Source organism: uncultured Eubacterium sp., assembly GCF_934295145.1.
Classification (GTDB): Bacteria; Bacillota; Clostridia; order Lachnospirales; family Lachnospiraceae; genus Eubacterium_I.
The window spans coordinates 1-45,233 of the sequence record NZ_CAKRAS010000022.1 but is presented as its reverse complement, the minus strand read 5'-3'; the positions used below and the strand labels follow the sequence as shown (position 1 = coordinate 45,233).

General features: G+C 43.3%; 39 protein-coding genes and 3 tRNA genes. 32 read left to right on the top strand and 10 right to left on the bottom strand.

The window, feature by feature from the left end; all coding sequences use genetic code 11:
• Positions 1 to 651 precede the first annotated feature (651 nt).
• Positions 652 to 1,329: a response regulator transcription factor gene (locus Q0I54_RS06165; protein ID WP_367270787.1), complete on the top strand. Its 678-nt coding sequence runs from the start codon at positions 652 to 654 to the stop codon at positions 1,327 to 1,329.
• Between the two features lie 82 nt (positions 1,330 to 1,411).
• Positions 1,412 to 2,737 carry an ATP-binding protein gene (locus Q0I54_RS06160; RefSeq protein ID WP_296117304.1) on the top strand — a complete coding sequence of 442 codons (1,326 nt, stop codon included), beginning with the start codon at positions 1,412 to 1,414 and terminating at the stop codon, positions 2,735 to 2,737.
• Positions 2,738 to 3,017: 280 nt separating this feature from the next.
• On the opposite strand, the gene Q0I54_RS06155 is transcribed toward Q0I54_RS06160, so the two are convergent.
• Together Q0I54_RS06155 and Q0I54_RS06150 are read right to left on the bottom strand one after the other, a co-directional pair.
• Positions 3,018 to 4,175 (bottom strand): toxic anion resistance protein, encoded by a 1,158-nt coding sequence (locus Q0I54_RS06155; RefSeq protein ID WP_296117303.1) that lies wholly within the window; start codon positions 4,173 to 4,175, stop codon positions 3,018 to 3,020.
• Positions 4,176 to 4,202: 27 nt separating this feature from the next.
• Positions 4,203 to 5,369, bottom strand: a complete 1,167-nt coding sequence (locus Q0I54_RS06150; protein WP_296117302.1) for a 5-bromo-4-chloroindolyl phosphate hydrolysis family protein — start codon at positions 5,367 to 5,369, stop codon at positions 4,203 to 4,205.
• Positions 5,370 to 5,571: 202 nt separating this feature from the next.
• On the opposite strand from Q0I54_RS06150, the gene Q0I54_RS06145 reads away from it, so the two are divergent.
• The 9 genes from Q0I54_RS06145 (at position 5,572) to lon (ending at position 19,950) form a co-directional block, all read left to right on the top strand.
• Positions 5,572 to 6,888 (top strand): ATP-binding protein, encoded by a 1,317-nt coding sequence (locus Q0I54_RS06145; RefSeq protein ID WP_296117301.1) that lies wholly within the window; start codon positions 5,572 to 5,574, stop codon positions 6,886 to 6,888.
• A 21-nt stretch (positions 6,889 to 6,909) separates the two neighbouring features.
• A complete protein-coding gene (locus Q0I54_RS06140) occupies positions 6,910 to 8,508 on the top strand; it encodes an MBL fold metallo-hydrolase RNA specificity domain-containing protein (RefSeq protein WP_296117300.1) in 1,599 nt (532 codons plus the stop codon).
• Positions 8,509 to 8,836: 328 nt separating this feature from the next.
• A complete protein-coding gene (locus Q0I54_RS06135; protein WP_296117297.1) occupies positions 8,837 to 9,511 on the top strand; it encodes a response regulator transcription factor in 675 nt (224 codons plus the stop codon).
• Between the two features lie 11 nt (positions 9,512 to 9,522).
• Positions 9,523 to 10,866, top strand: coding sequence for a cell wall metabolism sensor histidine kinase WalK (locus tag Q0I54_RS06130; RefSeq protein WP_296117296.1), 1,344 nt, complete (start codon positions 9,523 to 9,525; stop codon positions 10,864 to 10,866).
• Between the two features lie 83 nt (positions 10,867 to 10,949).
• Positions 10,950 to 11,498, top strand: coding sequence for a carbonic anhydrase (locus Q0I54_RS06125; RefSeq protein ID WP_296117295.1), 549 nt, complete (start codon positions 10,950 to 10,952; stop codon positions 11,496 to 11,498).
• Positions 11,499 to 11,578: 80 nt separating this feature from the next.
• Positions 11,579 to 13,063, top strand: a complete 1,485-nt coding sequence (locus Q0I54_RS06120; protein WP_296117293.1) for an AAA family ATPase — start codon at positions 11,579 to 11,581, stop codon at positions 13,061 to 13,063.
• A gap of 109 nt (positions 13,064 to 13,172) precedes the next feature.
• Positions 13,173 to 14,648: an LCP family protein gene (locus Q0I54_RS06115; protein WP_296117292.1), complete on the top strand. Its 1,476-nt coding sequence runs from the start codon at positions 13,173 to 13,175 to the stop codon at positions 14,646 to 14,648.
• A gap of 205 nt (positions 14,649 to 14,853) precedes the next feature.
• A complete protein-coding gene (locus Q0I54_RS06110; protein ID WP_296117291.1) occupies positions 14,854 to 17,562 on the top strand; it encodes a translation factor GTPase family protein in 2,709 nt (902 codons plus the stop codon).
• A gap of 114 nt (positions 17,563 to 17,676) precedes the next feature.
• The gene (lon, locus tag Q0I54_RS06105) at positions 17,677 to 19,950 is read left to right on the top strand and encodes an endopeptidase La (protein WP_296117289.1); all 2,274 of its coding nucleotides are present in this window, start codon (positions 17,677 to 17,679) and stop codon (positions 19,948 to 19,950) included.
• 60 nt (positions 19,951 to 20,010) lie between these two features.
• Here lon and Q0I54_RS06100 read toward each other — a convergent pair whose 3' ends face one another.
• Positions 20,011 to 20,388 carry a helix-turn-helix domain-containing protein gene (locus Q0I54_RS06100; protein WP_296117287.1) on the bottom strand — a complete coding sequence of 126 codons (378 nt, stop codon included), beginning with the start codon at positions 20,386 to 20,388 and terminating at the stop codon, positions 20,011 to 20,013.
• 298 nt (positions 20,389 to 20,686) lie between these two features.
• Here Q0I54_RS06100 and Q0I54_RS06095 point away from each other — a divergent pair, with 298 nt between their 5' ends.
• From Q0I54_RS06095 to Q0I54_RS06085, 3 genes are read left to right on the top strand one after another with little or no spacing between them, the layout of a single operon-like run.
• Complete coding sequence (locus Q0I54_RS06095) at positions 20,687 to 22,030, top strand: citrate/2-methylcitrate synthase (RefSeq protein WP_296117308.1); 1,344 nt, start codon at positions 20,687 to 20,689, stop codon at positions 22,028 to 22,030.
• 33 nt (positions 22,031 to 22,063) lie between these two features.
• Positions 22,064 to 22,723, top strand: coding sequence for a CatA-like O-acetyltransferase (locus Q0I54_RS06090; protein ID WP_296117286.1), 660 nt, complete (start codon positions 22,064 to 22,066; stop codon positions 22,721 to 22,723).
• Complete coding sequence (locus Q0I54_RS06085; RefSeq protein WP_296117284.1) at positions 22,716 to 23,576, top strand: hypothetical protein; 861 nt, start codon at positions 22,716 to 22,718, stop codon at positions 23,574 to 23,576. Before Q0I54_RS06090 ends, Q0I54_RS06085 begins: the two co-directional genes overlap by 8 nt.
• 415 nt (positions 23,577 to 23,991) lie before the next feature.
• Here the strand turns inward: Q0I54_RS06085 and Q0I54_RS06080 are convergent, their stop codons facing one another.
• Both Q0I54_RS06080 and Q0I54_RS06075 read right to left on the bottom strand, forming a co-directional pair.
• Positions 23,992 to 24,885: a LysR family transcriptional regulator gene (locus Q0I54_RS06080; protein ID WP_296117283.1), complete on the bottom strand. Its 894-nt coding sequence runs from the start codon at positions 24,883 to 24,885 to the stop codon at positions 23,992 to 23,994.
• On the bottom strand, positions 24,882 to 25,748 hold the full coding sequence (locus tag Q0I54_RS06075) for a deoxyribonuclease IV (protein ID WP_296117281.1): 867 nt from the start codon (positions 25,746 to 25,748) through the stop codon (positions 24,882 to 24,884). Before Q0I54_RS06075 ends, Q0I54_RS06080 begins: the two co-directional genes overlap by 4 nt.
• Before the next feature lie 368 nt (positions 25,749 to 26,116).
• Here Q0I54_RS06075 and aroB point away from each other — a divergent pair, with 368 nt between their 5' ends.
• The 6 genes from aroB (at position 26,117) to Q0I54_RS06045 (ending at position 33,287) form a co-directional block, all read left to right on the top strand.
• Positions 26,117 to 27,229: a 3-dehydroquinate synthase gene (gene aroB, locus Q0I54_RS06070; protein WP_296117279.1), complete on the top strand. Its 1,113-nt coding sequence runs from the start codon at positions 26,117 to 26,119 to the stop codon at positions 27,227 to 27,229.
• Positions 27,230 to 27,246: 17 nt separating this feature from the next.
• Positions 27,247 to 27,684, top strand: a complete 438-nt coding sequence (locus Q0I54_RS06065; RefSeq protein WP_296117278.1) for a hypothetical protein — start codon at positions 27,247 to 27,249, stop codon at positions 27,682 to 27,684.
• A complete protein-coding gene (locus Q0I54_RS06060; RefSeq protein WP_296117276.1) occupies positions 27,668 to 29,134 on the top strand; it encodes a sodium-dependent transporter in 1,467 nt (488 codons plus the stop codon). The genes Q0I54_RS06065 and Q0I54_RS06060 overlap by 17 nt, the downstream gene beginning before the upstream one ends.
• Before the next feature lie 111 nt (positions 29,135 to 29,245).
• A complete protein-coding gene (locus Q0I54_RS06055; protein WP_296117275.1) occupies positions 29,246 to 30,697 on the top strand; it encodes an aminoacyl-histidine dipeptidase in 1,452 nt (483 codons plus the stop codon).
• A 73-nt stretch (positions 30,698 to 30,770) separates the two neighbouring features.
• Positions 30,771 to 32,117: a M20/M25/M40 family metallo-hydrolase gene (locus Q0I54_RS06050; protein ID WP_296117273.1), complete on the top strand. Its 1,347-nt coding sequence runs from the start codon at positions 30,771 to 30,773 to the stop codon at positions 32,115 to 32,117.
• 315 nt (positions 32,118 to 32,432) lie between these two features.
• Positions 32,433 to 33,287 carry a response regulator gene (locus Q0I54_RS06045; protein ID WP_296117272.1) on the top strand — a complete coding sequence of 285 codons (855 nt, stop codon included), beginning with the start codon at positions 32,433 to 32,435 and terminating at the stop codon, positions 33,285 to 33,287.
• Between the two features lie 129 nt (positions 33,288 to 33,416).
• On the opposite strand, the gene Q0I54_RS06040 is transcribed toward Q0I54_RS06045, so the two are convergent.
• Positions 33,417 to 35,447: a sensor histidine kinase gene (locus tag Q0I54_RS06040; protein WP_296117271.1), complete on the bottom strand. Its 2,031-nt coding sequence runs from the start codon at positions 35,445 to 35,447 to the stop codon at positions 33,417 to 33,419.
• A 247-nt stretch (positions 35,448 to 35,694) separates the two neighbouring features.
• Here Q0I54_RS06040 and Q0I54_RS06035 point away from each other — a divergent pair, with 247 nt between their 5' ends.
• Together Q0I54_RS06035 and Q0I54_RS06030 are read left to right on the top strand one after the other, a co-directional pair.
• Entirely contained in the window at positions 35,695 to 37,044 is a 1,350-nt protein-coding gene (locus tag Q0I54_RS06035; RefSeq protein ID WP_296117270.1) for a nitrate/nitrite transporter, read from the top strand.
• Between the two features lie 158 nt (positions 37,045 to 37,202).
• Positions 37,203 to 38,660: an ABC transporter substrate-binding protein gene (locus Q0I54_RS06030; RefSeq protein ID WP_296117269.1), complete on the top strand. Its 1,458-nt coding sequence runs from the start codon at positions 37,203 to 37,205 to the stop codon at positions 38,658 to 38,660.
• 301 nt (positions 38,661 to 38,961) lie between these two features.
• On the opposite strand, the gene Q0I54_RS06025 is transcribed toward Q0I54_RS06030, so the two are convergent.
• Both Q0I54_RS06025 and Q0I54_RS06020 read right to left on the bottom strand, forming a co-directional pair.
• Positions 38,962 to 39,046: transfer RNA gene (locus tag Q0I54_RS06025), tRNA-Leu, on the bottom strand.
• A 202-nt stretch (positions 39,047 to 39,248) separates the two neighbouring features.
• On the bottom strand, positions 39,249 to 40,238 hold the full coding sequence (locus Q0I54_RS06020) for an alpha/beta hydrolase (RefSeq protein WP_296117268.1): 990 nt from the start codon (positions 40,236 to 40,238) through the stop codon (positions 39,249 to 39,251).
• Positions 40,239 to 40,617: 379 nt separating this feature from the next.
• On the opposite strand from Q0I54_RS06020, the gene Q0I54_RS06015 reads away from it, so the two are divergent.
• The 7 genes from Q0I54_RS06015 to Q0I54_RS05985 are packed head-to-tail and all read left to right on the top strand — an operon-like array spanning position 40,618 to position 43,802.
• A complete protein-coding gene (locus tag Q0I54_RS06015; RefSeq protein WP_296117267.1) occupies positions 40,618 to 41,160 on the top strand; it encodes an immunity protein YezG family protein in 543 nt (180 codons plus the stop codon).
• 24 nt (positions 41,161 to 41,184) lie between these two features.
• Positions 41,185 to 41,487 carry a hypothetical protein gene (locus Q0I54_RS06010; RefSeq protein WP_296117266.1) on the top strand — a complete coding sequence of 101 codons (303 nt, stop codon included), beginning with the start codon at positions 41,185 to 41,187 and terminating at the stop codon, positions 41,485 to 41,487.
• Positions 41,488 to 41,516: 29 nt separating this feature from the next.
• Positions 41,517 to 41,903, top strand: coding sequence for a hypothetical protein (locus tag Q0I54_RS06005; RefSeq protein WP_296117264.1), 387 nt, complete (start codon positions 41,517 to 41,519; stop codon positions 41,901 to 41,903).
• A gap of 49 nt (positions 41,904 to 41,952) precedes the next feature.
• Complete coding sequence (locus Q0I54_RS06000) at positions 41,953 to 42,312, top strand: hypothetical protein (protein WP_296117263.1); 360 nt, start codon at positions 41,953 to 41,955, stop codon at positions 42,310 to 42,312.
• Between the two features lies 1 nt (position 42,313).
• Positions 42,314 to 42,862: a DUF6707 family protein gene (locus tag Q0I54_RS05995; protein ID WP_296117261.1), complete on the top strand. Its 549-nt coding sequence runs from the start codon at positions 42,314 to 42,316 to the stop codon at positions 42,860 to 42,862.
• A gap of 15 nt (positions 42,863 to 42,877) precedes the next feature.
• A complete protein-coding gene (locus tag Q0I54_RS05990) occupies positions 42,878 to 43,363 on the top strand; it encodes an SMI1/KNR4 family protein (protein ID WP_296117260.1) in 486 nt (161 codons plus the stop codon).
• Positions 43,364 to 43,394: 31 nt separating this feature from the next.
• Positions 43,395 to 43,802 (top strand): hypothetical protein, encoded by a 408-nt coding sequence (locus Q0I54_RS05985; protein ID WP_296117258.1) that lies wholly within the window; start codon positions 43,395 to 43,397, stop codon positions 43,800 to 43,802.
• Between the two features lie 58 nt (positions 43,803 to 43,860).
• Here the strand turns inward: Q0I54_RS05985 and Q0I54_RS05980 are convergent, their stop codons facing one another.
• Positions 43,861 to 44,208, bottom strand: a complete 348-nt coding sequence (locus Q0I54_RS05980) for an AraC family transcriptional regulator (RefSeq protein ID WP_296117307.1) — start codon at positions 44,206 to 44,208, stop codon at positions 43,861 to 43,863.
• Between Q0I54_RS05980 and Q0I54_RS05975 the strand changes: the two genes are divergently transcribed.
• Positions 44,125 to 44,484 (top strand): hypothetical protein, encoded by a 360-nt coding sequence (locus Q0I54_RS05975; protein WP_296117311.1) that lies wholly within the window; start codon positions 44,125 to 44,127, stop codon positions 44,482 to 44,484. The genes Q0I54_RS05980 and Q0I54_RS05975 overlap by 84 nt on opposite strands.
• Positions 44,426 to 44,872, top strand: coding sequence for a glycoside hydrolase family 3 N-terminal domain-containing protein (locus Q0I54_RS05970; protein WP_296117256.1), 447 nt, complete (start codon positions 44,426 to 44,428; stop codon positions 44,870 to 44,872). Before Q0I54_RS05975 ends, Q0I54_RS05970 begins: the two co-directional genes overlap by 59 nt.
• Before the next feature lie 4 nt (positions 44,873 to 44,876).
• On the opposite strand, the gene Q0I54_RS05965 is transcribed toward Q0I54_RS05970, so the two are convergent.
• Positions 44,877 to 44,961: transfer RNA gene (locus Q0I54_RS05965), tRNA-Leu, on the bottom strand.
• 186 nt (positions 44,962 to 45,147) lie between these two features.
• On the opposite strand from Q0I54_RS05965, the gene Q0I54_RS05960 reads away from it, so the two are divergent.
• Positions 45,148 to 45,232, top strand: a tRNA-Leu gene (locus tag Q0I54_RS05960).
• The last annotated feature ends 1 nt before the right edge of the window (position 45,233 follow it).

The window sequence follows — 45,233 nt, the reverse complement described above, 5'->3', positions numbered from 1 at the left end:
TACGGTATCGTTGGAGATCTGAACAAGATCGTTCCGCTTCTTACTGAGGAGATCAAAAAAGCTCTGGCAGCTAAGTAAAATTTAAAGTTTGTGCAGTGGCTTAAACTTTAGTGTATGAATCAAAAACGTGGTATTTTACCTCCGTAGCTAACAATCGCTTACTGAGGAAAAATACCACGTTTTCTTTATCTACGATGTAAAATTATAAGTGCCACTTTTTTATGATATTAAATTTTATATCGCTTTAATCGCTATGCCGCTACGCCGAGGAAACCTTGTGCGGCACGCAGTGTGGGGTGGCGCAAAAATTTACAAAATTCATTGTGCAGATAAAGAACTCTTGGAATTTTTTCTCAAGGAGCGATTGTTAGCGACTGAGACAAAATTCCAGGAGTTCTTTTAAAAACCTAAATAGTGAATTTTAAGCCACCCGAAACAAGATACGTGGTATAATATATGTAAAATTTTTTACATAGAATTTACTTAAAATATGATTTTATTTTACGGGTGCTATTTATAATAATAAATAAGATAAACTAATTAGGATTAACAAACCAAGAAAGTATCCAGATAGTGAAAAAATGAGCAATAAGTAAAGCATAATGGACATAGGATGTCAGCTGTTTGAAGTAGATGAGGTGGAAAGATATGATGATTTATATCGTAGAAGATGATAAGAATATTCAGGAAATCGAGAGTTTTGCTTTGAAAAATTCCGGTTATGAAGTGCATGGATTTGAATGTGCCAGAGATTTTTATGCAGCTTTGGATGAACAGATTCCGGATTTGGTTTTATTGGATATTATGTTACCGGATGAAGATGGACTGCAGATTTTGAAAAAAATGCGTCTGAATCACAGCACAGTCCTGGTCCCGGTTATTATGGTAACGGCGAAAACGACAGAATTGGATAAAGTAAAAGGGCTGGATCTTGGTGCTGATGATTATCTGACCAAACCGTTTGGAGTGATGGAATTGATCTCAAGGGTAAAAGCACTGTTGAGAAGAAGTGCTTCTATTCAGAAAAAAGAAGTATATGAGTTTGAAGATATTACATTGAATGACAGTAAGCATGAGGTACATACTGCACAGGGGAAATGTGATCTGACTTATAAAGAATATGAATTATTGAAATATCTGATCATGAATGAGGGGATTGTACTGACCAGAGATCGTCTGATGGAAGAAATCTGGGGGATGGATTTTACCGGCGAGTCCCGTACGCTTGATATGCATATCAAGACATTACGTCAGAAACTGGGTCCGTCGGGTAAATTGATCCAGACTGTTCGAAATGTAGGATATAGCTTGAACCATATTAGAGATTAAATATATCAGATGTGAGATGACTCCCACCTCCTGCAGGTGGTGAGAAACAAGATACAAATAGTTTTTTGACGAGGCAGAAAGTATGAGAAAGAAAATTCATAAAAATTTAGTTGGAATTGCGGCACTGGCCATTTTACTGACCATTGGCTTGACATTCTGGGCATATTTTATGATGTTACAGAAGCAGATTTTTCAGGATCTGCAGACAGATGTTCATGTCCTTGCAAGTTCAGATTACATTGTTAATACATTGGAGCAGAATTATGATGCAAATGCGGACGGGCTGCGTATTACACTGATCAATACAGACGGAAATGTGCTTTATGAGAGCAAAGCCAATGCCAGCAAGATGGAAAACCACATGGAACGCCCGGAGGTTCAACAGGCGTTAAAAGAAGGTGAAGGAAAGGCAACAAGACGTTCCAATACCATTGGAACGCTGTCTTTTTATTACGCAGAAAAACTGGATAATGGCTGTATTATCCGTGTATCCAGAGATATTCCATACGTGGCAAAAATGTGTACATATCTGGTGCCAGAGTGTATAGGTATTTTTGCAGTGATTTTTGTATTATGTCTGGTTTTGGGACATATTATGACAAAACGGTTTATTGAACCAATTGAAATGCTGGCTGTGGATGTAGAAAAAGTAAGTGAAATGCAGACATATCCGGAGATTCAGCCATTTATTGAGACGATCAATCAGCAGCATCGGGAATTGAAACGAAATTCGAAGATGCGGCAGGAATTTACCGCAAATGTATCCCATGAGCTGAAAACACCACTGACGTCCATTTCCGGGTATGCAGAACTGATTGAATCGGGGATTGCACAGGGTGAAGATACTGTGCGTTTTGCGGGGGAAATCCATAAGAGTTCCCAGCGACTGCTGACATTGATAAATGATATTCTGCGTTTGTCACAGTTGGATTCTGTGGAAGAGTGTGTGGATAAAGAATCGGTGGATCTGTATGAGATGGCATTGAATTGTCAGGATATGTTGGAAATGCAGGCCAACAAACACCAGGTGGTTGTTCGGGTGAAAGGTGCAAGTGAAGTAATCCAGGCCAATCGCCGTATGATGGATGAGCTGATTTATAATCTGTGTGATAATGCCATTCGATACAATTGTGTTGGCGGTTCTGTGAATGTCACGATCGGTGAGGAAAATGGTCATCCGTTTGTGTCGGTAAAAGATACCGGAATTGGCGTATCCAAGGAAGATCAGGAGCGTATTTTTGAACGTTTCTATCGTGTGGATAAAAGCAGATCTAAGCAGACAGGTGGAACCGGGCTTGGTCTTGCAATTGTAAAACACATTGCAGTGATGCATAAGGCAGAACTGAAAATAGAAAGTGAGCTTGGAAAAGGAACGGAAATTAAAATTGTATTTCCGGTGCAGGTATGAGAAATGTTTCTGCTTTGTTCCATTTACGCCGTGTCACGCGGTGCCACGGCGTAAATAAAAAAAGCTGGAAGCAAAACTCCAAGGCAAGGCGGTAGACTGATTTTCGTTATCGAAGCGAGCATAGCCCGACCGCGGGAGTGTGTCTGAGCCAACAGCTGTCTTTGCTGTTGGTGAGTTCGCGAAAGCGGTCGGAGATAAGCGGCGCAGCGTAGATAGAAAATCATTCGTGCCGGCATTGGAGTTTTCTTCCAGCTTTTTTTAAACTACCATAAACAAGAAATTAATTACGAATCTCAAGAAGTTTCTTTTTGAGTTCATTTTCCATACGCTGCATTTCTGCTTCCGCAGTCTGACGTTTTTCACGGCCTTCTGTCTGAATCTTCAATACTTCATCAAAAGTACTGATCAGAGATTCATTTGTATGTTTCAGTGTCTCAAGATCTACAATGCCACGCTCAGATTCTCTGGCAGTATCAATAGTAGCAGTTTTCAGAATGTCAGCATTTTTGCGTAGCAGTTCATTTGTCATATCTGTTACTTCACGCTGTGCTTTGGCTGCCTGTGCGGAGTGCTCAATGCCAAGGGCAAGTACCATCTGGCTCTTCCACAGCGGAATGGTATTGACGATAGTAGACTGAATTTTTTCAGCCATCAGCGTATCGTTATTCTGTACCATGCGGATCTGCGGTGCAGTCTGAATGGAAATCATTCTGGTCAGTTCCAGATCATGGATTTTCTTCTCAAAACGATCACACATGGACTGCAGGTCTTTGGCTGCCTGTGCATCTTCCGGAAGGTTGGAAGCATTTGCTTTTGCAACTGCTTCGGCAAGTTCGCCGGCGCGGACTTCTTCCAGTTTTTTCTTTCCTGCAAGGATGTACATGGAAAGCTCTTTGAAATAATTCAGGTTAACATCATACATTTTGTCCAGCAAGGCAATGTCTTTCATCAGAGTTACCTGATGATTTTCCAGAGCGGTACATACATTATTTACATTTACCTCAGCTTTGTCATATTTTGCTTTCATAGCAGTGATCTTGTTGGAGGATTTTTTGAATAATCCTTTGAACCCTTTATCCTGCTCTGTGATATCAAAACTTTTCAGGTCGACAACCAGAGAGGAGAGCATGTCACCTACTTCGCCCAGATCTTTGGTGCGGACGTTATTTAGGGCAGCTTCGGAAAAGTCAGCCATTTTTTTCTGTGTGCCAACACCGTACTGTAAAATTGCCTGAGAGTTGTGCAGGTCGATTTTTTCAGAAAAGTCGTTGACCATCTGTAATTCTTCCGGAGTCAGATTGTTTTCACTGAATGCCGGGTCGGCAGCCTGTTCTGCAAGATCAGAAGCAGCAGTTGCAGCCGGTGTTTCTTTTGTCTCCGGCGCCACATCAAAAGTCAGTGTTGGTGTGGTTGCAAAGTCTTTAAATTCGTTGTCCATAGTAAATGTTCTCCTTAAAAAATGATTTTATTTGTTATTAAGGCTGAAATCGTCTTCTTTCAGACCTTCCTGTGCAAGCATCGTATTCAATACTGAGATATCAGAAGAGATATCCCAGGCGCGGTCTGCAAATAAGTTGTCCAGCAGTTTTTCGAATGCAATGTTCAGGGTATCAACTGTCTGCTCAATTTCAGCTTTTGTGCTGCTGATATTTTCCCCTTCGATTGGCTGTTGATCCAGCTCGCGGTAAGCATCCAGCAGTTTGGATGTGGTCGGCAGATAATAGTTCATCATTTTCTGCAGCTCTGGGGCCACTTCCGGGTGAATCCGGACTTCGTCAAAAATACGCTGTACCAGCTGCTCCATTTTATCCAGTTTGCGGGAAATTTCCTCTCCCGGGATTGCATCATTGCATTCACGGATATGGCGGACATAAGCCTGCCCTTCATCTATCAGTTTCTGGCATTCGGCAGATACTTTATGTTCTTCCTGCTCTTTTTCCATCACTTTTTTCTTTTCATAATATTCCAGTCTTGCGTTGCGGTAATCCTCGAAAGCCTGATCAGAAAGCAGGAAATAGTTGTCCTGTGTGTCCACATGTGCTTCATAGAACAGATGCTGATCGATCATTTTTTGCAGATCTTTTGCAATAAATGCAGTGGATTTGTGATTGCAATCCGCAAGCTGCTGAAGCGGTACACTTAAATGGTGGTCGATCTGGCGCACATAGCTTCTGAAACGGTTCAGCAGACGGATTTTTTTTGTACCGTTGACACCAAGGGTAAATCCGGTGACGGCGAGTACACCGAAGATAACAACCGGTACGATAAACATATGGGAAACAGCTGCGCTGAGGGCTGTGAATGTGATCAGTCCTGCCAGTGTAAATATTCCAACGGAATATCCAAGCGCCATGCTGATGATGGCACCGGCCTGTCCGCCCGGACGCTTGTTGTATAATACCGGTGGCTGTGCCTGATCCGGAGCCGGTCGCGTGTGTGTCGTTTTATAGTACGGATTAGAGCTATATGAATTATTGGCAGAATCTTTCACTGAACTTTTTACGTTGTCGATGGTGTCGTTGATCACGTCTCCGATGGAACGGCTCAGGTTTGTAAAATCTCCGGTGGAGATGGCTGCGTCAACGGCATCTTTTATTTTATCACCAACGTCATTCCAGTTTGTATTTGGCATATAAAAATCTCCTTTGTTACGTTATGCAAATCCTGTAGTTCTTACAATAAGAAATGGATTCGTTTTTATGTTTTCTATGATACCTTATCAGAAAGAAAAATACAACTATTGGCAAAGTGGAAAAAAGGGTATAAACTATTAAAAAAGCATAAAGAAGTTCCGGCAGGAACCATAAAAAAGAAAACGTACAGGAGGTTTCAGTATGTACAGAGATATTGCAAAATTAATTATGTATGGAGACATAGACGAGGATTGTATTTTATATCAGATGGGTGAGATTTTCCGGGAATTTGAGGAGGGCACCCAGAGCAATGCAGTGCTGATCCGCAAGGTGTATACCCAGATCAAACGTCTGCTGACGGTGGCAACAGATTTTGGATTTGATAATAATCTGTGGCACAATTACCTGGCGTATTTCCTTATTACAAATGAAAATCCATTCAGCATCACCTGTGAAAAAATCGGTGCGAACGATGGAAGTGTCAACCATTTCGCAAAAAATGATTTCGCGGCCATCAAAAATCTGTTTGAGTATGATTTTTCTGAAATTGAGAAATCTCTTGGTATTGACTGCTTTACACAGATTTCCAATTATCGTGCCATTGAGAAAAAAGAACTGATGTACAACAAAAATGTCAGTGAGAAAGTACAGGCATTGAGCAGCCGCATGGAACAGGCGAAAGATGTGGAAGGATTTTTCACAGCAGTAACTGAATTTTACCGTGATTACGGTGTTGGCATGTTTGGTCTGAACAAGGCATTCCGTATTCAGGATCGTACCGACAGCAAACTTGTATTTTTACCGATCAACAACATGGATAAAGTGATGCTGTCTGATCTGGTTGGATATGAGATCCAGAAGAAAAAACTGGTGGACAATACCCGTGCCTTTGTGGAAGGAAAAAAAGCAAACAATGTGCTGCTCTTTGGTGACAGTGGAACCGGTAAATCAACCAGTATCAAAGCAATTGTCAATGAGTTTTACGGTCAGGGTCTGCGCATGATTGAAATTTACAAGCATCAGTTCAAAGATCTGTCAAATGTTATCGCAGCCGTGAAAAACAGAAATTACAAGTTCATTATTTATATGGATGATCTCTCATTTGAGGAATTTGAGATTGAATATAAATTCCTGAAGGCTGTCATCGAAGGCGGTGTGGAGACAAAACCGGATAATATTCTGATCTATGCGACATCCAACCGCCGTCATCTGATCCGTGAGACATGGAGCGACCGCAACGATGTACAGCAGGATGAGGGAATGCATCGTTCCGACACGATGCAGGAGAAACTTTCTCTGGTTAACCGTTTTGGTGTTACCATCAATTACTCCAAACCGAGCCAGAAAGAGTATTTTGACATTGTGGTCCATCTGGCTGCAAAAGCAGGCATCAAGATGTCTGAGGATGAGCTGAAGGCAGAAGCAAATAAATGGGAACTGAGCCATGGCGGAATTTCCGGCAGAACCGCACAGCAATTTATCTACTATCTGCAGGGCAAAGAGGATGATGAAAAATAATATGTAGAAGGGGGTTTTTCTATGAGAATTGAATTTATTGGTGCAGCGCATGAAGTAACAGGAAGTTGTCATTATCTGAAAATCGGGGAAAAACATATTCTGGTGGATTGTGGTATGGAGCAGGGGGCAGACATCTACGAAAATCAGGATATTCCGGTGAATGCAGCAGCGATTGATTATGTGTTTGTGACACACGCACATATCGACCATTCCGGATTATTGCCGCTGTTGTATGCAAGAGGCTTCCGTGGACAGATTTTTGCCACAAATGCTACCACACAGCTTTGTAACATCATGTTAAAAGACAGTGCACACATTCAGGAGTTTGAGGCAGACTGGAGAAACCGGAAAGCCCGCAGAGCCGGTCAGCCGGAAGTCGTTCCTATGTACAGTGTGAATGATGCGCAGGGTGTTTTGAACTATTTTGTGCCATGTGATTATGATAAAAAAGTGCATGTGTGCGATGAATTGACTGTATGTTTCCGTGATGCAGGTCATCTGCTTGGCTCTTCTTTTATTGAAATGTGGGCAAAAGAGGGGGACGATGAGTGCAAACTGATCTTCTCCGGTGATATTGGAAATGGCAACCGTGCGCTGATCCGTGATCCGGAAATCCCGGAATCCGCGGATTATCTGATCATGGAGTCTACCTATGGAGACAGAAATCATGATGTTCCGCCTGATTATGCATCCGAGCTGGCCAGAGTGCTGGCAGTGACATTTGCCAGAGGAGGAAACGTAGTTATTCCGGCATTTTCCGTAGGACGTACCCAGGAAATGCTGTATTATCTGAGAAAAATCAAACAAAATCAGATGTTGTCTTCCTTCCAGAATTTCGAGGTGTATGTGGATAGTCCGCTTGCCATCGAAGCGACAAATATTTTTAATAAAAACGTGCTGGAGTGTTTTCGCGAGGAAGATCTGGAAATGATCAAAAGTGGCATTAATCCAATTGGTTTCCCCGGATTAAAGACCACGGTTTCCAGTGATGAATCCAGAGGAATTAATTTTATCAAGACACCAAAGGTAATTATATCTGCTTCCGGAATGTGTGAGGCAGGCCGTATCCGCCATCATCTGAAACATAATTTGTGGCGGGAAGAGTGTACTATTGTATTTGTTGGATATCAGGTTCCGGGCACATTGGGATATCAGCTGTTGAACGGCGCAAAAGAGGTAAAACTTTTTGGTGAGACAGTACATGTCAATGCAGAAATTTTGAATCTGCCGGGTATCAGCGGCCATGCGGATAAAGATCACCTGACCGCCTGGGTGCAGGGCATGAAGCAGAAACCGAAACGGGTGTTTGTGGTTCATGGACAGGATCAGGTGACGGATAATTTTGCAGCACATTTAAAAGAAGTGGTTGGTGTGGATGCCGTGGCTCCGTACAGCGGGGATATTTATGATCTGCAGCAGAATCTGTGCGTTGTTCAGGGCAGCAGAAAACTGGCAGAGAAACGCAAGACCAAGAAATCTGTCAACACGGTATTTGAGAGACTTCTGGCAGCAGGTCAGCGCCTGATTGCGGTTATCCATAAAAACAAAGAAATCGCAAATAAAGATATGGCGAAGTTCGCAGATCAGATCAATGCGCTGTGTGATAAGTGGGATAGATAGAAAAAATTATCTTTTTTGATTTTTTTAGGTAAATTTAAAGTTTCCACCCTATACTGTTAGTAAAGAAATTCAAGTCGAACGCACGTGAGACTTGGTGCGTGATTCTGGTCAGCGAAAGCTGACATATTCTTCTCAGAATCACTGCACATCCTCGCGGAGCGTTTATCTCAGTCGGAGATTGTACTCCCACTGAGAAAGACTTGTTATTACTCGCCACTTACAGAAGTGGGAGTCTTCTCGACTGAGATAAATTGTTATTACTTACCACATGCAGAAGAGGGAGTCCCAACTCAGACTGAGATGAAAGAAAAGCAGGATAGGAGTAAACATGCGAATTTTACTGGCAGAGGACGAGCGCGAATTATCAGACGCGCTCGTCATGATTTTAAAACATAACAATTATTCGGTAGACGCAGTCTACAACGGACAGGATGCCCTGGATTACATTATGGCGGATGATTATGATGATGTGATTTTGGACATCATGATGCCGAAAATGGACGGCATCACAGTTCTGAAAAATGTACGCCGACAGGGCAACAACGTTCCGGTTCTGATCTTGACAGCAAAATCAGAACTGGATGATTGTGTGGTTGGACTGGATGCAGGAGCGGACGATTATCTGAGCAAACCATTTGCTGCAAAAGAACTGCTGGCCAGATTGCGGGCGGTGACACGACGCAAAACAGCCACAGCCACTACCGTATTAAAAATGGGAAATATGGAACTGGATTGTGCCAGTTTTGAACTGCGTTCAGAAACAGGCAGCCTGCACCTTCCAAACAAGGAATTTCAGATGATGGAAATGATGATGGCAAATCCCGGTCAGCTGATCTCAACAGAGCGTTTTCTGGAAAAAGTCTGGGGATATGACACGGAAACGGATACAAGAACGGTCTGGGTTTATATTTCTTATTTGCGGAAAAAACTGCAGGAACTTGGCGCGGATATTAAGATCAAAGCAGCCCGCGGGTTAGGTTATTCCCTGGTTGTGTCAGAATAGGAAAAATCACTATGATAAAGAAATTACGAAAAAAATTTATTATAGCCGCCATGTGTGCGATTCTGATCGTACTGGAAAGTATGATATTGGCGGTGAATATCGTCAATTATCATCATCTGGTGGAAAAAGCAGATACTCTGACGGAATGGATCGTCAGCGAAGGCGGAAGTTTCGGTGATGCAGGTATAAATGATTCTGGTGCAACGGAAAATCAGGGGCAGAACGGACAGCCACCGGAGGATTCAAATTCGGATACGACTCCACCGGATAAGCCGGATGGGGAAAATATAGCAGATGATCAGAAAAATCCGCCGGATAACATTGGCAAAGATCACATGGGTTTTTCCAAGGAAACCCCATTTGAAACCCGCTATTTTACGGTAACTTTTGATTCCGATGGAGATGTATCAGACTGTGACACCGGAAAAATTGCCGCCATTGATGAGGATTCCGCAAAAGAGTACGCCAGTGAAGTGTATACTTCCGGAAAAACAACCGGATTTTTTGATATTTACCGTTATCGCGTGACCGAGACGGAAGACGGAACCATGATCGTATTTGTGGACTGTCGACAGGAAATCACAACGGTGAAAAACTTTGCGAAAAATAGTTTTGGTATTTCCACTGTGGGGCTGGCCGCCGTGTTTGTACTGGTTGTATTTTTCTCAAAACTGGTGTTCCGGCCGGTGGCAGAAAGCTACAAAAAACAGAAGCAGTTTATTACAGATGCCAGCCATGAACTGAAGACACCACTGACCATCATTGATGCCAACACAGAGATTATCGAGATGGACAACGGGGAGAGTCAGTGGACCAAAAGTATCCGCAATCAGGTGCACCGTCTGACCGTCATGACACAGCAGCTGATCACCCTGTCCAAGCTGGATGAAGGCGAAGTCAATGGAGTAAAGACAAAATTTTCACTTTCCGATGCTTTGATTGACTGCGTAGAACCATTTGAGACACTGGTGATGATGCAGAATAAAAATATCGAGACAGACATTGCAGATGGCATTATGCTGAACGGCGAGGAGAAAACCATTCGTCAGCTTTTTGACATTTTGCTGGATAATGCAGTGAAATATTCCACACCGGACAGTACGATCCGCGTACATCTCTGGGGCAAAGGAAACAAAACGATCCTGACGGTATGGAACGAGACGGAGCCGATTCCGCAGGGAAATCTGGATCAGGTATTTGAGCGTTTTTATCGGCTGGACGAAGCGCGTAATTCGGAAAAAGGCGGTTCCGGTATCGGCCTGTCTGTGGCTAAGGCGGTTGTAACTGCACATAAGGGAAAAATTTCTGCGTTCAGTGAGGATGGGCATTCCATGCTGATAAAAGTGGTCTGGTAAAAACAGGAAATAATTGTTACAATAGAGCTATTCAGAAACATGCTGAATAGTTCTATTTTTTGTTTGCATAAGGAGGAGTACAAATGATCAACGAAATTATGGAGTACAATAAGAAGTTTGTGGAAAATAAAGCATACGAACCGTATCTGACCAGCAAGTATCCGGATAAAAAACTGGCAATTCTGACCTGCATGGATACACGTCTGACGGAACTACTTCCGGCAGCTCTGGGATTGAAAAACGGCGATGCAAAAATTATAAAAAATGCCGGCGGTGTCATCACACACCCATATGGTAGTGTGGTTCGAAGCCTTTTAGTAGCAATTATCGAGCTTGGCGTGGAAGAAGTAATGGTCATCGGACATACGGACTGCGGTGTGCAGGGCATGGACGGTGGAAAACTTCTGGAGGAACTGACACACAGAGGCGTTTCACAGGAACATATCAACATTGTGCGAAACAGCGGTATTGATCTGGAAAAATGGCTGGGCGGCTTTGCGTGCGTCGAGCAGTCTGTCAGAGATACGGTGATCGCATTGAAAAATCATACATTGATGCCAAAGGATATCACGATTACCGGATTTATTATGGATTCCGTAACCGGTGAGTTGAAACCGGTAGATGTAGAATAAGAAAAAATTAACTTTTCTAATGACATAAGTAGTGATATACTATTAAAGATTACGAAAAAAGTAGGTAAAGGAGCTAGAAAATGCCCGTATTTGATTTTAATAATAAACCAGATGCCAATGCACAGGGAATCTGTACCTATACGATGCTGTTTTCCAATGACTCTGAGGCGACAGCGGAATCTCCGATTTTGCTGCTGGACAACAGAGCACAGCAGTGGCAGCATCATTCCTGTGGTGTGTTTACAAATCCGGTAAAGCGAACTTCTTTTGAGTTTGAAGAAGAGGGCGGCAAGGTCAGTGCAGATATTCTGCAGATCGATGCACGTTTTGTCAGCCTGCTGCGCTGGCTGGGTGAGAACCACATCAACGTGCGTCTTTCCGGTGAAAACCGTCCGGATGGCTATGCAGTATACAAAATCCGTGAGATTGCTTTTGGCGGTGGCACGAAACTGTCCGCAGAGGATGGATTTTTACAGTTTATGATGGAGCGTTTGTTTGCCAGCAACGCACCGACAGAAGTGCATGAGGAGGAAGAGCAGGAAGAAGAAGGCGACAGCATGAAGCTGACCAGTCTGCAGAGTATCACAGACTTTATGAATTGTGCAGGCCGTACACTGCCGGATAATATCCGCCTGTGGGCCCGTCGGAATCTGGCCGTTGCACGTTCTCATGAGGTTTCTGCGGAGGAACGCCGTCATGCGCAGCGTGCCCTTTCCATTATGATGAATATTCGTTGGAAAAGTAACTATTTTGAAGCAATCGATCCGGAGGAAGCCCGTCGGATTCTGGACGAAGAATTGTATGGTATGGAGCGTGTAAAACAGCGTATTATCGAGACGATTATTCAGATCAATCGTACGCATACACTGCCGGCCTACGGTCTGTTGCTGATCGGTCCGGCCGGAACCGGTAAATCTCAGATTGCTTATGCGGTTGCTCGTATCCTGAAACTGCCGTGGACCACACTTGACATGAGTTCTATCCATGATCCGGAGCAGCTGACGGGAAGTTCCCGTGTTTACGCCAATGCAAAACCGGGTATCATCATGGAAGCATTTTCCGCAGCAGGAGAGTCCGGTCTGGTATTTATCATCAATGAGTTAGATAAAGCTTCCAACGGAAAAGGAAATGGAAACCCGGCAGACGTACTGCTGACTTTGCTGGATAACCTTGGATTTACCGATAACTACATGGAATGTATGGTTCCGACGGTTGGTGTGTATCCGATCGCAACAGCCAATGACAGAGACCGCATCAGCGCACCGCTGATGTCCCGTTTTGCGGTTATTGAGATTCCGGATTATACACCGGAGGAGAAGAAGACAATTTTCTCCCGTTTCTCTCTGCCAAAAGTATTAAAACGTATGGGTATGAGTGAACACGAATGTATTGTAACACCGGAAGGCCTGGATGTAGTGATCAAAAAATACGAAAATACGACAGGTATCCGTGATCTGGAGCAGGCAGCAGAGCACATTGCGGCCAATGCACTGTATCAGATTGAGGTAGATCATGTGGCATCTGTTACTTTTGATGCAGAAGCGGTGGAAAAACTGCTTGCATAACAGGAAATGAATCTGATGGATTACGAAAGCGGGCGACATTTTACGCTCCTGCATGAAGCAGGTACATCAGATAGATCAGGTTTCAGGCAAAAAAGAAAGAGGAAATGAAATGAGCAAAAGAGAAAATGAAAGTGTGGATATGAAGACAAAAGTATGTTTTTGTATCGGCTGGCTTGTGACAGCTGTACAGATTGTTATGTCTGTATGGATGGTCTGGCTTTTGAAGAAAAATAACATGCTGCCAAATAAATTGCTGATCATTGCAGCAGTTGTACTGGCTGTGCTGATTGTACTGTGCAGATTTCTGATGAAAAAAGAAATCCGTCTGGTACGGTTTATTATCGGTGTTGTGATTGCTGCACTGGTGTGCGGTGTACTGGCATTTGCCGGTGGTAAAGTCGGAAAATTAACTGACACACTGGAAAATATCACTGATGCAAAAGAAGAGACGACGAAAGTTGGTGTATATGTTCTTGCTGATGATCCGGCACAGAGCATTCAGGATGCATCCGCATACCGTTTTGGTATTCTGGCGCAGATCAATCGTGATGATACTGATAATGCAGTGGCACAGATTGAGGAAGAGCTCGCAGAGAATATTTCCGTTGTAGAATGTAACGGGACAACGGATCTGGCAGATGCACTGACCAGCGGAGACTGCCGTGCCATTGTTATGAGCGAAGATTTTGTCGGAATGATCTCCGAGAGTGAAGGCTATGAGAATTTTGAGTCCGGTATCCGTGAGATCGCATCTTATGAGTGGAAAACGGCAGTGAAAAAGACAAGCTCTGATAAGACACTGACAGATGAAAAAGGTATATTTACCATGTTTATCAGTGGTATTGATACTTATGGAGATGTTTCCACAAAGAGCCGAAGCGATGTAAATATTATTGCAGTTGTAAATGCAAATACACATCAGATATTACTGGTTTCCACACCGAGAGATTACTTTGTACCGTTATCTATTTCCGGTGGTGTCAAAGACAAGCTGACCCATGCAGGAATTTATGGTATCGATGTTTCCAAAGATACCCTTGGCATGCTGTACGACATTGATATGGATTACTATTTCCGTGTCAACTTCAGTGGATTTGAGGATCTGATCGATGCACTGGGTGGTGTAACTGTACAGTCTGATTACGACTTTAGTGTTGGATCCTATCATTATACAAAAGGTACCAATAATCTGAACGCAGAACAGGCACTGGCATTTGCAAGAGAACGTCATTCTTTTGCAGAAGGTGACCGTCAGCGTGGAAAAGACCAGATGGAAGTCATCAAAGGTGTGATCCAGAAACTTCAGACACCAGCCGTTCTGCAGAACTTCAACGAATTGATGAAAGGCCTGGAGGGAAGCTTCCAGACGGATATGCCGTATGATGCATTATCTAATCTGGTAAAAGACCAGCTGTCAGACGGTAGTTCCTGGAACGTAAAATCTTACAGTGTAGACGGAAGCGGAGCAATGTCATCCACATACTCCATGAGCCAGAAACTGTATGTTATGGTTCCGGACCAGTCTACGGTAGATCAGGCAAAAACAATGATCCAGCAGGTGATTAACGGAGAGACCCTTGAGTAAAAATCGAGTCTGAGGAATCGGAAGCTTATAATAGACAACTACTGTAATAGAAAGGCATGGGCAGATTTTGCAAAAGCAATGGTTCTGTCCATGTCTTTTTTGTATCTTTGCATAATATATGTTATGATAAAAATAATTAGTGAAAAAAGGACGTATAGAGAACAGAAAGAAAATGCCGGAAAGTCGGTGGATACGAGGTGACTATATGATAGAGAAAAAGAAAAGAAAGCACATCTGTACCGGATTGATGGCGCATGTGGATTCCGGAAAAACCACGCTGTCAGAGGCACTTTTATATACTGCAGGTGCAATTCGAAGACTTGGAAAAGTAGATACAAAAGATGCATTTCTGGATACAGATGCGAGAGAGCGTGCAAGGGGAATCACGATTTTTTCGAAACAGGCAGAGTTTAGCTGGCAGGATACAGAGCTGACATTGCTGGATACACCGGGGCATGTGGATTTTTCTGCAGAGATGGAGCGTGTACTGCAGGTGTTGGATTATGCGGTGCTGCTGATCAGCGGCACGGACGGTGTGCAGGGACATACGGTGACACTCTGGAATCTGCTGCAGGAGTATGAAATCCCAACATTTCTGTTTGTAAATAAAATGGACCAGCCGGGAGCGGATAAAGAAGTGTTAATTGCAGAGTTAAAAGAGCGGTTGTCTGATGGTTGTATTGATTTTTCAGATACTGATGTGCTTGCAAATACGGATCGAAACCAGAACATCAGTCAGAATCAGAGTACTTTGTCTTTGGATGGGCTGTATGAAGAACTTGCAACCTGTCAGGAAGAAGCATTGGAGACTTATCTGGAAACCGGCAGTATTCCGACAGAACAGATTCGGGAGATGATCACGGAGCGTCAGGTATTTCCGTGCTATTTTGGTTCCGCACTGAAAATGGAAGGCATCGAAGCATTTCTGAATGGCTTTGTATACTGGACAGAGCCGGTGGAGTATGCGTCAGATTTTTCAGCAAAAGTATATAAAATTTCCAGAGATGAGCAGGGAAACCGGCTGACACATTTAAAAGTGACAGGAGGCGTTTTGAAAGTAAAAGACCTGATCTGCACAAAAAAAGAGGCGGATGACGACACTTTGGAAAAAGTAAATCAGATTCGCATCTATTCCGGTGAAAAATATGAAACCCGGCAGGAAGTACAGGCGGGCGAAGTCTGTGCAGTGACGGGACTCATGGAAACATATCCGGGACAGGGACTTGGAGATGCTGCGCAGACACTGCCACCGATTCTGGAACCGGTACTGACCTGTCAGGTCTGCCTGCCGCAGGATTGTGATCCGGCGGTAATGCTGCCGAAACTGAAGCTTCTGGAAGAAGAACAGCCGGAACTTCATATTGTCTGGGATGAGCAATTGCAGGAAATCCAGGCACAGATTATGGGTGAGATCCAGACAGAGATTTTGCAGAGCCTGATTGCAGAGCGGTTTGGAGTTGATGTCACCTTTGGAAATTCTCATATTGTATATAAAGAAACGATAGCAAATATGGTGGAGGGAGTCGGCCATTTTGAACCGCTGCGTCATTATGCGGAAGTCCATCTGCTGATGGAGCCGCTTCCGGCGGGCAGTGGCTTGGTATTCGCAGCCAACTGCAGTGAGGATATGCTGGATAAAAACTGGCAGCGGTTGATCTTGACACATTTACAGGAGCGGGAGCACCGCGGTGTGCTGACCGGGGCGGCAATCACAGATATGAAACTGACGCTGATCGCAGGCCGCGCACATCAGAAACATACCGAGGGCGGAGATTTCCGTCAGGCAACGTATCGTGCGATCCGTCAGGGACTGATGGAGGCAGAATCTGTACTCTTGGAGCCATATTATCAATTCCGGCTGGAATTGCCGGAGACAATGATCGGCAAAGCCATGACGGATATTGAAAAAATGAACGGAACCTTTGAGATTGTGCAGAATGAGAGTGGTTTGTCTGTGCTTACAGGAAAGGCACCGGTCAGTGAAATGCAGGATTATCCGAAAGAAGTGGCAGCTTACACAAAGGGCTTTGGACGGCTGTTTCTGACACTGGATGGATATGCGCCGTGCCATAATGCGGATGAAGTGATTGCAGCTGCTGGCTACGATCCGGAGCACGACCTGAGCAATCCGACCGGATCCGTATTTTGTACCCACGGTGCAGGTTTTACCGTTCCATGGAATGAGGTAAAAGAGCATATGCACGTGGAAGGCTGGCAGTCGGAAGCAGACCGCAGAGAGGAACTCCCGGAGCGGGCCACCCGTAGCGTCATGGATGAGTGGATCGGTGTGGACGAAGTAGACGCAATTCTGGAGAAGACATTTTATGCAAACAGTGGATCCCGAACACGCAGAAATGGCGTGGTGCGCCGGCGCAGAGTGGAGAGCCGCACGGAATCTGTGACCAGAAGTTTTTCCCCGCAACCGAAAAAACAGGAGTATCTGTTGGTGGATGGTTACAATATTATTTTTGCATGGGATGAGTTGAAAGACCTTGCCCGGGAAAATATGGATGCAGCCAGAGGGATTCTACTGGATAAGCTTTCAAACTATCAGGGAATGAAACAAATCGAAGTCATTGCAGTATTTGATGCTTACCGCGTGATTGGCCATCAGACGGAATGTTCGGACTATCACAACATTCATGTGGTGTTTACAAAAGAAGCTGAAACTGCCGATCAGTATATCGAGAAATTTGCGCATACCAATGCATCAAAATATCAGGTGACCGTGGCCACATCCGACGGGCTGGAGCAGATTATCATTCGTGGTGAGGGATGTCGTCTGCTGTCCGCGAGAGATCTGCATGCGGAGATGGAGTTGGCTGGAAAACAGCTTAGTGAAACATATCTGGATCAGGATACAACGAAAAATCGTCCGATCGGGGAACTTCTCGATAAAATGAACGCAGAATAAGCATTGCCCCGCTTCAAGTGCGTAGAGTACTAAGCATCCCCCACTTGAAATTATTTCAGAAGGTGGTATAATTAGCACTCAATAGGATAGTTTGCTAATAAAGGAGGCGATTTCATGTTAGTTTTGCCAGTATATGATTTACTGCTCCTTCCAGGCGTCACATTTTATTTCAAAAAAGATATCCTGGAACGACTGCAGGTTGAAAAAGTGGAAAAAGGAGAGGAAATTTTATTCCTGATCCAGAAAGAGGAAAAGCGCCGGGAAGATCTGACGGTAGATGATTTTCAGGAGAAAGGTCTGGTCGGAACGGTTGAAAATATTGATGATGACGGAAATTTAAGTATCCGTGTCCATGACCGTGTGGATATTTCCGGCATTGAACTGGAAAATGGCGAATTTATGGCGGATGCAGCTATCTGCACGGAGATTGCGGATCTTCCGGAGGAGGACGCAAAGAAGATGTACAAGGAGACCAGGGACAGTCTGTTACAGTTTGTCAATGGTTTCCAGTGGGGTGTCTGGGCCCGTGCGTTTATCCAGCACTGGAATACGATGACGGAGATCATATGTGCGATTTCCGGCTATCTGAATATCACACCGGAAGAAAAATATGAGATCATTGCTACTGATTCAGAAAAAGACAGAGCAGAGCTCATGAAAAAAGCAATATACGAATTTATCGAGATGGCGCATGTCAGCGATGAAGCAGAAAGTGCTCAGAAAGAGACCCATGAGCGGGTATATCGTGAATCAGCCCTGAAAAAACAGATTGAATTTTTGCAGCAGCAGTTAGATGAGATGCATCCGGAAAACATATCCGACGTGCGTAAGTTTGAGAAAAAGATTCAGGAATCCGACATGAATGAGGAAGCGCTGCGGGAAGCTGAAAAAGTGCTGAATCGTATGAAACAGGAAGGAAAGGACAGCCATGAGTATGGACTGCTCTATGATTACCTGGATTTTATGACTTCACTGAACTGGCAGAAAGCCGCACCGGAAGAAATTGACTTAAATCATGCGGAGCAGGTGCTGGATGAGCAGCATTATGGACTGAAGAAAGTAAAAGAACGTATCGTGGAACAGATTGCCGTGATGGCTTTGAATAAAAAGCAATCCGGATCGATCCTGCTGTTTGTGGGAGCACCTGGTACAGGTAAGACCAGTATCTGCCAGAGCATTGCAAAAGCACTGAACCGGGAATATGTCAGAATCAGTCTCGGCGGTGTTCGGGATGAGGCAGAAATCCGTGGACATAGAAGAACGTATATCGGAGCGATGCCGGGACGTATCATGGAGGGAATGAAACGCAGTGGAAGTTCTAATCCGGTGATGGTACTGGATGAGGTAGATAAACTTTCCCATGATTATAATGGTGATCCGGCCAGCGCATTACTGGAAGTGCTGGACCCGGAGCAAAATTTCAGCTTTACAGATCATTATATGAATGTACCATATGATCTGTCAGATGTTCTGTTTATCTGTACCGCAAATTCTATTGACACGATTCCGGAACCGTTGTTGAACCGTATGGAAGTAATACAATTTCCAGGTTACACGGCTGTGGAGAAGTTTGAGATTGCAAGAAATTATCTGCTCCCAAATGCCATGAAAACCATGGGACTGAAAAAACAGAATCTGAAGGTGACAGATGATGCCCTGCGCGAGATCATCAGTGAGTATACGATGGAATCCGGCGTTCGTGGATTGAAGAAAAAACTGGAGACACTGTGCCGTCAGGCAGCCGTAAAACTGGTGAAAGGTGAGCAGAAGAGCATTAGTGTAGGGGTAAAACGTCTGAAAGAATTCCTGGGTCGGAAACAGATCCACCACGATGTACGTATGCAGGAACCGCAGACCGGTGTGGTAACCGGACTGGCCTGGACCAGTGCAGGTGGTGAGATCCTTTTTATCGAGGCATCTCAGATAAAAGGTGACGGAAAAGTAAATATTACCGGACAGCTTGGTGATGTCATGAAAGAATCTGTACAGATTGCCATGACACTGGTAAAATCCATGTTTCCGGAAGAAGCAGAAAAATTAAAAGAGTCGGATGTACATATCCATGTGCCGGCGGGAGCTGTGCCAAAAGATGGCCCGTCTGCGGGAATTACGATCGTGACAGCCCTGACATCCATGCTGTTAGAAAAAAGTATTTCACCGGAAATTGCCATGACAGGTGAAGTGTCTCTGCGTGGCGGCGTTATGCCGATCGGAGGTCTGCCGGAGAAACTGATGGCTGCCCAGCGTGCAGGCATCAAGACGGTATTTATTCCGTATGATAACCGTGAGGAGCTGGAAGATGTGGCAGAGGAAGTGAGAGCGGAACTGAACATCATTCCGGTAAAACGTGTGGAAGAAGTGCTGAAAGAAACAGGACTGACAGAGTAAAAAAATGCAGATACCAACGAGAATGCAACTTTAAGCTATCGGTATCTGCATTTTTAATTGTTATTTTGCTTCTTCTGAAGCATTATTTTCATCCGCTGCCTGTTTCTGCTCCATTTTTTCGCCATAAGTAGCATGCATACTTTTGACAATTTCCAGAAGAAGATCCTGCTGTCTGTCAGTGAGAAGAACAAAATAATCCAGAAAATCTTTCTGTTTATCTGTCACAGGATAAAGATTCGTATTTTCCTCTACGAAGAACTGTGATAATGTCATATCCAAAGAGCCGCAGATATATTCCAACGTAGCAATCGATGGAATGGTATTGCGCTTACGCATATTAGATATGGTAGAAGTCGACAGACCAGACAACTTGGAAAGTTGATAATCATTTAAGTTCTGCTTTTTCATAATCTCGTCAATTCGTTTAAGTATATCCATGATAAACCCTCCTAAATTGTGTCCGTATCGTTGTGCCTTCGTTTTATCGCTGGAAAACATTCAACTATATGAATATATTACCGATTTTTGGAGTGACAAAATAGTGTACATGCGTGTTGAAAACACGTTCAGTTGTATATAGTGATAGTTCTGTTTATACTTTTTTTATTTGACAAAATATTAGCAAACAGGTAACATGAGTGCTAGAATTATGTATAAAAGGAACCGTGAAATGACAAACGGTATTGGTAGGACGATTCCGGCAGAGAAGGAGGACACAACAATGTACGATGAAAAAATGTTAGATTCATTTTCGAAAGAATATGCAGCACGCTGTCAGGTAACAGACCGTATCACCGCTGAATTGTTTGATGCAAACGGTGTGTTGCGTGGGTTACGTGATAAAAACGGAAACGGTGTAGTTGCCGGATTGACGAATATATCAAAGATTGAAGCATTCAAGATGGAAAATGACCAGAAGATCCCGTGTGACGGAAATCTGTGGTACCGTGGTTATAACGTCATTGATTTGGTAAAAGGATTTGAGGGAAAGCGCTGTGGATTCGAGGAAGTTGCGTACCTGCTTCTGTTTGGCGAACTGCCGACACCGGAGCAGCTGCATATGTTCTGTGAGGCTCTGGCGACAGCGAGACATTTGCCAACGAATTTTACAAGAGACGTTATTATGAAGGCACCGAGTTCTGATCTGATGAACTCCCTGACCAGAAGTGTGCTGACATTAGCTTCCTATGATGAAAATATCCGTGATACATCGCTTCAGAACGTTCTGATGCAGTGTATGAAGCTGATCAGCGAGATGCCGATGCTTGCGGTTTACGGATATCACGCTTACAATCATTATGTGTGTGACGAAAGTCTGTACATTCATCGTCCGCAGCCGGATCTGTCCACAGCGGAGAATATTTTGCTGATGCTCAGACCGGATAAAAAATATACAGAACTGGAAGCACAGGTACTGGATACCGCACTGGTTCTGCATATGGAGCATGGAGGTGGAAACAACTCAACCTTTACCACCCGTGTCGTAACTTCCGCAGGTTCTGATACTTACTCCGTAATCGCAGCTGCACTTTCTTCCTTAAAGGGACCGAAACACGGTGGTGCAAACATTAAGGTTGTTGAAATGATGGAAGACCTGCGCAGGGAAGTATCTGACTGGGAAGATGAGGAAGAGGTAAAAATATATCTTGGCAAGTTGTTGGATAAACAGGCTTTTGATCATAAAGGACTGATCTATGGAATGGGACATGCCGTATATTCATTGTCCGATCCGAGAGCCCGCGTATTCAAACATTTTGTAGAGGCACTGGCCATTGAGAAGGGCCGGGAAAAAGATTTTGCGCTGTATTCCATGATCGAGCGGCTGGCTCCGGAGGTTATCGCAGAGAAGCGCAAGATTTACAAGGGTGTAAGTGCAAATGTGGACTTCTACAGTGGATTTGTATACAGCATGCTTGATATTCCGCTGGAGTTATACACACCGATCTTTGCAATGGCCAGAATTGTCGGCTGGAGCGCACACCGCATTGAGGAACTTGTCAATGCAGACAAGATCATTCGTCCGGCTTATAAGAGCATTATGCAGGAACGTGATTACGTGGCTATGGATGAAAGAAAATAGTACATAATACAAATTATGGGGGACTGAGAGCATATGTTTCATGAGATAAATGAAAATACATGGGATCGAAAAGAGATATTTGATGCATTTTATGGTTATACTTATGCAATGACTGTGCAGCTTGATATGACAGAATTGCATGCGCAGCTGAAAGAATACGGATACAAGTTTTATCCAACCATCTGCTGGCTGATCACAAAGACTGTAAATTCAGATGTGGACTACCGTTATGGCAGAGTAAATGGTATAATAGGTTATTATGATCAGATGAATACCAGCTATACGCTGCGAAGAAGTGCAAAACCGCATCTGTTCACTCACATGGTGACCGAGTATAACGAAGATTTTGAGACATATTATCAGCAGTTCCTTGCGGATAAAAAGAAATCAGAGGCGACAGACCGGCTGTATTATTACGAAGATGCCAGACCGGACAGCGTCGATGTGTCCATTACGCCGGATACTTCCTTTACGGCAATTTCTTACTCGATTCCGGATACGTTTTATCAACGTGGCGGAGACAATATGCGTTATACGCCGTTTACGACCGTCGGACGTTTTTATGAGAAGGACGGCCGCTGGATGCTGCCGGTTACGGGAAGTTTCCATCATGCAGTCAACGACGGATACCATGCGGAGAAATTTTTCCGGTTATTGCAGGAAAATATTACAAAAGGAGTAACGCATGATTGATAAAAATCTCTTTCTTGAGACATTACATGAAGTGGCAGAAATTGCAGCCACATCCGGAGAAAAAATAAAACCCGAGGAAGTACACAAGTATTTTGAGGGCATGGAACTTTCAGAAGAACAGGAGAAAATGGTTTTTGAGTATCTGAACCTGCCGCCGGAGGCCAAAATGGCACAACAGCCGGAGAAAGAAGAGACAGAAGCAGAAGAACCGGAAACTGTAACAGAGGAAATTTATTCCACTACAAATTCGCTATCCGGAATTCAGATTCACGCAGACCATGTGACAGATGGCGAAAAAGAAGAGGACGATGTTCCACAGCCGAAGGATGTGGAAAAATTATCCGATTCCGTATATTATAAAATGTATCTGGATGAAGTCAGAGGACGTGGAGAGGCCGATGAGGCAAAAATGCGTGAACTGTATACTGCTATTTTGCAGGGAGACCAGAGTGTGGTCAATGATATCGTAGATGGCTGGCTTATGCGTGTCATTCATATGGCAGGCATGTATGAGGATGTGCCGGTCAATATGGAAGACCTGATCCAGGAAGGTAATATGGCACTCTGGATGGCGCTTGGAGCGCTGCCGGAACTCGGAAACGCATCCGGGGTAGACAGCTATCTGGAAAAACAGGTAATTGCCGGATTTGAGTCATATATTCGTGAGCTTACCGGAGATGCCGATCAGGTGCAGGCGGTGCTTGGAAAAGCAGCATTGTTGCATGAGGCGCGGAAATATCTGGCGAAAGAGAATTCCGAGGATCCGTCGATTCGACAGCTGAGTGAGTATACACATATTTCGCCGGAAGAAATTCAAGATATTTTGGCGCTCCAGAAAGAAAAAACGGAGTAGGTCGTGTAGAAAAAAGACTCAATATTGAATCACGCGGGCTGAGACGCCCACTTTGATTAAATATTGAGTCTTTTTTCATGTACGTTACGATAATGCGTTTTTTCTTTCTTCCGCGCCTGAACCATTCGCTTTGCGAACAAAATACATATAAGCTTAGGTACGTTGCGAAGGTAATACAAAAGGCATGACAAGAATATTCATAACTGAAATGCGAAATCGAAGACTCCTTCTGCGACAAGCGATTCAGTAAGCGACTGAGTTTTGCGAGTTTTGCGCGAGCGGGAAACGACCAGCTTTTATCGGAGTTGGGAGTGAGCGCGATAAAACCGAAGCAAAACGAGGGGAGCGAACGATTAGCGGTTGCAGAAGGAGTCTTCGATTTCGCTTCATAAATATAAATTTTAGCCAATGTCCCTTACGGTTCCTGAGGCAACAGATAATTCGTGAAAAGCGGAATGACCGGATTTAAATTATCTTTTTTCCACACGGCCACAAGATGCAACGGATCTGTCTTATAAAACGGCAGCGACAGCACTGCCGCATTGGAATTGGAAATACAGTTTTCATCCAGCACGGAAAATCCCAGTCCGGCCTCCACCTTCAGAAGGATATTTTGAATGGATGTCGCATAAATCGTATGCGCCGGTGTAAATCCATGCCGCTCACAAAATTGCACGATGTTGTTGTAAGCGCCCCGGGAAATGGACGGATCAATGGCGATCATTGTCTCGGTGCTTAAGGAATCAAAATGCAGATTGTTTTGCTGCGCCAGCGGGTGTGACTTTGAGATAACACATTTCGGTGTGGACTCAAAGAATACCTGATAAATGACATCATCCGCCGGATAATCAATGATATCAAAATCCAGTGTCAACGCAATGTCGATGCGTCCGTTCAGCACAGATTCCCGCAAATCATGAAAATTGCCACTGACAATATCGATACGGATATTCGGATGATTTTCCCGCAGCAGTTGCAGGGCATGGGGCAGGAAATTCTCGGAACGCTGTGTCTCAATGACACCGAGTATGATGGAACCGTTTTCACCAAGTTCCGCATTGCGCGCTTTCTGTACAGCGGCTTCACCTAACTTCATCAGCTTGGAAAACTCTTCATAGAGAATGGCGCCGCTGGAAGTGAGCCGGACATATTTTTTCGTGCGCACAAACAGCTTCATTCCAAGTTCTTCCTCCAGATTGGAGATATTTCGGCTCAGGGAAGACTGGGCAACAAATAAATGGTTGGCAGCTTCTGTAAAATTCAGATATTCAGCTACATTTAAAAAACATTGAATCTGAAAGATGGTCATAATGTTCCTCCGCGAAGCATTGCGATTTCTTCTTTGTATGGTGGCAGGGTTTTCTTTGGATTTTCAGGATCTGGCAGATAAGGTGTTTCCAAAATTTTAGGGATATCTGCAAAATCTGGGTGATGCACAATGTTGTACAGTGCATCGAAACCAATTTCACCCTGACCGATGTTTGCATGGCGGTCCTTATGGGCACCGCATGGATTTTTACTGTCATTGATATGAAATACTGCTATCTGGTCTTTTCCGATGATACGGTCAAATGCTTCCATAACACCGTCAAAATCATGGATGATGTCATAACCGGCATCGTGTGTATGGCAGGTATCAAAGCAGACCCGCAGCCGTTCCGGATGACGGACACCGTCATAAATGGCAGCAAGTTCTTCAAAAGTGCGGCCAATTTCTGAACCTTTTCCGGCCATGGTTTCCAGTGCGATGCAGCAGTCGGCGGATTCTTCCAGAACTTCATTTAAACCCTTGATGATCCGGGCGGTTCCGGCCTCAACGCCTGCGCCCACATGGGAGCCCGGATGCAGGATCAGAATCTTGCTCTTCATTGCGGCAGTCCGCTGCACTTCCAACGTGAGAAATTCTACCGCAAGTTCAAATATTTCCGGTTTCACGGTATTTGCCAGATTGATGATGTATGGCGCATGTACGACAAAATCGTCGATGCCGTATTGCCGCATGGCCTCCCAGCCTGCTGCAAGATTTAATTCTTCCACCGGTTTGCGCCGGGTATTTTGAGGAGCGCCGGTGTAAAGCATAAATGTGTTGGCCTCATAGCCCACAGCTTCTTTGACAGAATTTAAAAACATGTCTTTCCCTGACATGCTTACATGAGAACCTATTTTTAACATAAATACTCCCTCTTAGTTTCGCTGAATCTTCAGAAAATTACTCTGAATGGAACAGCGTGTTATTCTTTTTCATTGCTTTCGTAATCTGATTTTTATATGCATCAAGTATAGTACAAAATCGGGTGTTTGACTAGCGGTTTCCTGGGAAACTTTCGATAAATATTACAAGATTGTTATTGGCAAATGGAGGGAAATTGGTTACAATAAAAGATACATCTGCAGGATGAGAATAATGATTGTAGTTTCTACATTAAAAAATGTAATAAGGATGATTTTTATCTTTATAAGGTAGTGAGCAGCGAGAATTCTGATAACTTTTTTGAAAGAAGCAGAAACTGCAGGTGAAATTTGGGAGAGGACAAAAAAGAATGCCGAAGTTTGAGGTAGAGTTAAAAAAAGTGGTGGATGATTCTTATGAGATTGAAATCGGATATGGTCTGGCTGATCAGGTGGTAGAAGACCTGAAAAACGGACTTGTGGGAAACATTCATAAATTTGCGATTATTACAGACAGCAACGTGGAACCTTTGTATGCGCGGCAGCTGGAGCAGAAACTGTTGGATGCAGGATATCAGACTGGTGTTTTTGAATTTCCGGCAGGAGAAAAGAGCAAGACACGGCAGACAAAGGCAATGATCGAAGATGCCATGCTGGAGAGAGGCTATCGTCGTGATTGCTGTATTCTGGCTGTTGGCGGCGGTGTTGTGACAGATCTGGCAGGATTTATTGCCGGTACTTACGGAAGAGGAGTGCCGTTTATCAACTATGCGACAAGCCTGCTGGCAGCTGCAGATGCGTCTGTTGGTGGCAAGACTGCGGTGGATACGCCCCTTGCGACAAACCTGATCGGATTGATCAATCAGCCGCAGAAAGTGTATTTGGATCTGGAATCCTGGAAGACACTGCCAAAGCGTGAGATTTACAGTGGTCTGGCAGAGACCATCAAACATGCGTGTCTGGCGGATGCGGAATTTTTTGATTATCTTGAGGCGCATATGGATGATATCCTGGCGTTGGATCAGGCAACCTGCGAACACATCGCAGAGAAAAACTGCAGCATCAAATATCATGTGGTTATGAAGGATGAGCGGGAGACAGGACTGCGTGAAGTACTGAATCTGGGGCACACCGTTGGTCGTGCTGTGGAGACGGTCAGCGAATACCGTCTGTTACATGGTGAGGCTGTGTCCATCGGTCTGGTGGCAGAAGTGAAGCTGTCACAGCAGCTTGGCTATATGACACAGGAGCAGGTTGAGCGTGTCATCGCACTGCTGAAACGTGCAAAACTTCCGACGGAGATACCGTATTATATTGACCGGGAGAAACTGGTGAAAAAACTGTACACGGACAAAAAAGTGCGTGACGGAAAGCTGCGTTTTGTACTGCAGGATGGAATTGGCGCAATTGTATGTTTTGGAGAAAATATATATGCAACTCCGATTTCAGAGGAGACTGCCCGCGGAATCATTATGCAGTTATAGTGCAGGGTGGATGTAACATGAGGTATGAACGAATAAGAGAGGAAGGCGCTGTTGTTTTTTACGAGGTGTTTGAACATGGAAAAAAAGCAGCAGAGTTTTCTTATGCAATGGAATCGCACGGAAACGGATCTTGCAGGGAAGAGTTCTGGATCCGGCGGATCCGCATGGAGCAGGATTATCTGGATTATACATATCTGGATGCAGTGCTGCAGTTTTTACAGTATAAATGCTGGTGCAGTGGCTGCATGTCCATGTATGTGCAGGTGAATTCTGTGAATCTGATGGATATAGAACACTATCAGCGCTACGGTTTTTATGTGATGGCGGAGCAAGTATCAGACAGTGCCCAGGGAGAGACTGTCTGTAATTATGTGCTCAAATATCCGTTGCCCAGAGAATGGGAAGAAATAATGAATACAAAGGAGAGGGCCTTTTACTATGAAAGAAAGAGATAAATTCGGATCCCGTCTGGGATTCATACTTGTTTCGGCCGGGTGCGCGGTCGGACTGGGAAATGTGTGGAAATTCCCTTATATTTGCGGGCAGAACGGAGGCGCAGCATTTATTCTGATCTATCTGGTATTTTTGACAATTCTTGGATTGCCAATCCTGATCAGTGAGTTTGCGGTTGGCCGCGGCAGCCGTCTGGGTGCATCTAAGGCTTATGAGAAGCTGGAGCCGGAAGGAACGAAATGGCATCATTTCAAATGGTTTTCTATTTTGGGAAACTATCTGCTGATGATGTTTTATACTATGGTTGGCGGCTGGATGCTGTTTTACATTTACCGCAGTGCCAGCGGAAAACTGGCAACGATGTCTGCGGATGAAGTTGGCGGTGCTTTTTCTGATATGCTGGCTTCACCGGGCACTATGGTTGGCTGGATGATCCTGGCAGTTTTGATCGCTTTTGGCATCTGTGCACTGGGCTTGCAGGGCGGTATGGAAAAAATCATGAAAGTCATGATGAGTATTCTGATCGTACTGATCGTTGTTCTGGCAATTCATTCCCTTGTATTGCCAAATGCCATGGAAGGTGTGAAATTCTATCTGGTTCCGAACCTGGATGCAATTAAGAGCCGCGGACTGGGAGCAGTAGTGTTTGATGCGATGACACATGCATTCTTTACGCTGAGTGTTGGTATCGGAGCCATGGAAATTTTCGGAAGTTATCAGAAACGGGAGCATTCCATTCCGGGTGAAGCAAATAATATCGTTATTTTGGATACGTTTGTAGCATTAATGGCAGGATTTATCATTATTCCGGCATGTTTTGCATATGGTGTACAACCGGATGCAGGCCCGTCCCTGCTTTTTATCACCTTGCCAAACGTATTTAACAACATGGCAGGCGGAAGAATATGGGGAACCTGTTTCTTCGTATTTATGTCTTTTGCAGCGCTGTCTACCATCATTGCCGTATTTGAAAATATCATATCTTTTTATATGGATATGGGGGGCTGGAACAGAAAAAAAGCAGTTTTGTTCAACATTGTGCTGATCATTGCACTGTCTCTGCCGGCGGTACTTGGATTTAACCTGTTATCCGGATTTGAGCCAATGGGAGCAGGAAGCACTGTGATGGATCTGGAGGATTTCCTTGTATCTTATAATCTGCTTCCGCTTGGAAGTATGATCTTTGTCCTGTTCTGTGTAAAGAAAAACGGATGGGGCTGGGATAATTTCCGTAAGGAGGCAAATGCAGGAAAAGGTCTGAAGATTTCCAATAAACTTCAGTTTTATATGACTTATATCCTTCCGGCTATCATTGTTGTTGTATACTTGAAGGGATATTATGACACCTTTGCAAAGATGGGACCGAAAGTTTTAGCAGGCTGGATGGCTTTTGCTGCGGCACTGCTGATCATAATCTTTACCCTGTCTTCTTTGAAGAAAAAAGAGAAATAGTGAAGTTTTGGAGCCATGTCATTGTTGCATGGCTCTGCCTTATTATAAGAAAAAGATGACTACTGTTCGTAAAAAACAGGCAGCTGAAAAAATTAGAAAGAAGGAACTGGAATGAGAGTATTAGAAAATTTAGAGCCGAAGAAGGTATTTTCTTATTTTGAAGATATTTGCAGTATTCCGCATGGCTCAGGAAATACGCAGCAGATCAGTGATTACTGTGTGAATTTTGCGAAAGAACATGGTCTGAAATGCAGTCAGGAAGCATGTGGCAATGTGATTATCTGGAAAGGTGCCACACCGGGTTATGAGCAGGCACCGACGGTCATTCTGCAGGGACACATGGATATGGTAGCGGTCAAAGATGCCGACTGTACACTGAATCTGGAAAAAGATGGTCTGCTTCTGGAAATCGATGGTGACTGGGTGCAGGCAAAAGGAACATCCCTTGGTGCGGATGATGGAATCGCAGTGGCATATACACTGGCTATTCTGGCAGCAGATGACATTCCGCATCCGGCTCTGGAAGCTGTGTTTACGGTAGGAGAGGAAGTGGGACTGACAGGCGCAGCGGCACTGGATGCTTCTGACCTGACGGGAAAAATCCTGATGAATATGGATTCTGAGAATGACGGTATTTTTCTGATCGGATGCGCCGGTGCGGCCACTGTGGCTTGCTGTTTACCAGTTAAAAAAGAGACTGTGTATGGTCAGATGTATGAGTGGCACATGGATGGACTGATGGGCGGTCATTCCGGTATGGAGATTGATAAAGAGCGTGCCAATGCAAATAAGGTGTTTGGACGTTTTTTAGCCTATTGTATGGGAAAAACAGGCTTGTCCATTGTTTCTGCAAATGGTGGCGAGAAGGAAAATGCCATTGCAAAACAGTGTGATGCGGTTCTGATAGTTCCGGAAGAAAATATTGCAGCATTTGAAGAAGCAGTTTCTGCATTTGAAACAATTCTGAAAAAGGAACATCATTTTACCGATCCTGATCTGCACATTTATGTGGAGAAAAAAACGTGCGGAGAATATAAAGCTTTGGATAAAGAAACAGCTCAGAAGTTCATGACTCTTCTGATTCATTTGCCAGATGGCGTACAAAAGCGGATTCTTGAGTTCCAAGGCAGCGTACAGACTTCATTGAATATGGGAACTTTGGAGCAGACTGAGGATGAGATTTCCATGACCTTTTCCGTGCGGAGCAATGTTACAAGTGAGAAGGAGTGGCTGATGAGTCAGTTGGAGCATTTGACAAAGCTATTTGGAGGATATTGCAGAATTTCCGGCGTATATCCGGCCTGGGAGTATCAGGAAGATTCCAAGATTCGTCCGTTGATGATTGAAACTTACGAGGAGATTACTGGTAAAAATCCGGAGACAGAGGCAATTCATGCCGGGGTGGAGTGTGGTATTTTCAGTGAAAAACTGCCGGGATTGGATTGTGTTTCTTATGGACCGCAGATCAATGATATTCATACGACCAGGGAGAGACTCAGTATTTCGTCTGTGCAGCGGAATTGGGAGCTGACGCTGGCGGTATTGAAAAAACTGAAATATTGAAATTATTGCTGGCGGTGACAAAGCATAAACAAAGAGGAAAAGAGTGAAAGTAGTGATTGAACGGGACATATGGATGAAAAAAGTAATTGCATATCGGCGGTTGTTTCATAAATATCCAGAACCGGGGTGGCTGACTTTTTTTGCAACGATTTTTATTGCGGAGCATCTGGAGAAGGCAGGTTTTGAAGTGTATGTTGGCAGAGAGATTTTAAATGAGGAGGAGTTAATGGATCCGCCAACGGAGACAGAAATAACACTTTGGGAGCAGCGTGCAGTGAAGCTGGCGGAAGCGCAGGGAATATCGGAAGAAAAAGTGGCGGTCTGGATGGCACGGATGGATCATCGTACTGGAGTTGTGGCCATGCTGGATACAAAATGGAAAGGAAAAACGAAGGCCTTTCGATTTGACATGGATGCACTGACAGTGACAGAAAGCATGGATGCAGACAGAGTGCCGGTGAAGGAGCAGTTTCTTTCGAAGTATCAGGGCATTTCTCATGCATGCGGACATGATGGACATATGGCGCTTGGACTGGCTTTTGCAGAGTATGTGGCAGAACAATATAGCAAATCTGTGAAAAATGCGGGAGAAGTGTCAAATCAGAAATCAACGCAGAGACTGCAGGACGAAATACAGACAGAAGTGTGCGGCCGATATATGTTTATTTTCCAACCGGCAGAGGAAGGCGTTCGCGGCGCCTTTGCGTTCCGTCACCAGTGGAATTTTGGAAAAATAGATGAGTTGTATTGCTGCCATATCGGATTTGCCCCGGAGAATACGTTTGTGGCGGGGGCAAAAGGGTTTCTTGCGACCAGTAAGTTCGATGTGACTTTTACCGGAAAAAGTGCACATGCGGGGTTAGCACCGGAACGGGGACGGAATGCGTTGTTGGCTGCGGCAAAGGCAACTATGGATATGCAGGCATTTCCACGGCCGGAAACAGGAATCACACGGTTGAATGTTGGAAAATTAGAAGCCGGAGAAGCACGCAATACAATTCCGGCGCATGCAAAAATGATCGTGGAAACGAGAGGGGAAAAAGGAGAATTAAATACGTATATGAAAGAACAGGCACTTTCCTGCATCGAACAGGCGGCCAAAACGTATGGTGTCACATATGAAGTACGGTTTCAGGGAGAAAGCGTCAGTGCAGCCAGTGATGAAGCACTCAGTCAGAACGTATTGGCAGCGGCAAAACGAACCGGTGGTTTTTCGGATTATATATTGACGAAAAACTTTGGAGCCAGTGACGATGGAGCCGTGTTCATGGATATGGTAGAACAGCAGGGCGGAAAGGCAGTATATATGCTTTTGGGCGCAAAGATAAAAGGTCTGCACCATGAATCCTTGTTTGATTTTGATGAAGAAGTATTGGGGAAAGGTTTTGAAGTGTATAAGAGACTATATGAATCTGTATAGGATTCTCTAAAGAACATTGAAAAGAGATTGGGGAAATATCATATTGAGATAATTGACTTTTCCAGGGGAAAGTGATAGGATTTGAACGCAGAATAAGTATTCCCCGGCTTCAAGCGCGTAGAGCACTAAGCGGTGGAGAATGGGGGATGTTTATGTCAGTGGAAGTTAAAAACTCCCACTGACAGTTTGCAAAGCGACTGCATTCATGAGCAAGTAGCGGGAGCGGATTACGAATGTCTGCTTTACATAAATGTATTTTGCCGGATTATAGACGGAGAGAACTGGTTATAAGATATTATACGAGGATGTGATGGTATGTATTCAATGGTGATACTGGATGATGAAAAAATCGTATTACAGGGAATTCAGAAGCTTTGTCAGAAGGAAGATTTTGGATTTGTCATCAAGGGAGCTTTTGTGGACTCTCTGAAAGCGTTGGATGCATTGCCGGATCTGCGCCCGCATCTGATCATTACCGATGTGCGGATGCCTCAGATGGATGGTCTGGAATTTGCAAGACGGGCCAAGGAAATCCTTCCGGAAAGTGAAATTGTAATTTTGTCCGGATACCGTGATTTTTCTTATGCGCAGACTGCCATGCAGATTGGAGTCAGTGACTATCTGCTAAAACCGATTAAAAAGACTGATTTTGGAGACATGCTGCACCGAATGTATGAACGTCTGGAGGCAAAACTCGGACAGGCAGCCTATTATCAGGTGCTGGACGGATATGCCAGGGGGCTTGTGGGAGAAGAGGAAGTGAAACATGCCGTCTCTTCTGTGCCGTCTGCCAATGTGGCACAGCGTCCTGGTGTACTGGCGAAAGAAGGCGAGCAGTCCCCTACGAAGATCGTGCGGGATGCCCTGTACTACATCCGCAGACATTACAATGAGAATATTTCCCTGACGGATGTGGCAGCACATATCAATGTGAATAAAAGTTATCTGTGTGATGTGTTCAAGAAAGAGCAGAAAGTGACGATTCTTCAGTATATGACAAATCTGCGTATTGAGAAAGCAAAAGAACTGCTGTTACATACAGATATGAAGATGTATGAGATTTCCGTAGAAGTCGGTTACAACGACTACACTTATTTTTCACAGATCTTCAAGCGGAATACAGGAGAAACCCTTTCGGAGTTCCGCAAAAAGGCAGGAAGTAAGAAATAAACGGAGCATAAACCGAGAAGATTATATACATGAAAAGCACCCACAGGAGTGGAAACTCAGAAAATGAGCAATGCTCCGTGTGAGTGCTTCTTTTATTTCAAATGCGTAAGTGCGAGACAGCACATGTTCTTACCTGCCATCTGCCCTGTTTTCCTCTGCCTTTTCTGATGGATCATGTTCAAGAACCGGAAGCGTCAGATCACACCAGGTACGGTTATTTCGTATCTCGTAGGAAAGACCATAGGAAATTCCACAGAGAATTTGTATGCGGCGCTGTATATTTTGCACGCCGTAGCTTTTCTGGTCAAAATCCAGCAGTTCCTGTCTGGAAGCATCAAAATCCAGAAGCGTTTTCATCTGTTCCAGAGAGATGCGGGTGCCGTCATTCCCAATCCGGATATGCAGTGTATGTTCCCGGATAAAAATCTCAAGATCAATGGCGAATGGATCATCCGGGGAAATCATACCGTGTTTGATGGCATTTTCCACCAGTGGCTGCAGGGTAAAACGGGGAATGTAGAGTTCTGCGACTGTATCCGGAATCGTGATCGATACGCTCAGACAGTCTTCGTAGCGGAACTGCTGTAATACCAGGTAACTCCGTACATATTCCATTTCCTGTGCCACCTGGATGTAGGAACTGTGGCTTTTGGTCAGGCTGAGCCGGAACATATCTGACAGAGCGGTGACCATTTCGCTGATTTCATCTTCGTCATTAGTAATGGCCAGCCAGTTGATAGAGTCCAGAGTATTGTATAGAAAATGTGGATTGATCTGGCTTTGCAGCAGGGCAAGCTCTGCATCTTTTTTCTCCAGATTTTTTACAAAATTTTCCCGGATCAGAGTATCCATTCGGTTGACCATTTGCTGGTAGGAACGATAGATCTGAATGATTTCGTCCGGTTGTCCTTCAAAAGAGAGTTCTTCCGGAACCGCTGATTGCGTATTAGGAGCGGATACAGAAGAATAATCCGGAGCATTCGCAGCCGCCGTATCTGTGGTGTCAGGTGCCAAACCAGTATCATCAGCTTTATCCAAAACAGGGATCCGTCCGGGAAAGACCATTGGTTTCATATCGCTGCGGTAGTGATCCATGGTATGCGCCAGACGGATGATGGGATCTGACAGAGAGGAGGCTGTCCGAAGGGACAGGAAAAACAGAATCGCTACCATGGCTGCGCCCAGTAAGATTGCCTGCAGGACAAAAATTGTCAGCGGTTCCGCAACTTCCCGGAATGGAGTGGCGGTATATAGATACCATCCGTTTTCTGTAACCGGTCGGATGTTCAGGACAAAACGTTTGCCATGAGAGGTCAGAATTAAGCCCTTTTCCTGTGGAGAAAAATCTTCTAATAAATAAGAATAATCAGCAGAAGAATTATTTTGCAGGATGGCGCTTCCATTCCTGTTTACCAGCCAGATATTTGTCGTGTGACCGAAGTCAAATTCTCCCATTAGGTCTTGTAAAAAAGTATCATCCAGATACAGCATAAGGTAGCCAAGCAGGGTCGTGTAGTCCGACATACTGTATACGGGACGTGCCATCATAATATGTTGTTGACTGCCCGGAGTGGTATGAGAGAAAGCTGATTCCGATACTGCCAAATCTGCAGAATCCGAGTCGGAAGTATAGGCAGATAAAGGTGTGTAATCCGGATCCACATACCACAGATATGGCTTATGGCTGTTTTGTAACTGTGCGAGCCATGTGGAATGAAAAATTGTATCATAGTCGGAAATATTGGTAAATGCTTTTTCTGTGGAGTACAACGTCTGGCTGTTACCGGTCAGGATCACGCAGTTGATATAATCACGGTTGGCGATAAAACCGTTAATGTGGTAAGCAACGTCCGTATTTTGCGGAAACTGTTCACCGGCGGTACTGCTGGCAAGAATCTGCTGGATTTCGCTGTTGAAGATCATATCCTGGGACAAGGTCTGTGTATTATCAACAATATGTGCTATGTCACTGCGGACTTTTTCCGTAGCGGCTGCCTGGGAATTGATGACGGTCTGGCGGTAGCTCAGAGTCAGCATAACAATGGAAATGGTACAGACGATGGCAGTGACCGGAGCGGCGATCCGGAAAATGGACAGCAGCAGCCTGTGCCGGAAACTCTGATTATCTCGTTTATGAATGTTTGGTGATTTTTTTTTCATAAATTTACCTCAAGTGATACAAAGTCATATTTTTTAAAAATAATAGATACTTACATCATAGTATTTTAACAGAAAAATGTAATAAGACAAAGAAAATCTATATTTCCCAAATATAGTCAATAAAAAACGAAATTTTCTTCATATTTTCAAACGGCGTTTCCGATACAATAAAGGAGGTTTGAAGAGCACGAAGGAGTTAGGGTTTTCGTGCAGAAAAAGTATTTATTATTGGGAGGAAAATTGAAACATGAAGAAAAAAGACAATCAAAATTCAATGGTTGCGTTTGGCGTACATGGTTGGTTCCACATCATTTACATGATGCTGATGTTCTGGTTTTATGTAGGAATGATCAACGATGGAAGTAACAATATTGCAGGAAAAATTGCAGAACATATGCTGGGAAGTGCGAAGATGGCAGGAACGATCTCCACTTGTAATTCCATAGCCGGAATCATAGGTGTGGCACTGTTTATCGTAATCGGTATCTTAAACCGCAGGATCGGTTCCAGATATATGTCCGGTATTAACTGCATCATCGCCGGTATCACATACATCGGTGTGCTGAATGCTCCGAACCCGGTTGTTTACACCATTATGATGGCAGTTACCTGCGGAACCATCATGTCAGCAGGTTATCTGTGTGGCGGTGTTCTGGTTGCAAACTGGTTTCCTAAGAAAAAAGGAATCGTTATGGGATATACAACGATGGGACACAATCTTGCAACAGCAATCTATGTACCCCTGATTCTGTTCCTGGTTGGAAAATTCGGAGTAACCCGTGCATGTTACCCGATTTCTATCGGATGTATCATCCTTGGTATTGTAGGAATTTTATTTGTCCGTGATACTCCGTTTGAGCGTGGCTATTATCCGGACCATGTATCCAAAGAAGTATATGATGAATTTTATGATACTTCTGATGAGACAGACAGCGATAAAGATGGCGGCTGGACGGTTGGAAAATTGTTAAAATGTGATCAGGTATGGATTGTTGCACTGGTAACCGGTGTATTCCAGATCTGCTCTGTAGGAACCATGTCACAGATGATCAACCGTACTACAAACGGATTTGGATTCTCTATTACCGTAGCTGCAAGTATTATGTCTGCATGTGCCATCGTAGGTGTTGTCGGATCTTTTCTGATCGGTGTGCTGGATCAGAAACTTGGAACAAAGAAAGCAATGATCGTATTTGGATGTTGGTATGCATGTGCATTATTATTCAACTTCACAGATACGATGGCAGGCTTCTGGATCTCTATCGTTATGATCGGTATCGGTATCGGCGGAAGTGCAAACTTCACCACTTCTCTTCCGGCATCTGTATTCGGAAGAAAAGGATTTGATAAAGTAAACTCTGTATTGTTCCCAATCCAGGGTATCATTACAGCACTGACCTTTGCCATCAACGGCGCAGTTATGAATATGACAGGTGGAAACATCCGTTACGCATATGCCATTGATGCATGTCTGGCTCTGATCAATGTGATTGTGATCATCGCATTTGTAAAAGATCACAAATACAATGCAGACTGGATTGCAGAACAGGAAGCGAAAGGCAGCGAAGAGGCAGAGACTCTTGCAAAAACAATCTGATGTTATCTATAAAAAGTTAAGCAAACAAGTGAAACAGGACCCCAGGCAATGTATGTTGTCTGGGGTTCTTTTGCCATTGAAACTTCGAATGCGAATCGGAACTTGACGAAGCAGGGGTTTCATGTGAAAATAAAGCACAGGAAGATACAATCACCAGTATGAGATATCATCTGTCGAGTGGAACATGGCGGGATTTGTCAGATGGTATTGTGAGCGCGGATAAAGTAAAGAAGAAAAAAGGAAACAGGATGAAAAAATACAGAGTAAAAAAGAAAAATGAGATTATGGGAAGTCTGCTTACAGCGTTGCTGCTGGTAATTTTGCTTGGAACAGTTCTGCTGTACAGCGGATGCAAAACTGCAGTGCAGCCAAAAACGTCAGAAGCTACGAATGTTCAGACAGATTCCGGGGAAAAGGTATCCCTGTCGGTCTGGGCTTTTTTTGATGAAAATACACCGGGAACCTATTATGTAGATCTGTGGGAAGAACTGGCAGAGGAATATGGTTATGACATTGAATTGAAGACGTATTCTACAGAACAGATCAAAGACAAGCTGAAGATTGCGCTGGTATGTGATGAACTGCCGGATGTTTTTGCCGTCTGGGGCGGAAATTATCCCAATTTTCTGTTTGATGCGAATGCCTGTCTGCCGGTGGAAAAGTATCTGGAAGCATCGGAGACAAAGTTTGCAGATAATTATGTGCTGCCTTATCAAGATGGACACAATTATATCATCCCGTGTCTGGTGGAGGCATATGCCGTTACCTACTGCAACCAGAATCTCATGAAGGAGATGGGACTTACGGTGCCACATACATGGGAAGAACTGGTGGCACTGGTGCAGCAGGTAAATATTTATAATGAAGCACATGGGACAGAATATGCAGCTATAGAGCTGGGGGACAAGGATAGTTGGCTGGGAGAATTGCTCTATACGGTGATCGTAAACCGTATTGATCCTTATGCACAGGAAAAACTGGCTTCCGGGGAAATAGATTTTTCAGCTCCGGTGTTTACACAGGCAGCGGAAAAAATAATACAGCTAAAAGAGATGAATGCCTTTCCTGAAAAATTTCTGGAAATCGGAGAAGTAGAAGCAGTGCAGAATTTTGCAGATGGGAAAGCGGTGCTTTTTCCACATCAGTCTACCATCGTTTATCATTTGCTGGATGAGATGGGGGCAGATGCTCTCAGTATGGAACAGTTTCCAAGCTGCAATGCGGCCTATGATGATTCTTATACACAATATATGGTAGATATTAATCATACCCTGACCCCGGGGCTTTGTATCAGTTCGGATACAAACTATCCGGATGAGGCGGCACAGCTCTGTCTGGAATTTGCAAAACGGGTAAATGAGCGCAATGTGACACAGTATGATTATGTGGATTTTGTAAAAGACAGCGGTCTTCAGGCACCGTCAGAGGAAGCACTGGCTATACGGCAGTTTCATGAGCAGTTGGATCAGGCAGTTCACTACACACCTTTGTGGTATGCTGTGTTGGAGAAGGAGGATGGTGATAACTGGCGTAATCTGACCAGAAAACTGCTGGGCGGAGCAGTGAACCAGGAAGAATTTGTGCAGGATGCGGCACCGTATCTGAATGCAGAATAAGCATTCCATAACTTCAGGTGTGTAGAGCACTAAGTGGTGGTAAGTGGATGCTTATGTCAGTGGGAGTTAAAAGCTCCCACTGACAGGTCGCAAAGGGTGTTCAAACAGTTTAAAAACAAAAAAAGCGCGGAAGCCTTGATTTATAAGGCTTCCGCACCAAAACAAGTAATGCGGAAGATGGGGCGCACGAGATCCGGTGGATCTCGGATTTGCGCCGACCGGAGCGAAGCGGAGACATGAACCTTGGGTTCGTGTCTCCGTCCGCAAAAAAAGACCCCAACCAAAGGTTGAGGTCTTTTGATGCGGAAGATGGGACTTGAACCCACACGATTGCAATAATCACAAGATCCTTAGTCTTGCTCGTCTGCCAGTTCCGACACTTCCGCATTTGTCATTATGTAATTGTTTCAAACGACGTGATTATAATAACAAAATAAGTATAAGATGTCAAGCTATATTTTTGAAAATAATCTAATAAAATATACCACTAATCATACGGAATACTGCTGAATCTGAAACGAGGCAATTTTGTAATCCGAATTAGGTAAGTAAGCGTGAACCCCCAGGTGATTTACCTGCCGATGTAGTTCACTCTAAGAAAGTAAAGACATCATCCCAGTATTCCTCGCCCAGAAGATACATTGCTTCTCCGTGACCTGCGCCCGGAGCGGTGATTTTTTCTTTGTTATCACCAGGTTTTGCCTGATATAAAATATCCATCATTTCATATGGAATGAAATCGTCTGCGGTACCATGAATGAACAGCATCGGTTTTTCACATTTTTTTACCTGATTTAGAGCAGATGCTTCTTTGAAAGAGTAACCGGCTTTTGTTATGGCAAACAGGTTGGCAGTGTACATTAGCGGAAATTCCGGCATACCAAAACGAAGTTTCAATTCACTGGAAAAAATATCCCACACGCTGGTATAACCGCAGTCTTCTATAAAAGCAACTACCTGATCCGGGGTATCTTCACCAGCTGTCATCATGGTTGTGGCTGCACCCATGGAAATACCGTGAATAACGATTCTGGCATCGGAATCCTGAGCGATGATCCAGTCAATCCAGGAAAGGATATCCTTTCGGTCGAGCCAGCCCATGCCTAGGTAATTACCATTGGTATCACCACAGGCACGCAGATCCGGAGTCAATACCTGATAATTGTGAGTATAGTAGTGCTGCGCCAGACTGGTTGCACTCAAGTGGTCACCGCGGTAACCATGCAGGGCGATGACCCAGTCGTGAGAATCATCATTTGGGTAATAGACACCGCTGCAGCGAATACCATCTGCAGATGAGATTTCAACTGTTTGCCCCGGATGTTCAGCAAGAAAAGTTTCATTTAATTCCTGTTGTACAATTTTGCCTTCTGCAATGGTACGTTCTGTATCATCGGCTGCTTCTGGGATTTCCAGGGCAACAGTTCTGTTTCCACCGTCGCCGGAACGACCAATGGAGTAATTTACAAGGTAATTTCCGGCAAAGAGAGAAATCAGAACAAACAGTGTAGCTAGAATTGCTATGATGAAAAGTATAACTTTTTTGATGCTGATTTTTTTCTTTTTTGTTATTTTCATGTATATAAAAACCTTTCTTCAATATTTGTTTGGTTATCAAACTATTATAATATACATGATTGATGAAATATATTCAAGAAAAAATATAATATGCAATGTAACAGGGAACAAAAAATACGTTCTTGGGACGTATACCATTTTTCAGAAAGGCGGATTATAGCTCGGGGAAGTGTCAGGCACTCTAAAGTGGGTTATCGGGTAAATTGTGTGCAGAAACATGTAAAATACAGATGGAAAATGGCAGGCAGTATGGTAAAATGAAGTCAATGATATAGGGCAGGTAAGGTGTTTTTGAAATTGTAAAAATGCCATAGCTTTTATAGAATCTATGCAAAAAAATAGATCAGAAAGACAGAACAGCAGAGGAGGCAAGATAGGTATGGGATTGTTTGATAAAATTAAGAAAGAGAAAATTCAATCAGAAAATGAAAAATCCGTGGAATCACAAGTAAATGATCAGTTTGAACGAATACTAAGCAATTTATACAGCGAATTAGCAAATGTTATTATATCTTCCATTCCAGAGGACTGGGAGGAATTTCATTATCTTGGCGAGGTAGAGGAAGAAAAGAGGAGCTGGTCGTCTGTCTTTTTTGTAAAAAGCACCGGTTCGGATGAATATATCAAATGTTTTGATCTGAAATCTTTTGGGGATCAATGTAGTAATGAAATGGATGCGGTATTGTTTAAAATATATGACTGCTTTATTCAAAATCATCAAAAACCATGGGAGCAGTTATGTCTTTCTGTAAAAAACACAGGAGATTTTAAAATTAATTTTAAATATGATGTGCTGGCAAAAGCTGAATATGGACAGGTAGAACGTGAAGTCATCTGGGCATATGAAACATTTGGCGGAAAACCTCAGAACAGTCCATTTTTGACAAGTATTTTAGAACAATATTTGAAAAAGAAGAAATAAATAATAAAATTTGGAGGTATGGTTATGAACGAAACAATTAAAAATGCAATGGAAGAATTGGAAGATTGGTTATCTGATCCAAGTGAACTGGGAAAGAAACCGGCGAAGATAGAATATACAAATGCATTTACAGATGAGGACGGTATAAACTGTTTGATTTTCAAGTATAAAAAGAATGTATTGGGAAAATGGTTATTGGGGATTGTAAGCGAATCCGGAACTTTCACCGAAATGAGAGAATATAATCAGAAAACGGAAATTGATGATGCCAAAAGAATATTGAAAATGTTAAAGAACTATTGGAGAGAAATGGCGAAAAATCAGTAAACCAAATTCTTTTTTGAGAGGGAGTTTTTATGGAGTTAAATATTAATTCTCCGGCATATTTTACAGATCATTATGGTATAGATGATGAAGTATATAAATACTGTCAGCAGTTACATGATTTTTTTAAAACCAGGGAATACAGTGAAAGTATGAATATTATCGGAATTACACCTGTTATTGCACCAAAAGAAATATACGATCAGGGAATGTGGAAAGAGAAAGTCCAGGTAGTGGGATTAGGATCTTGTGCGATGATCGATATTAGAATGGATTTTGACAATTATTATAATGCTGACAGTAATGGAAAAATAGAATTGATTCAGCAAATGATAATCAGAGCTGTGAGAAAAATTAAATCGAAAGGAAAATTTGATTGGGAAAATTTCAGAGATGATTTATTGAGTTATCAAGGTTAATTATAATGCGGTTAATATTAAATCAAGTAATTGTAAAGGAGATATCATCATGGGATTATTCGATAAGTTAAAAGGGAAAAAAGGAATAGTAGATTGGAGCAATGCATATATCGCAACACCGAACTTCTATGGAAAACCAGATGGTACACCGTTTGGTGCGATTGCACTGACAGAGGGGACGGAAACGGTTTTACTTAAATCTCCGTGGGAAAAATATCTGGTAGACGGTAAGGTTGTATCTGAATGGAAATTAGTGCTTGTCAGTACCACAAAAGATACGGTTATCGGAGATGCAGATTATTTTATGGCATTAAAGAATATTGAAAAATATGCGCTTGATTCAAAGGAAGATAGTATTTTAGTAAAAGGTCTTTCGTTAAGTGAATTGGAAAGTTTGGCGGGATTATAAAATGAATGAGCTTATTCAGGAAATAATGTCAAACATAAATAAGAAAGGCATCCAAAAGGACTGTAAAAAGATATTGAAGAAATGCAGCATGAAGTCTGCAAAAGATACAGGTTTTATTACGGAATTAGCGGTTTGGTTATATATTTATGGATACACTCAGGAAGCAATCTCTGTTTGTGATTTATTTGCAAATGAAAAATTTGATGGCAATTATACTCTTTGGAGCAACATAGATCATGCCTACTGTTTAAAAGCACGAATACTCAGGGAAATGGGGAAGGTGAAGGAAAGCCAGGAGATTATTAAGTTTGTCAATAAATATAGACACCCAGAGTTATACATAAATGGTGTAGAATGGTTTACAAAAACAATAGATGTGAATATTCAAAGTAATCTTGATGCAAACAGTAAAGCAAGGGCAAGAAGTTGGAGATTATTAAAACTGGAAGAGGCAATAGCGCATAGAGAAGCCGGAAAATATCCGATATCATCGGATATTTTGGATAAAACCATTGATGAGTTAAAAGAAATATTATCTGCTGAGAAATAAAGGGACGGGATGGATATGAGACTGCTGGATAAATTTAAAAAGAAGAACGAAACGCACAAAGAAAGTTATTCAGAAGAACAAAAAAAATTAAAATTTATAATCCAACAAAATCAGGCTATATTTGGAAATGCTTTTTTAGGAAAAAGAGCAACAGATGCCGAAATAACACAGGCAGAACAGAAGTTAGTTTTAAAAATTCCAGATCCTTTTATATGGTTTTTAAAAGAATATGGCTGTGGTGGATATTGGTTCGACATAATGGGGTATTGTAAGAACGGGAAATCAGAATTTGTAGAAATAACATTGGAACAAAGAAAAAATGGTTTGCCAGAGAAGTATATCATTATAGAAGATTGTGATGAATTTTATTATTGTATTGATAGTGTGAGTGGAAAAATTTCATCATGGAGTCAATATGATAAAGATGGTGTATTGGAGCGTTTTGAGAATTTCTATGAATTTTTTAAAGATAATTTACAAAATGCAATAGATAATTTTTAGAAAAGCGGATTTTTAGAGGAGAATTGGATTTATGACAAAAGAGCAGATAATTACTGGTTTGAAAAATGCAGCAAAACCATACGAAGAATATTATATTGAGGATGATCTGATAGATGCTATTAATCAATATTCAGAGCCTTTTGAATTAGTGGAGTCGATTTTAGAGATCATAGCTACAAATCCATTGGTTGATTTTGGAATGCCAGGTGATCTGGTTCATTTTGTGGAGCAATTTTATAAACATGGGTATGAAGAATTACTGATTTCTTCGGTAAGAAAAAATCCAACTTCACATAATATCTGGATGGCGCACCGCTGTTATAATGATACGGAAAATCCAAGGCGTGAAATGTTTGCTGAACTTATGCGCGATTTGAAAAATGACAGTTCTGTTTCGGCGGAGATCAAAAACAGCATTGATGAATTTGATTGGGAATAAAAAATAATACCGTGGTGGCAATGCCTCTCTGGAAACAGAGAGGTATTTTTCTGCCCTGTTACCAGCTAACCTGCCGATGCTTCTTGCGATACTGTCCGGGAGTCACCCCGGTGTATTTTTTGAAAATAGAAATAAAATAACTCTGAGATGAAAAATTAAGATAGGTACTGATCTCTCCGAGGCTGTAGTCAGAATGAGTCAGCAGATTCTGTGCTTTTTCCTGTGCATAAGGTGTATGCAGCAGTTCATTTTCTGCATTTTCCAGTAATTCATGGGTAAGTGAAAAATTGATATCGGATTTCGAAACAGTAGGAGAGGGGTGATGATCATGAATGTTGATAAAATATGCGGGCAGTTGACGATAGAGGAAAAGATCCGGCTTTTGGGCGGCGTTGGTGACTGGCATACCTATGACTGTAATGGAAAGATCCCTTCTGTTATGATGACGGACGGCCCGCATGGAATCCGGAAACTGGAGCAGGAGAAGGTCGGAGATATTGAGACCAGCAAACCGGCAACCTGTTTCCCGCCGGCGAGTGCCATTGCCTGCAGTTGGAATCCGGAGCTGGTGAAAAAGATGGGGGAAGGCAATTGCAAAGGAAGCAAAAAAAGAACAGATTTCCATGGTATTAGGATGTGGGATCAATATCAAGCGTTCCCCGTTATGCGGAAGGAATTTTGAATATTTCAGCGAAGATCCGTATCTGACCGGAAAGCTGGCAACGGGATATATCGATGGTGTACAGAGTCTTGGGATTGGCACGAGTTTAAAACATTATGCGGTTAATTCACAGGAAATCACAGTATCAGAAAAACGTGTATTTCGAATTTTGCAGCATCGAAGCTTTTGTCAGATGAGGAAATCAGAATATTTGCAGGGCATAAAGATATTTCTACGACACAGCAGAGTTACATTTTTGCAACGGAACCGCTGCAAGATAGGGTATCTGCTTACGAAACAGCAATCAGTGGCAAAATGCCAGATGTCAACGTGTTCAAGGGTGTTCAAACAGTTTAAAAACAAAAAAAGCACGGAAGCCTTGATTTATAAGGCTTTCGCACCAAAATAAGTAATGCGGAAGATGGGACTTGAACCCACACGACTGCAATAGTCACAAGATCCTTAGTCTTGCTCGTCTGCCAGTTCCGACACTTCCGCATGTGTCGTATTTATTTGTTTCCGACAAGAAAGAATGATACCAAAAGACGGGTATAATGTCAACAGTTTTGTGAAAAAAATATAAAAAACATACATTTCAAAAAACACGAAAAAAGTGTTGACATTTAAATGGCGTTGTTGTATTATATGCTTTGTCAGCTGCGGGGCAGCAAAGCAATTTGATATGCAGGAATGGCGGAATTGGCAGACGCGCACGGTTCAGGTCCGTGTGACTATTGCAGTCATGAGGGTTCAAGTCCCTTTTCCTGCAT

Excerpts from the sequence above, each read along its gene's own strand:
- Q0I54_RS06115 (WP_296117292.1), top strand. The coding sequence starts at position 13,173 with ATGAGCAAAAGAGAAAATGAAAGTGTGGATATGAAGACAAAAGTATGT.
- Q0I54_RS06135 (WP_296117297.1), top strand. The coding sequence starts at position 8,837 with ATGCGAATTTTACTGGCAGAGGACGAGCGCGAATTATCAGACGCGCTC.
- Q0I54_RS05975 (WP_296117311.1), top strand. The coding sequence starts at position 44,125 with ATGATCATGAATGTTGATAAAATATGCGGGCAGTTGACGATAGAGGAA.
- Q0I54_RS06125 (WP_296117295.1), top strand. The coding sequence starts at position 10,950 with ATGATCAACGAAATTATGGAGTACAATAAGAAGTTTGTGGAAAATAAA.
- Q0I54_RS06000 (WP_296117263.1), top strand. The coding sequence starts at position 41,953 with ATGGGATTATTCGATAAGTTAAAAGGGAAAAAAGGAATAGTAGATTGG.
- Q0I54_RS06035 (WP_296117270.1), top strand. The coding sequence starts at position 35,695 with ATGAAGAAAAAAGACAATCAAAATTCAATGGTTGCGTTTGGCGTACAT.
- Q0I54_RS06050 (WP_296117273.1), top strand. The coding sequence starts at position 30,771 with ATGAAAAAAGTAATTGCATATCGGCGGTTGTTTCATAAATATCCAGAA.
- Q0I54_RS06055 (WP_296117275.1), top strand. The coding sequence starts at position 29,246 with ATGAGAGTATTAGAAAATTTAGAGCCGAAGAAGGTATTTTCTTATTTT.
- Q0I54_RS06020 (WP_296117268.1), bottom strand. The coding sequence starts at position 40,238 with ATGAAAATAACAAAAAAGAAAAAAATCAGCATCAAAAAAGTTATACTT.
- Q0I54_RS06040 (WP_296117271.1), bottom strand. The coding sequence starts at position 35,447 with ATGAAAAAAAAATCACCAAACATTCATAAACGAGATAATCAGAGTTTC.
- Q0I54_RS06150 (WP_296117302.1), bottom strand. The coding sequence starts at position 5,369 with ATGCCAAATACAAACTGGAATGACGTTGGTGATAAAATAAAAGATGCC.
- Q0I54_RS06130 (WP_296117296.1), top strand. The coding sequence starts at position 9,523 with ATGATAAAGAAATTACGAAAAAAATTTATTATAGCCGCCATGTGTGCG.
- Q0I54_RS06120 (WP_296117293.1), top strand. The coding sequence starts at position 11,579 with ATGCCCGTATTTGATTTTAATAATAAACCAGATGCCAATGCACAGGGA.
- lon (WP_296117289.1), top strand. The coding sequence starts at position 17,677 with ATGTTAGTTTTGCCAGTATATGATTTACTGCTCCTTCCAGGCGTCACA.
- Q0I54_RS06110 (WP_296117291.1), top strand. The coding sequence starts at position 14,854 with ATGATAGAGAAAAAGAAAAGAAAGCACATCTGTACCGGATTGATGGCG.
- Q0I54_RS06015 (WP_296117267.1), top strand. The coding sequence starts at position 40,618 with ATGGGATTGTTTGATAAAATTAAGAAAGAGAAAATTCAATCAGAAAAT.
- Q0I54_RS06080 (WP_296117283.1), bottom strand. The coding sequence starts at position 24,885 with ATGACCATCTTTCAGATTCAATGTTTTTTAAATGTAGCTGAATATCTG.
- Q0I54_RS05995 (WP_296117261.1), top strand. The coding sequence starts at position 42,314 with ATGAATGAGCTTATTCAGGAAATAATGTCAAACATAAATAAGAAAGGC.
- Q0I54_RS06095 (WP_296117308.1), top strand. The coding sequence starts at position 20,687 with ATGTTAGATTCATTTTCGAAAGAATATGCAGCACGCTGTCAGGTAACA.
- Q0I54_RS05980 (WP_296117307.1), bottom strand. The coding sequence starts at position 44,208 with ATGCCAGTCACCAACGCCGCCCAAAAGCCGGATCTTTTCCTCTATCGT.
- Q0I54_RS06030 (WP_296117269.1), top strand. The coding sequence starts at position 37,203 with ATGAGATATCATCTGTCGAGTGGAACATGGCGGGATTTGTCAGATGGT.
- Q0I54_RS06045 (WP_296117272.1), top strand. The coding sequence starts at position 32,433 with ATGTATTCAATGGTGATACTGGATGATGAAAAAATCGTATTACAGGGA.
- Q0I54_RS06005 (WP_296117264.1), top strand. The coding sequence starts at position 41,517 with ATGGAGTTAAATATTAATTCTCCGGCATATTTTACAGATCATTATGGT.
- Q0I54_RS06165 (WP_367270787.1), top strand. The coding sequence starts at position 652 with ATGATTTATATCGTAGAAGATGATAAGAATATTCAGGAAATCGAGAGT.
- Q0I54_RS06160 (WP_296117304.1), top strand. The coding sequence starts at position 1,412 with ATGAGAAAGAAAATTCATAAAAATTTAGTTGGAATTGCGGCACTGGCC.
- Q0I54_RS05990 (WP_296117260.1), top strand. The coding sequence starts at position 42,878 with ATGAGACTGCTGGATAAATTTAAAAAGAAGAACGAAACGCACAAAGAA.
- Q0I54_RS06085 (WP_296117284.1), top strand. The coding sequence starts at position 22,716 with ATGATTGATAAAAATCTCTTTCTTGAGACATTACATGAAGTGGCAGAA.
- Q0I54_RS06090 (WP_296117286.1), top strand. The coding sequence starts at position 22,064 with ATGTTTCATGAGATAAATGAAAATACATGGGATCGAAAAGAGATATTT.
- Q0I54_RS06075 (WP_296117281.1), bottom strand. The coding sequence starts at position 25,748 with ATGTTAAAAATAGGTTCTCATGTAAGCATGTCAGGGAAAGACATGTTT.
- Q0I54_RS06140 (WP_296117300.1), top strand. The coding sequence starts at position 6,910 with ATGAGAATTGAATTTATTGGTGCAGCGCATGAAGTAACAGGAAGTTGT.
- Q0I54_RS05985 (WP_296117258.1), top strand. The coding sequence starts at position 43,395 with ATGACAAAAGAGCAGATAATTACTGGTTTGAAAAATGCAGCAAAACCA.
- Q0I54_RS06145 (WP_296117301.1), top strand. The coding sequence starts at position 5,572 with ATGTACAGAGATATTGCAAAATTAATTATGTATGGAGACATAGACGAG.
- Q0I54_RS06010 (WP_296117266.1), top strand. The coding sequence starts at position 41,185 with ATGAACGAAACAATTAAAAATGCAATGGAAGAATTGGAAGATTGGTTA.
- Q0I54_RS06100 (WP_296117287.1), bottom strand. The coding sequence starts at position 20,388 with ATGGATATACTTAAACGAATTGACGAGATTATGAAAAAGCAGAACTTA.
- aroB (WP_296117279.1), top strand. The coding sequence starts at position 26,117 with ATGCCGAAGTTTGAGGTAGAGTTAAAAAAAGTGGTGGATGATTCTTAT.
- Q0I54_RS05970 (WP_296117256.1), top strand. The coding sequence starts at position 44,426 with ATGGTATTAGGATGTGGGATCAATATCAAGCGTTCCCCGTTATGCGGA.
- Q0I54_RS06155 (WP_296117303.1), bottom strand. The coding sequence starts at position 4,175 with ATGGACAACGAATTTAAAGACTTTGCAACCACACCAACACTGACTTTT.
- Q0I54_RS06060 (WP_296117276.1), top strand. The coding sequence starts at position 27,668 with ATGAAAGAAAGAGATAAATTCGGATCCCGTCTGGGATTCATACTTGTT.
- Q0I54_RS06065 (WP_296117278.1), top strand. The coding sequence starts at position 27,247 with ATGAGGTATGAACGAATAAGAGAGGAAGGCGCTGTTGTTTTTTACGAG.